The organism is Blastococcus sp. SYSU DS0619, from assembly GCF_054051035.1.
The window spans coordinates 397187-452156 of record NZ_JBJHAM010000002.1; the positions used below are offsets into that span (position 1 = coordinate 397187).

61 protein-coding genes and 1 pseudogene (2 of these 62 cut by a window edge) are annotated in these 54970 nt (G+C 74.7%); 26 read left to right on the forward strand and 36 right to left on the reverse strand.

Features of this window, described 5'->3' with window-relative positions; genetic code table 11:
* From ACI79T_RS04455 to ACI79T_RS04465, 3 genes are all read left to right on the forward strand, one after another.
* Positions 1-322, forward strand: the final stretch of a protein-coding gene (locus ACI79T_RS04455; RefSeq protein ID WP_456608839.1) for a sigma-70 family RNA polymerase sigma factor. It extends 446 nt beyond the left edge of the window; 322 of the gene's 768 nt are visible here — the last part of the coding sequence; its start codon lies beyond the left edge, outside the window; it ends in the stop codon at positions 320-322.
* 100 nt (positions 323-422) lie between these two features.
* A complete protein-coding gene (locus ACI79T_RS04460) occupies positions 423-1577 on the forward strand; it encodes a DUF5667 domain-containing protein (RefSeq protein WP_456608840.1) in 1155 nt (384 codons plus the stop codon).
* Positions 1578-1677: 100 nt separating this feature from the next.
* Complete coding sequence (locus ACI79T_RS04465; RefSeq protein WP_456608841.1) at positions 1678-2706, forward strand: HAD family hydrolase; 1029 nt, start codon at positions 1678-1680, stop codon at positions 2704-2706.
* Here ACI79T_RS04465 and ACI79T_RS04470 read toward each other — a convergent pair.
* The 6 genes from ACI79T_RS04470 to ACI79T_RS04495 form a co-directional block, all read right to left on the reverse strand.
* Positions 2664-3575 carry a lysophospholipid acyltransferase family protein gene (locus ACI79T_RS04470; protein WP_456608842.1) on the reverse strand — a complete coding sequence of 304 codons (912 nt, stop codon included), beginning with the start codon at positions 3573-3575 and terminating at the stop codon, positions 2664-2666. The genes ACI79T_RS04465 and ACI79T_RS04470 overlap by 43 nt on opposite strands.
* Positions 3568-4674 (reverse strand): NAD-dependent epimerase/dehydratase family protein, encoded by a 1107-nt coding sequence (locus tag ACI79T_RS04475; RefSeq protein WP_456608843.1) that lies wholly within the window; start codon positions 4672-4674, stop codon positions 3568-3570. The genes ACI79T_RS04470 and ACI79T_RS04475 overlap by 8 nt, the downstream gene beginning before the upstream one ends.
* Positions 4675-4684: 10 nt before the next feature.
* Complete coding sequence (locus ACI79T_RS04480; RefSeq protein WP_012854759.1) at positions 4685-4783, reverse strand: 30S ribosomal protein bS22; 99 nt, start codon at positions 4781-4783, stop codon at positions 4685-4687.
* A gap of 140 nt (positions 4784-4923) precedes the next feature.
* Entirely contained in the window at positions 4924-5265 is a 342-nt protein-coding gene (locus tag ACI79T_RS04485; protein ID WP_456608844.1) for a helix-turn-helix domain-containing protein, read from the reverse strand.
* A 370-nt stretch (positions 5266-5635) separates the two neighbouring features.
* Positions 5636-6454: a pyrroline-5-carboxylate reductase gene (proC, locus tag ACI79T_RS04490; protein ID WP_456608845.1), complete on the reverse strand. Its 819-nt coding sequence runs from the start codon at positions 6452-6454 to the stop codon at positions 5636-5638.
* Positions 6451-7110: a hypothetical protein gene (locus ACI79T_RS04495; protein WP_456608846.1), complete on the reverse strand. Its 660-nt coding sequence runs from the start codon at positions 7108-7110 to the stop codon at positions 6451-6453. The genes proC and ACI79T_RS04495 overlap by 4 nt, the downstream gene beginning before the upstream one ends.
* A 59-nt stretch (positions 7111-7169) precedes the next feature.
* Here ACI79T_RS04495 and ACI79T_RS04500 point away from each other — a divergent pair, with 59 nt between their 5' ends.
* On the forward strand, positions 7170-7736 hold the full coding sequence (locus tag ACI79T_RS04500; protein WP_456608847.1) for a type 1 glutamine amidotransferase domain-containing protein: 567 nt from the start codon (positions 7170-7172) through the stop codon (positions 7734-7736).
* Positions 7737-7751: 15 nt separating this feature from the next.
* Here the strand turns inward: ACI79T_RS04500 and ACI79T_RS04505 are convergent, their stop codons facing one another.
* Both ACI79T_RS04505 and ACI79T_RS04510 read right to left on the reverse strand, forming a co-directional pair.
* Positions 7752-8597: a hypothetical protein gene (locus ACI79T_RS04505; protein WP_456608848.1), complete on the reverse strand. Its 846-nt coding sequence runs from the start codon at positions 8595-8597 to the stop codon at positions 7752-7754.
* Positions 8597-9541, reverse strand: coding sequence for a Ppx/GppA phosphatase family protein (locus ACI79T_RS04510; protein WP_456608849.1), 945 nt, complete (start codon positions 9539-9541; stop codon positions 8597-8599). Before ACI79T_RS04510 ends, ACI79T_RS04505 begins: the two co-directional genes overlap by 1 nt.
* A 41-nt stretch (positions 9542-9582) precedes the next feature.
* Here ACI79T_RS04510 and ACI79T_RS04515 point away from each other — a divergent pair, with 41 nt between their 5' ends.
* On the forward strand, positions 9583-10437 hold the full coding sequence (locus ACI79T_RS04515) for a hypothetical protein (RefSeq protein WP_456608850.1): 855 nt from the start codon (positions 9583-9585) through the stop codon (positions 10435-10437).
* 33 nt (positions 10438-10470) lie between these two features.
* Here the strand turns inward: ACI79T_RS04515 and ACI79T_RS04520 are convergent.
* A pseudogene (locus tag ACI79T_RS04520) lies at positions 10471-11409 on the reverse strand (helix-turn-helix domain-containing protein); the annotation flags it as partial.
* A gap of 81 nt (positions 11410-11490) precedes the next feature.
* Between ACI79T_RS04520 and ACI79T_RS04525 the strand changes: the two are divergent.
* The gene (locus ACI79T_RS04525) at positions 11491-11709 is read left to right on the forward strand and encodes a hypothetical protein (protein WP_456608851.1); all 219 of its coding nucleotides are present in this window, start codon (positions 11491-11493) and stop codon (positions 11707-11709) included.
* Positions 11710-11719: 10 nt separating this feature from the next.
* Positions 11720-11911: a DUF3072 domain-containing protein gene (locus ACI79T_RS04530; protein ID WP_456608852.1), complete on the forward strand. Its 192-nt coding sequence runs from the start codon at positions 11720-11722 to the stop codon at positions 11909-11911.
* 258 nt (positions 11912-12169) lie between these two features.
* Here ACI79T_RS04530 and ACI79T_RS04535 read toward each other — a convergent pair whose 3' ends face one another.
* Both ACI79T_RS04535 and ACI79T_RS04540 read right to left on the reverse strand, forming a co-directional pair.
* The gene (locus ACI79T_RS04535) at positions 12170-12856 is read right to left on the reverse strand and encodes a winged helix-turn-helix domain-containing protein (RefSeq protein ID WP_456608853.1); all 687 of its coding nucleotides are present in this window, start codon (positions 12854-12856) and stop codon (positions 12170-12172) included.
* A complete protein-coding gene (locus ACI79T_RS04540) occupies positions 12853-14058 on the reverse strand; it encodes a sensor histidine kinase (protein WP_456608854.1) in 1206 nt (401 codons plus the stop codon). The genes ACI79T_RS04535 and ACI79T_RS04540 overlap by 4 nt, the downstream gene beginning before the upstream one ends.
* A gap of 167 nt (positions 14059-14225) precedes the next feature.
* Between ACI79T_RS04540 and phoU the strand changes: the two genes are divergently transcribed.
* The gene (gene phoU, locus ACI79T_RS04545) at positions 14226-14891 is read left to right on the forward strand and encodes a phosphate signaling complex protein PhoU (protein ID WP_456608855.1); all 666 of its coding nucleotides are present in this window, start codon (positions 14226-14228) and stop codon (positions 14889-14891) included.
* Positions 14892-14949: 58 nt separating this feature from the next.
* Here the strand turns inward: phoU and ACI79T_RS04550 are convergent, their stop codons facing one another.
* Genes ACI79T_RS04550 through mshA form a run of 4 tightly spaced genes read right to left on the reverse strand, consistent with a single transcriptional unit; the run spans position 14950 to position 19236 of the window.
* Positions 14950-15708, reverse strand: coding sequence for a phosphoglyceromutase (locus ACI79T_RS04550; RefSeq protein WP_456608856.1), 759 nt, complete (start codon positions 15706-15708; stop codon positions 14950-14952).
* Positions 15709-15767: 59 nt separating this feature from the next.
* Complete coding sequence (locus tag ACI79T_RS04555; RefSeq protein ID WP_456608857.1) at positions 15768-17360, reverse strand: MFS transporter; 1593 nt, start codon at positions 17358-17360, stop codon at positions 15768-15770.
* The gene (locus tag ACI79T_RS04560) at positions 17357-17902 is read right to left on the reverse strand and encodes a YbjN domain-containing protein (protein WP_456608858.1); all 546 of its coding nucleotides are present in this window, start codon (positions 17900-17902) and stop codon (positions 17357-17359) included. Before ACI79T_RS04560 ends, ACI79T_RS04555 begins: the two co-directional genes overlap by 4 nt.
* On the reverse strand, positions 17899-19236 hold the full coding sequence (gene mshA / locus ACI79T_RS04565) for a D-inositol-3-phosphate glycosyltransferase (protein WP_456608859.1): 1338 nt from the start codon (positions 19234-19236) through the stop codon (positions 17899-17901). Before mshA ends, ACI79T_RS04560 begins: the two co-directional genes overlap by 4 nt.
* A gap of 83 nt (positions 19237-19319) precedes the next feature.
* Between mshA and ACI79T_RS04570 the strand changes: the two genes are divergently transcribed.
* Positions 19320-20105 (forward strand): SDR family oxidoreductase, encoded by a 786-nt coding sequence (locus tag ACI79T_RS04570; RefSeq protein ID WP_456608860.1) that lies wholly within the window; start codon positions 19320-19322, stop codon positions 20103-20105.
* Complete coding sequence (locus ACI79T_RS04575; RefSeq protein ID WP_456608861.1) at positions 20102-20608, forward strand: N-acetyltransferase family protein; 507 nt, start codon at positions 20102-20104, stop codon at positions 20606-20608. The genes ACI79T_RS04570 and ACI79T_RS04575 overlap by 4 nt, the downstream gene beginning before the upstream one ends.
* A gap of 57 nt (positions 20609-20665) precedes the next feature.
* On the opposite strand, the gene ACI79T_RS04580 is transcribed toward ACI79T_RS04575, so the two are convergent.
* Positions 20666-21715 (reverse strand): UDP-N-acetylmuramate dehydrogenase, encoded by a 1050-nt coding sequence (locus ACI79T_RS04580; protein ID WP_456608862.1) that lies wholly within the window; start codon positions 21713-21715, stop codon positions 20666-20668.
* 34 nt (positions 21716-21749) lie between these two features.
* Here ACI79T_RS04580 and ACI79T_RS04585 point away from each other — a divergent pair, with 34 nt between their 5' ends.
* Genes ACI79T_RS04585 through ACI79T_RS04595 form a run of 3 tightly spaced genes read left to right on the forward strand, consistent with a single transcriptional unit; the run spans position 21750 to position 23703 of the window.
* Complete coding sequence (locus ACI79T_RS04585) at positions 21750-22619, forward strand: class I SAM-dependent methyltransferase (RefSeq protein WP_456608863.1); 870 nt, start codon at positions 21750-21752, stop codon at positions 22617-22619.
* Complete coding sequence (locus tag ACI79T_RS04590) at positions 22616-23455, forward strand: spermidine synthase (RefSeq protein WP_456608864.1); 840 nt, start codon at positions 22616-22618, stop codon at positions 23453-23455. The genes ACI79T_RS04585 and ACI79T_RS04590 overlap by 4 nt, the downstream gene beginning before the upstream one ends.
* A gap of 44 nt (positions 23456-23499) precedes the next feature.
* A complete protein-coding gene (locus ACI79T_RS04595) occupies positions 23500-23703 on the forward strand; it encodes a PspC domain-containing protein (protein ID WP_456608865.1) in 204 nt (67 codons plus the stop codon).
* Positions 23704-23728: 25 nt separating this feature from the next.
* On the opposite strand, the gene ACI79T_RS04600 is transcribed toward ACI79T_RS04595, so the two are convergent.
* The 7 genes from ACI79T_RS04600 to ACI79T_RS04630 form a co-directional block, all read right to left on the reverse strand.
* Positions 23729-24016, reverse strand: a complete 288-nt coding sequence (locus tag ACI79T_RS04600) for a DUF2516 family protein (protein WP_456608866.1) — start codon at positions 24014-24016, stop codon at positions 23729-23731.
* 149 nt (positions 24017-24165) lie between these two features.
* A complete protein-coding gene (locus ACI79T_RS04605; RefSeq protein ID WP_456608867.1) occupies positions 24166-24939 on the reverse strand; it encodes a hypothetical protein in 774 nt (257 codons plus the stop codon).
* A gap of 34 nt (positions 24940-24973) precedes the next feature.
* Positions 24974-25438: a helix-turn-helix domain-containing protein gene (locus ACI79T_RS04610; RefSeq protein WP_456608868.1), complete on the reverse strand. Its 465-nt coding sequence runs from the start codon at positions 25436-25438 to the stop codon at positions 24974-24976.
* 88 nt (positions 25439-25526) lie between these two features.
* Positions 25527-26504, reverse strand: coding sequence for an asparaginase (locus ACI79T_RS04615; protein WP_456608869.1), 978 nt, complete (start codon positions 26502-26504; stop codon positions 25527-25529).
* Between the two features lie 5 nt (positions 26505-26509).
* Positions 26510-27070, reverse strand: coding sequence for an RsiG family protein (locus tag ACI79T_RS04620; RefSeq protein WP_456608870.1), 561 nt, complete (start codon positions 27068-27070; stop codon positions 26510-26512).
* Positions 27071-27148: 78 nt separating this feature from the next.
* Complete coding sequence (gene ygfZ, locus ACI79T_RS04625) at positions 27149-28270, reverse strand: CAF17-like 4Fe-4S cluster assembly/insertion protein YgfZ (protein ID WP_456608871.1); 1122 nt, start codon at positions 28268-28270, stop codon at positions 27149-27151.
* The gene (locus ACI79T_RS04630; protein WP_456608872.1) at positions 28267-28725 is read right to left on the reverse strand and encodes a Fur family transcriptional regulator; all 459 of its coding nucleotides are present in this window, start codon (positions 28723-28725) and stop codon (positions 28267-28269) included. The genes ygfZ and ACI79T_RS04630 overlap by 4 nt, the downstream gene beginning before the upstream one ends.
* Positions 28726-28763: 38 nt before the next feature.
* Between ACI79T_RS04630 and ACI79T_RS04635 the strand changes: the two genes are divergently transcribed.
* The 3 genes from ACI79T_RS04635 (at position 28764) to ACI79T_RS04645 (ending at position 32279) form a co-directional block, all read left to right on the forward strand.
* Positions 28764-29612, forward strand: a complete 849-nt coding sequence (locus ACI79T_RS04635; RefSeq protein WP_456608873.1) for an aminotransferase class IV — start codon at positions 28764-28766, stop codon at positions 29610-29612.
* Positions 29613-29683: 71 nt separating this feature from the next.
* A complete protein-coding gene (gene nhaA, locus ACI79T_RS04640; RefSeq protein WP_456608874.1) occupies positions 29684-31174 on the forward strand; it encodes a Na+/H+ antiporter NhaA in 1491 nt (496 codons plus the stop codon).
* Positions 31175-31550: 376 nt separating this feature from the next.
* Positions 31551-32279, forward strand: coding sequence for a hypothetical protein (locus ACI79T_RS04645; RefSeq protein ID WP_456608875.1), 729 nt, complete (start codon positions 31551-31553; stop codon positions 32277-32279).
* Positions 32280-32291: 12 nt separating this feature from the next.
* Here ACI79T_RS04645 and ACI79T_RS04650 read toward each other — a convergent pair whose 3' ends face one another.
* Both ACI79T_RS04650 and ACI79T_RS04655 read right to left on the reverse strand, forming a co-directional pair.
* Complete coding sequence (locus ACI79T_RS04650) at positions 32292-33032, reverse strand: LmeA family phospholipid-binding protein (RefSeq protein WP_456608876.1); 741 nt, start codon at positions 33030-33032, stop codon at positions 32292-32294.
* 13 nt (positions 33033-33045) lie between these two features.
* Complete coding sequence (locus ACI79T_RS04655; RefSeq protein WP_456608877.1) at positions 33046-35385, reverse strand: MMPL family transporter; 2340 nt, start codon at positions 35383-35385, stop codon at positions 33046-33048.
* Positions 35386-35480: 95 nt separating this feature from the next.
* Between ACI79T_RS04655 and ACI79T_RS04660 the strand changes: the two genes are divergently transcribed.
* Entirely contained in the window at positions 35481-36083 is a 603-nt protein-coding gene (locus ACI79T_RS04660) for a hypothetical protein (protein WP_456608878.1), read from the forward strand.
* 45 nt (positions 36084-36128) lie between these two features.
* Here ACI79T_RS04660 and ACI79T_RS04665 read toward each other — a convergent pair whose 3' ends face one another.
* From ACI79T_RS04665 to ACI79T_RS04675, 3 genes are all read right to left on the reverse strand, one after another.
* Positions 36129-37871, reverse strand: a complete 1743-nt coding sequence (locus tag ACI79T_RS04665; RefSeq protein WP_456608879.1) for a DUF885 domain-containing protein — start codon at positions 37869-37871, stop codon at positions 36129-36131.
* Complete coding sequence (locus ACI79T_RS04670; RefSeq protein ID WP_456608880.1) at positions 37868-38401, reverse strand: FABP family protein; 534 nt, start codon at positions 38399-38401, stop codon at positions 37868-37870. The genes ACI79T_RS04665 and ACI79T_RS04670 overlap by 4 nt, the downstream gene beginning before the upstream one ends.
* Before the next feature lie 136 nt (positions 38402-38537).
* On the reverse strand, positions 38538-39467 hold the full coding sequence (locus ACI79T_RS04675) for an NAD-dependent epimerase/dehydratase family protein (RefSeq protein ID WP_456608881.1): 930 nt from the start codon (positions 39465-39467) through the stop codon (positions 38538-38540).
* A gap of 123 nt (positions 39468-39590) precedes the next feature.
* Between ACI79T_RS04675 and ACI79T_RS04680 the strand changes: the two genes are divergently transcribed.
* From ACI79T_RS04680 to ACI79T_RS04690, 3 genes are all read left to right on the forward strand, one after another.
* Entirely contained in the window at positions 39591-40268 is a 678-nt protein-coding gene (locus ACI79T_RS04680) for a TetR/AcrR family transcriptional regulator (protein ID WP_456608882.1), read from the forward strand.
* A 138-nt stretch (positions 40269-40406) separates the two neighbouring features.
* The gene (locus tag ACI79T_RS04685; protein ID WP_456608883.1) at positions 40407-41513 is read left to right on the forward strand and encodes a right-handed parallel beta-helix repeat-containing protein; all 1107 of its coding nucleotides are present in this window, start codon (positions 40407-40409) and stop codon (positions 41511-41513) included.
* A 162-nt stretch (positions 41514-41675) separates the two neighbouring features.
* A complete protein-coding gene (locus ACI79T_RS04690) occupies positions 41676-43460 on the forward strand; it encodes a SpoIIE family protein phosphatase (protein WP_456608884.1) in 1785 nt (594 codons plus the stop codon).
* 84 nt (positions 43461-43544) lie between these two features.
* On the opposite strand, the gene ACI79T_RS04695 is transcribed toward ACI79T_RS04690, so the two are convergent.
* The 6 genes from ACI79T_RS04695 to ACI79T_RS04720 form a co-directional block, all read right to left on the reverse strand.
* Positions 43545-43838: a DUF1416 domain-containing protein gene (locus ACI79T_RS04695; protein WP_456608885.1), complete on the reverse strand. Its 294-nt coding sequence runs from the start codon at positions 43836-43838 to the stop codon at positions 43545-43547.
* Positions 43839-43844: 6 nt separating this feature from the next.
* A complete protein-coding gene (locus tag ACI79T_RS04700; RefSeq protein WP_456608886.1) occupies positions 43845-44672 on the reverse strand; it encodes a sulfurtransferase in 828 nt (275 codons plus the stop codon).
* A 257-nt stretch (positions 44673-44929) separates the two neighbouring features.
* Entirely contained in the window at positions 44930-45244 is a 315-nt protein-coding gene (locus ACI79T_RS04705; protein ID WP_456608887.1) for a TlpA family protein disulfide reductase, read from the reverse strand.
* A gap of 56 nt (positions 45245-45300) precedes the next feature.
* A complete protein-coding gene (locus ACI79T_RS04710) occupies positions 45301-45990 on the reverse strand; it encodes an LmeA family phospholipid-binding protein (protein WP_456608888.1) in 690 nt (229 codons plus the stop codon).
* Entirely contained in the window at positions 45987-46811 is an 825-nt protein-coding gene (locus tag ACI79T_RS04715) for a hypothetical protein (protein ID WP_456608889.1), read from the reverse strand. The genes ACI79T_RS04710 and ACI79T_RS04715 overlap by 4 nt, the downstream gene beginning before the upstream one ends.
* Positions 46808-47602, reverse strand: coding sequence for an alpha/beta fold hydrolase (locus ACI79T_RS04720; RefSeq protein ID WP_456608890.1), 795 nt, complete (start codon positions 47600-47602; stop codon positions 46808-46810). The genes ACI79T_RS04715 and ACI79T_RS04720 overlap by 4 nt, the downstream gene beginning before the upstream one ends.
* A gap of 83 nt (positions 47603-47685) precedes the next feature.
* Here ACI79T_RS04720 and ACI79T_RS04725 point away from each other — a divergent pair, with 83 nt between their 5' ends.
* Positions 47686-48417, forward strand: a complete 732-nt coding sequence (locus ACI79T_RS04725; RefSeq protein ID WP_456608891.1) for a winged helix-turn-helix transcriptional regulator — start codon at positions 47686-47688, stop codon at positions 48415-48417.
* Positions 48418-48424: 7 nt separating this feature from the next.
* Entirely contained in the window at positions 48425-49348 is a 924-nt protein-coding gene (mshD, locus tag ACI79T_RS04730; protein WP_456608892.1) for a mycothiol synthase, read from the forward strand.
* A gap of 26 nt (positions 49349-49374) precedes the next feature.
* Here mshD and ACI79T_RS04735 read toward each other — a convergent pair whose 3' ends face one another.
* Entirely contained in the window at positions 49375-49686 is a 312-nt protein-coding gene (locus tag ACI79T_RS04735; protein WP_456608893.1) for a twin-arginine translocase TatA/TatE family subunit, read from the reverse strand.
* Between the two features lie 35 nt (positions 49687-49721).
* Entirely contained in the window at positions 49722-50372 is a 651-nt protein-coding gene (locus tag ACI79T_RS04740; protein ID WP_456608894.1) for a flavodoxin domain-containing protein, read from the reverse strand.
* Between the two features lie 286 nt (positions 50373-50658).
* Here ACI79T_RS04740 and ACI79T_RS04745 point away from each other — a divergent pair, with 286 nt between their 5' ends.
* From ACI79T_RS04745 to pstA, 4 genes are all read left to right on the forward strand, one after another.
* Positions 50659-52137: a PhoX family protein gene (locus ACI79T_RS04745; protein WP_456608895.1), complete on the forward strand. Its 1479-nt coding sequence runs from the start codon at positions 50659-50661 to the stop codon at positions 52135-52137.
* A 355-nt stretch (positions 52138-52492) separates the two neighbouring features.
* Positions 52493-53617 carry a phosphate ABC transporter substrate-binding protein PstS gene (gene pstS, locus ACI79T_RS04750; protein ID WP_456608896.1) on the forward strand — a complete coding sequence of 375 codons (1125 nt, stop codon included), beginning with the start codon at positions 52493-52495 and terminating at the stop codon, positions 53615-53617.
* Between the two features lie 125 nt (positions 53618-53742).
* Positions 53743-54693: a phosphate ABC transporter permease subunit PstC gene (gene pstC, locus ACI79T_RS04755; RefSeq protein WP_456608897.1), complete on the forward strand. Its 951-nt coding sequence runs from the start codon at positions 53743-53745 to the stop codon at positions 54691-54693.
* On the forward strand, positions 54693-54970 hold the 5' end (the start) of the coding sequence (pstA, locus tag ACI79T_RS04760; RefSeq protein WP_456608898.1) for a phosphate ABC transporter permease PstA. The gene runs 802 nt beyond the window's last position; the window shows 278 of its 1080 coding nt (coding positions 1-278); it begins with the start codon at positions 54693-54695; the stop codon falls past the right edge of the window. The genes pstC and pstA overlap by 1 nt, the downstream gene beginning before the upstream one ends.

Below are 54970 nucleotides of genomic sequence, written 5' to 3' on the forward strand. Positions count from 1 at the left end.
CATCGCCCGCAACATCATCCGGGACCAGGTGAAGAGCAGCCGGTTCCGGCTGGAGGTCACCACCGCCGACATGCGCGACGCCGACCGCGCCACCGACGGCCCCGAGGACGCGGTGCTCCAGCACCTCACCAACGAGCAGCTGCTGGCCTGCGTGCGGCAGCTGGGGAGCGAGCAGCAGGAGTGCATCGTGCTGCGCTTCCTGCACGGGCTGTCCGTGTCCGAGACCGCCGAGATCATGGGGAAGAAGGACGGCGCCGTGAAGGCGCTCCAGCACCGGGCGGTCCGTCGGCTGGCGAGCCTGCTCCCCGAAGGCCTCCGGTGAACCGGGGGCGTCGCGCCCGCGTAACCGACCGGGCCTCCCGGTCGTTGGGCCCGTCGCAGCGTGCTCCCCGCAGGAGCGGGACGAGGACGGGAGGTGGCGGGTGCTCCGGCACGACGACGGCTCGACCATGACCGGCCACCGTGAGCCGTCCGGGCCCGAAGCGGCGCTGGTCGCCCGCCTCGAGTCCCTGTCCACGCAGCTCGACACCGACCCCGCACCGCAGTACCGGGCACGGGCACGCGCGCGCCTGGTGGCGATGGCCGCGGTCCGCACCCCCGAGCCGGCTCCGCGCACGCTGCGCGACCGGCTGCTCGCGACCCGCGCCGTCGACCGGCCGCCCTCCCGCTGGCGCGGGCGGATCACCGCCGGCCTGGCCGGTACGGCCGTCGGGGTCACGGGGCTGGCGGCACTGGTCGCCGTGGCGGCCGGGGCGCAGCCGGGCGACCCGCTGTACGACCTGAAGCGGGGCACCGAGCAGACCCAGCTCGCGCTGGCCGGGGACAGCCGCGGCCAGACCCTCCTGGAGCTGGCGCGCACCCGGCTCGAGGAGCTCGGGTCGATCGCCGGCGGAGGTGACGCCGCACTGGTCGAGCGGACGCTCGCCACCATGGACGCGCACACCGCCGAGGGAGCCACCTGGCTCACCGAGCGGGCGGTCCGCACGCAGGACGCCGGGCCCCTCGAGGCGCTGGCCGGCTGGACGGCCGGGCAGTCCGCCGGCCTGTCGGCCCTGGAAGCCGACGTCCCGGCGGACGCCGAGCCGGCTCTCGAACGGTCCGCGGACCTGCTGGGGGCGCTGACCGTGCGCGCCGAGGGCCTGCGTGCGGCGCTGGAGTGCACGACCGGCTTCGCCACGGTCGGGGACGACGCCCTGGGTCCGGTCCCCGGCCCCTGCTCCGCGGACAGCCCGCCCGAGGTGGTCGAGGCCCCTCCCGTGCAGACCCCTCCCGACGCCGGCACGGGGACCGGCACGGGCGTCCCGCCGACGGCCGACCCGGTGGACCCGGCGCCCCCCGCGCCGTCGGCCCCCGTGGGCACCCCCACGCAGACCCCGCAGGTCCCGACGCAGAGCCCCGTCCCGACGCAGGTCCCGGCGCCGGCACCGGACGGGGGTGTCCTGCCGCCCGTGCCGCCGCTGCCACTGCCCGGCGGCTCCGGCGCGAGCCCGACCCCGCCGCCTCCGGTGATCGCCGTCCCGCTGCCGGGGCCGATCCGCATCTGCCTTCCTCCGCTGGCCACGATCGGGGACTGCTGACCCGGTCTGGACGCCTCTGCCGATCCGGCTAGGGTCGGTGCCGGGGATGCACCCAGGTCGTCCCCGGCGGATCGAGACGGACCGAGTCAGGGAGGTCGCAGTGCCGCGACTGCCGGTACGCGGACGCCGTGCCGCGCAGCCTGATGAGCGGACTTCCGGGGAGACCCGCGCCCACGTCGCCGGTGCGGCGTCGGCGGCGGCCGCCGAGGTCGCGGCCCCCTCGGCCGTCGAGCCCGACCTCACCGGGGCAGCGTTCTTCGACGTCGACAACACCATGATGATGGGCGCGTCGCTGTTCTGGTTCGCCCGCGGGCTGGCGGCCCGCAAGTACTTCTCCAGCCGCGACCTCTCCCGGTTCGTCTGGCAGCAGGCCAAGTTCCGCATCGCCGGCAACGAGAGCGCCGACGACATGCTCACCATCCGGGAGAACGCGCTGGCCTTCGTCGCCGGCCGCGAGGTCTCGGAGATCCAGCAGGCCGGCGAGGAGATCTACGACGAGCTGATGGCCGACCGGATCTGGTCGGGCACCCGGGTCCTCGCGCAGCAGCACCTCGACGCGGGCCAGCGAGTATGGCTGGTGACGGCCACGCCGGTGGAGCTGGCGTCGATCATCGCCCAGCGGCTGGGGCTGACCGGTGCCCTGGGCACGGTCTCCGAGATCGTCGACGGCCGGTACACCGGCCGGCTGGTCGGCGAGCTCATGCACGGCCCGGCGAAGGCGGAGGCCGTCCTCGCCCTGGCCGAGCGGGAGGGCCTGGACCTGTCCCGGTGCACCGCCTACAGCGATTCGGCCAACGATCTCCCGATGCTGTCCCTGACCGGGACGGCGGTGGCCGTGAACCCCGACACCGAGCTCCGCGCCGTCGCGCGCACCCGCGGATGGACCATCCGCGACTACCGCACCGGCCGCAAGGCGGCACGGATCGGCGTCCCCACGGTCGCCGTGGCCGCCCTCTCCGGCGGCCTGGTGGGCGGCGCGCTCGCCCTGCGCCGGCGCAACAAGCTGCCCTGGTGGGCAGCCGAGCCGGTGCCCCCGGCGGAGGAGCACCGAACGATGGTCCAGGCGGTGCAGGCCCTGCAGGCGCTTCAGGCGCCGAAGACGCTCTTCCGGCGCAGGAGCAGCTGGTAGAGCGAGTGCTGGATGGTCTCGCGCACCTGGTCGGTGAGGTTGAAGACCAGCATCGGGTCCTCCGCGGCGGCCGGGCCGTAGGACACGGTCTCGATCGGCTCGCCGAAGGCGATCAGCCACTTCGACGGCAGCGGCACCAGCCCCAGCGGGCCGAGCAGCGGGAACGTCGGCGTGATGGGGAAGTACGGCAGCCCCAGGAGCCGGGCGGCGGTCTTCGCGTTGCCGACCATCGGGTAGATCTCCTCGGCGCCCACGATCGCGCACGGGATGATCGGCGCCCCGGTCCGCAGGGCCGCCGACACGAAGCCGCCGCGGCCGAAGCGCTGCAGCGTGTAGCGCTCGCGGAACGGCTTCCCGATGCCCTTGAAGCCCTCGGGGAAGACGCCGACCAGCTCGCCCTCGGTGAGCAGCCGCTCGGCGTCCTCGTTGCAGGCCAGCGTGGCACCGAGCTTGCGCGCCATGGCCCCGACCACCGGGATCTCGAACACCAGGTCCGCGCCGAGCAGGCGGAACCGCCGGGCGGCCGGGTGCTCGTCGTGCAGCGCGACGGTGGTCATGAGCGCGTCGATCGGCAGCGTGCCCGAGTGGTTGGCCACCACGAGCGCGCCGCTGTCCGCCGGCACGTTCTCCAGGCCGAAGGTCTCCACGCGGAACCACCGCTGGAACAGCGGCCGCAGCGCGGGGAGCAGGACGTGGTCGGCGAGGTCGGGGTCGAAGCCGAACTCGTCGGTCCGGTAGTCGCCGGTCAGCCGGCGCTGCAGGAACTCCACGCCGCCGGCGAGCTGTTCCTCCCAGCCCGGCGGCGGCGCCGCGGGGACGAAGGGCTCGTCGTCGTCGGGACGCAACGGGATCACGCGCGCCTCAGGCATCGCGCACCGCCCGCAGGCCGGGCGGCGGCGGGGTGGGGCGCAGCCGCTGGTCCACGGCGCTCGCCGTGGCCCCGACCCGGCCGAGCACGGAACGCAGCCCACCGGCGACGGAGCGGACGGCACCCGGATCGACGACCGGGGGGACGGTGCGGGCGTAGTCGGCCAGGGCCGCCTCCGTGGTGTAGCGGGGGGTGTAGCCGAACTCGGTCCGCAGCACCGTGGTGTCCACGACCCGGCCGAAGTTGAGGAAGCGCATCTGCTCGGGCGAGTAGTCCACGAAGCCGAAGCGGCGGGAGACGCGGCCGACCGAGCCCAGCGTCGGCGAGGGCAGCGGCAGCTGGATCCGGCCGAGCCGGCGGATGGCCTGCGACAGCAGCAGGGTGCCCTGACCGCCCACGTTGACCGTGCCGACGAAGCCGCCGGTACTGGCCCGGGTGAGCACGGCGAGCGCGTCGTCCTCGTGCAGCAGCTGCACGCGGGCGTCGTAGCCCAGCGCCGTCGGGACGACGGGCATGCGCAGGAAACCGGTCAGCAGCGAGTCGATCCGCGGGCCGATGAAGTTGGTGAAGCGCAGCACGGCGACGTCCACGTCGGGACGGCGGCGGGCGAAGGAGCGCACGTAGCCCTCGATGTCCACGCTGTCCTTGGCGAAACCGCCGGAGGGGACCTGCCGCGCCTGCATGGCCTCGGTGAAGACCGCGGGGTCGCGGGAGGAGGCGCCGTACACGGCGCTGGTGGACTTCAGCACGAACCGGCGCACCGACGACGAGCGCTGGCAGGCGGCCAGCAGCTGCATCGTGCCGATGACGTTGAGTTCCTTCATCGGCACCCGCCCACCGGAGCCGGCGGGGGTGGAGCTGATGTTCATGTGCACGACGGTGTCGACCGACGCCGCCGCGATGACCTTGCCGATCAGCGGGTTGCGGATGTCGGCCCGGACGAACTCCGTGCGACCCAGCCGGCGCAGCATCTCCGGCGACGGGGGCACGGTGTCCACGCCGATGACCCGACGGATGCGCGGATCGGCTGCGAGCTCGGCCGCCAGCGCGCCCCCCAGCCACCGGCTGACACCGGTGACGAGGACGACCGCGGGCGGCACGAGCGTCAGCTCACTTCTTGTTGCGACGCTGGACTCGCGTCTTCTTCAGCAGCTTGCGGTGCTTCTTCTTCGCCATCCGCTTGCGGCGCTTCTTGATGACCGAACCCACGTGGTGCTCCCGACGTCGTCTCGAAATAGATCAGCTCGAACGCGACAGCGGATTTCCCCGGTGTCGCTCGGCGACCGAGCGTACCCGAGCCACCCCGCGGCGACGGTGCCGCGGGCGGCCGGACCGGGACGAGCGGGATCTCAGGCGATGTCGGTGTAGGCGTCGCGCAGGTAGTCCTGCACGGCGCGCTCCGGCACGCGGAAGGAGCGGCCGACGCGGACGGCGGCGAGCTCACCGGCGTGGACGAGGCGGTACACGGTCATCTTCGAGACGCGCATCATCGAGGCGACCTCGGCGACGGTCAGGAACGTGACGGCGGCGCGGGGGGCCGGGACGGCCGGGCGGCCGAGGGGCATGGCGGCGGGGTGCTGAGCCGGCACGGGACGGGCGAGCGTGGCGGCCATCGGGCGACCCATCGGGCGGGGGATCGGCATCCCCGGACGGACGACGGTGGCGGCAGCGTGGCGCTGGGGCATGGTCATGTCTTCGTCTCCGGAACCTAGCTCGTGTCGTGGCGCCGGCTTCCCCACCGGCAACTGAACACGCACGCGCTGGTACTGAGAGTAAGGGGGCTGGCGGGACTGATGCGATGGGTGAAACGAACAGGCGGACCGGTCCGTACTCGGCAGAACTACACGTATGCAACACGGTGCACACGCGTTCCGGCGCGTTTCGCGACACGGTGAGAAGTCGGTGACGCTACGTCGCACCACGACACCCGGATATGCATTACCGTGTTCGCCCGCTCACGCGGGGTGCCCGTCGACCTGTCGACACGGGAAGGCGCGGGCACCGCGTCCCGCCCGGTCGACGTCAGGACTTGTCGTCAGGCCTCGTCGTCAGGACTCGTCGTCAGGACTCGTCGCGGCCGAGCTCCACCGACCGCGCGTGCGCCGCCTCGATGGCGGCCATCAGCGCCGCCCGGACGCCGTGCTTCTCCAGCTCCCGGATCGCGGCGATGGTCGTCCCACCCGGGCTGGAGACCGCCTCGCGCAGCTGGACGGGGTGCTCCCCCGAGTCGCGCATCATCACCGCGGCGCCCAGCGCCGTCTGCACGATGAGGTCCGCCGCCAGCGTGCGCGGCAGCCCGAGCAGGATGCCCGCGTCGACCATCGCCTCGACGAGGTAGAAGAAGTAGGCCGGCCCGCTGCCCGACAGCGCCGTGACGGCGTCCTGCTGCGACTCCGGTACCCGCCGCACCCGCCCGACGGCGGCCAGCAGCGCCTCGGCCTCGTCCAGGTGCTCCTCCCCCGCGTGCGCCCCGGCCGAGAGCACGCTCATGCCCTCGTCCATCAGCGCGGGCGTGTTCGGCATGACCCGCACCACCGGCACGCCGGCCGGCAGGGCCGCCTCGATCCGCCTCGTCGGCACCCCGGCGGCGACCGACACCACCAGGTGCCCGTCGTCGACGTGGCCGGCGACCAGGGCGAGCAGCGTGTCGATGTCCTGCGGCTTCACCGCCAGGAGCAGCACCCGGGCGCGGGCGGCGGCGTCGGCCAGCTCCACCGCGGGGACGCCGTAGCGCTCGGTCAGCTCCGCGCCGCGCTCGGCGCTGCGCTCCACCACCAGGATCCCGTCGGCCCCGGCGCGGCGCACCAGGCCGGACAGCAGCGCCTCGCCGATCTTCCCGCCCCCGATGATGGCCAGCCCGCGGCGGCCCGTGGCGGTCACGCCCGGCCTCCCGCGACGGGCACCAGCACGCGGACGGTGTGGCCGGCGGCCAGCAGGCGGTGCTGGTCCTCGGTCGGTTCTCCCCAGGGCATGACGTGCTCCCAGCTGTCGGGCGCGCGGCCGTTCCAGGCCGCCCGCTCACCGGTGATGGCGATCAGACGTGGATCGGTGGTGGCGACGGCCGGTGCGCCGTCCCCGGCCATCAGGACGTTCAGGCAGCGGACGAAGGCGAGCTCGGCCACCGCCCCCCGGCCGGCGAGCAGGCGCACCTGTCCCCCGGCGAAGGCGCGGCACCGGTCCTCGGCCGACGGCTTCCCGGCGGCGACCACCGCCCGGGCCCCGGGCAGCTCCCGGACCAGGGGGTCGACGACGCCGGGCGGTCCGGTCAGCGCGACGGCGAGGCCGCGGGACACGAGCTCCTCCGCCGCCCCCGCGTCAGCGGGCAGCGTCACCTCGCAGGACGCGGCCAGCCCAGCGCCCAGCACCCGCGCGGCGAGCTCGACCGACACGGCGAGGGGTACGGCGCGGGACAGCTCCAGGGACACCTGCCGGCCGGCGGCGACCAGGTCACCGGCCGCGCGGACGGCGTCCTCCGGGCCCAGTCCGGCGCGGGCCGGCCGGCCCGGCAGCCGGTGGGGAAGGAGACGGACGGACACGCCCGAAACCGTAGTGCGCCCGGGTGTGCGCGGTCCGGGGGCCGGGTAGCGCCGCCCCCATGGCAGGAGAACTGGACGGGATGAGGGTGGCCGTGCTGGCCACCGACGGCGTGGAGCAGATCGAGCTGGACCGGCCCTGGCAGGCCCTCGAGGACGCCGGTGCGGAACCGGAGCTGGTCTCGTTCGCCACCGGCACGATCACCGCCTACGAGCACATCGACAAGGGCGAGCGCCGCACGGTCGACACCGACCTGGGTTCGGCGGACCCCGACGACTACGCGGCCCTGGTGCTGCCCGGAGGCGTCATCAACGGTGACTTCGTGCGCGCCGACGCGGACGCGGTCACCTTCGTGAAGGCGTTCTTCGACGCCGGCAAGCCGGTGGCCGCCATCTGCCACGCGCCCTGGGTCCTCATCGAGGCCGGCGTCGTGCGCGGCAGGCGCATGACCTCGTGGCCCTCGCTGCAGACGGACCTGCGCAACGCCGGCGCGAACTGGGTGGACGAGGAGGTCGTCGTCGACGGCAACCTGGTCACCAGCCGCAAGCCCGACGACCTGGATGCCTTCGGGGCCGCGATCGTCGAGGAGTTCGCCGCCACCCGCGAGGAGGAGCCGGCCGACGCGTGACGCCGCCCCCGGCGGTCAGGAGGTCGCGAGGAGCGTGGCCGCCGGGGCGATCGTCAGCAGGGTGCCCGCGAAGACGAGGACGGCGAGCATGCGGGCGCCCACGGGTTCGGTGCCCTGACGCTGGCGCCAGAGGTTCACCCCACCCACCAGGCCGGCGACGGCGAGCGGCGCCAGGAATACGGCCAGGTGCGGGATCATCTCCCACAGCACGGTGGCGGCGAAGTAGATGCCCACCCCGGCGGCCAGGGCGATGAGGAGCTCACCGGCGAACCGGAGCCAGGCCAGCGCGCTCTCCCGCGGCGTGGTGTCCAGGTCCGCGTCGACGTCGTCGGCGTGCACCACCGGGATCGGCCCCGTGGAGGCGATCCCACCGGCGGCGGGCGCGGTCCGCGACGCCGTGCGGCCGGCCGTGCGCTGGGCCCCCACGGCCCCCGATGCGGCAGGCGCCCCCGATGCCGCGGACGCCCTCGTCGCCCCCGATGCCGGCGCGGCCTTGGCCGCCCCGGCGGCCTCGGCCTGCCGCCGCAGCGGTGGCACCGGCCCCGAGGGGTGGGGGACGCTGGGTTTGCGGTCGGGGCGGAGGCCCGGGATGGCGGCGGTCACGGGGTCGGGCGCGGTACGCCGCGGTTCCCGGCCGTGTGCGGGCGTCTGCTCGGCGGCCTGCAGGTCGCTGCTGCGCCGGCCGTAGCGGGCGCGGTCGGCGGCGGCCGCGTCGTCGGCGCGCCGCTGGCGGATGCCGGTGTCGTCGTCGTCGACGCGGCGCCGGCGGGCCGTGCGGGCGGCCGACTCGATGCCGGCCTCGCGCAGGATCTCGGCGAGCGAGCGTCCTCCCGTGTCCGGGTTCCAGTCCGGTTCGGCCATCACGCCCCTCCCATCGAGTCCAGCCTGCGCAGGATGACTCCCTCGCGCAGTGCCCACGGACAGATCCGCACGCACGGTACGTCGAGCGCACGCAGAGTTGCGGCAGCGACAACCGCTCCAGCGGGAACCTGGTGCGCGCGGTCGGCCGAGACGCCCGGCAGCTCGGCCAGCGCCGCGGACTCGATGCGCGAGACGAAGCCCACCAGCTGACCCAGGCCGGTGGCGCTCAGCTCGCGGGGCACGCGCAGCCCGGCCGCGGACGGCGCGGCACCGGCGAGCCGGGCCACCGTGCGGAAGGTCTTGCTGGTGGCGGCCACCAGGTCGGGGGCGCCGACCGCGGCGATCTTCTTCGCAGCGGGCGCCAGCAGGTCCGACGCGTACTCGTCGAGCTCCTCCAGGGCCGCGAGGTCGGGGCGGCCGCCGTCCCGCGCCGCGGGGAGGAAGCGCCGGGTCATCCGCCCGGCACCCAGGGGCAGGGAGAGGGCGACCTCCGGGTCCTCGTCGATGCCGGCGGCGAGCTCGAGCGAGCCGCCGCCGATGTCCAGGACCAGCAGCCGGCCGGCGCTCCAGCCGAACCAGCGCCGCACCGCGAGGAACGTCAGCCGCGCCTCGTCCTCCCCGGAGAGCACCTGCAGCTCGACACCGGTGCGGTCCCGCACCCGCTCCAGGACCTCCAGACCGTTGGCCGCCTCCCGGATCGCCGAGGTCACCAGCGCCATGAACTCGTCGCAGCCCTGCTTCTCCGCCCGGCGGCAGGCGCTCTGCACCGCGGTGAGCAGCGCCTTCTCCCCCGCCTTGGAGAGCATGTCGTCCGGCCCCACGTGCTCGGCGAGCCGCAGCACCGACCTCTCGTCGTGCATCGGTGTGGGGTGCGCGCCGCGATGGGCGTCCACCACCAGCAGGTGCACCGTGTTCGAACCGACGTCCAGCACACCGAGCCGCATGGGGGCGATTCTGCCGGTCGCCGGCGACCTAGGCTGGCCCGGTGCGGAACGAGCCCCCCGAGGAGGTCGGCCTGGACTTCGCCCGGGAGTGGGTGGAGTTCCCCGATCCCGGCGATCCCGAGCACCTCGTCCGAGCCGACCTGACCTGGCTGACGTCGGCCTGGACGTGCGTCTTCGGGCGGGGCTGCGCCGGCGTGGTGGCGGGCCGGCCCGACGACGGGTGCTGCAGCCACGGCGCCTTCTTCACCGACGAGGACGACCTGCTCCGGGTGACCGCCGCGGTCGCGGACCTGACCGACGAGGACTGGCAGCTGGCGCCCACCGGGCGCGGGGCCTGGACCGAGGTGGACGACGCCGAGGACCCCGGGGACGCCGAGGATGCCGAACCGGTGCGGTCGCTGCGCACCCGCGTCGTCGACGGGGCCTGCGTGTTCCTCAACCGGCCCGGGTTCACCGGCGGCAGCGGCTGCGCCCTGCACCGCATGGCGGTGCGCACCGGGCTCCATCCGCTGACGACCAAGCCCGACGTCTGCTGGCAGCTCCCGGTGCGCCGGGAGCAGGAGCACGTCGACCGTCCCGACGGCACCCGGGTGCTGGTCTCGACCATCGGCGAGTTCGACCGCCGCGGCTGGGGGCCCGGCGGGCACGACCTGCACTGGTGGTGCACCGGTTCGCCGACGGCGCACGTCTCGCCCGAACCGCTGGTGGACACCTACGCGGCCGAGCTCACCGCGCTGCTCGGCGCCGCGGCGTACGCGGAGCTACGCCGGCTGACCGAGGCCCGCCTCGACCAGGGCCTCATCGCCCCCCACCCGGCCAGCCCCGACCTCGCTGCCCGCCCCACCGGCGCCCGGCCGGTGCCCGTCGAGCTGTACCGGCGCCGTCCCGGCGGCTGAGGCCGCTCCGGAGCGGAAGGTCTGCCGGTAGGCCCGGGGGGAGACACCGCGGCGGCGGCCGAACTGCTCGCGCAGCCCGGCCGCGGTGCCGAACCCGACCAGCCGGGCGATCTCCTCGATCGAGGCGTCGCTGTTCTCCAGCAGCTCCTCGGCCGCCGCCAGCCGCTGACCGAGCAGCCAGGCGTGCGGCGTCGTGCCGGTGGTGGCCCTGAACCGGCGGGCGAAGCTGCGCGGGCTCATGAGCGCCCGGCGGGCCATCACCTCCACGGAGATGTCCTCCGCCAGGTGCCCCGTGGCCCACTCGAGGACCGCACCCAGCAGGTCGTCCCGGCAGGCGGGCACGGGCGCGTCGATGAACTGCGCCTGCCCGCCGTCGCGGTGCGGGGGGACGACCATCTCGCGGGCGAGCGCGTTGGCCGCGCCGGCGCCCCACTCGCGCCGCACGAGATGCAGCAGGGTGTCGACCCCGGCGGCCGTCCCCGCGCCCGTGATGACCTGCCCGTTGTCGACGTACAGCACCGACGGGTCGACGGTCACCGACGGGAACCGGGCGGCCAGCTCGCCCGCGTACTTCCAGTGCGTCGTGACGCGCTTGCCGTCGAGCAGGCCCGCCGCGGCGAGCACGAACGCGGCGCTGCAGTGGCTGACGATCGTCGCCCCCCGGGCGTGCGCGGCCCGGAACGCGTCGAGCAGCGCGGGTGAGGGGACGCGGTCGAACAGGTCCCACGCGGTGATGGTGATGATGTCGGAGCGCGCCAGGCGCTCCAGCCCGTGCTCGACGGTGATCGGGATGCCGGTGTCGGTGCGCAGGACGCCCGGGACCTCCGACACCAGCCCGAAGTCGAACAGCGGCAGGCCCAGCTGCCGGCGGTCGTAGCCGAACACCTCGCAGCAGACGCCGAGGCCGAAGCTGCCGACGAGGCCGTCGGCGACGACGACGCTGACCACCAGCGGACGATCGGGCAGAGCCATGGCGACATGATGGCAGGAAATCCGCGTTCGTGGTCATCTCTGCCACTCGTCGGCGCCGGCCCGCGGAGCCAGGGTGATCCCATGCTGTTGATCACCTGCCCCGTCACCCGCTCCGACGAGCTGGTCGCCGACCGGCGGATCCGGTCGGTCACCAACCACCCGACACACGTCGCGCTGCACGTCGCGTGCCCCGCCTGCGGCGGCATCCACGTGTACCGGACCGGGCGCCGCTGGGAGGAGACCCGCGCCGCCCGGACCGCGACCGTCGCCCAGCAGGCGAAGGAGCTCACCCACGCCTAGCATCGAACACATGAGCGAACCGAACTCCGCCGACCAGACCACCGAGAAGGACCCCGACACCTGGGTCACCGGCGACGAGCCGGCCACCGGGGCGCAGAAGAGCTACCTGGAGACCCTCGCCCGGGGCACCGACGAGGAGATCCCCGAGGACCTGTCGAAGGCCGACGCGTCGAAGAGGATCGACGACCTGAAGAACGACTGACCGACGCCGACCCGGCGCTCCGTCAGTCGCTCTCCATGCCTCAGGGCTCAGGCCTCAGGCCTCAGGCCTCAGGCCTCAGGCCTCAGGGCTCAGGCCTCAGGCCTCTTCCATGGGCCCGACTCCGCGCCCCGGTCCGCTCCTCGCTCGTTCCTCGCAGCGATGCTCCCGGGGCTGTCGTCAGGCCTCGTCCATGGGCCTGACTCCGCGCCCCGGTCCGCTCCTCGCTCGTTCCTCGCTGCGATGCTCCCGGGGCTGTCGTCAGGCCTCGAGCTTGTAGCCCAGGCCCCGCACCGTCAGCAGGTACTTCGGGTTCGCGGGGTCGGGCTCGAGCTTGGCGCGCAGCCGCTTGACGTGGACGTCGAGGGTCTTGGTGTCCCCGACGTAGTCGGAGCCCCAGACGCGGTCGATCAGCTGGGCCCGGGTGAGCACCCGGCCGGCGTTGCGCAGCAGGAACTCGAGCAGGTCGAACTCCTTGAGCGGGAGCGCCACCTGCTCGCCGTCCACGGCGACGACGTGCCGCTCGACGTCCATCCGGACCGGGCCGGCGGACAGCAGCCCCTCGGCCGGGGCGGCATCGGCCACCTCCCCCCGGCGGCGCAGCACCGCGCGGATGCGGGCGACCAGCTCGCGCGCCGAGTACGGCTTCGTGACGTAGTCGTCGGCGCCCAGCTCCAGGCCGACGACCTTGTCGATCTCGGCGTCCTTGGCGGTGAGCATGATGATCGGCACGTTGCCGCGGGCGCGCAGCGCACGACACACCTCGGTGCCGGGCAGGCCCGGGAGCATCAGGTCGAGCAGCACGATGTCGGCGCCACCGCGGTCGTACTCCGCGAGTGCGTCGGGCCCCGTGGCGGCCACGACGGTCTCGTAGCCCTCCCGACGCAGCATGTAGGACAGCGCGTCGGAGAAGGACTCCTCGTCCTCGACGACCAGTACTCGGCTCATGAACGCTTGGTCTCCAGACTCTGGGGGGCAGGAACGGTGGGCGACTCCGCCGCCGGGTGGTCGGCCGGGCCGGCGAGCGGGATGCGCAGGGTGAACGTCGAGCCCAGCCCCTCCTCGCTCCAGACGGTCACCGAACCACCGTGGTTGCTCGCGACGTGCTTGACGATGGCCAGGCCCAGCCCGGTTCCCCCGGTGCTGCTCGCCCGGGACTGGTCCACCCGGTAGAACCGCTCGAACACCCGCTGCCGGTCCGCGCGCGGGATGCCGATGCCGCTGTCGGTGACGGCGATCTCCGCGAAGCCCGACCGCGCCCGGGCCGCGATCGCCACCCGGCTGCTGCCCGTGCTGTACGCCACCGCGTTCGCCAGCAGATTCGTCACAGCGGTGACCAGCTGGCTCTCCACGCCGCGCACGACCAGCTCTGACTGGCCGCCCCGCACGATCTCCAGCTGCTTGGCACGGGCCGCCGTGCGGGTGCGGTCCACGGCCTCGCTGAGCACTCGGTCCACCTCCACCGGCACCAGCTCGGGCAGCGGCTCGCCGCCCTGCAGCCGGGAGAGGTCGATCAGCTCGCGCACCAGCCGGCCGAGCCGGTCGGCCTCGTGGGCGATCCGCGCGGCGAACCGCTGCACCGCCTCGGGGTCGTCGGCCGCCCCCTCGATCGCCTCGGCCAGCAGCGCCAGCGCCCCCACCGGGGTCTTGAGCTCGTGGCCGACGTTGGCGACGAAGTCCCGGCGGACCGTCTCCACCCGCCGCGCCTCCGTCACGTCCTGGAGCACCAGCGCCACCGGACCGGGTGGGGCCACCGTGCCGCTGTCCAGCCGGACCCCGTGGACCCCCACCAACCGGGGACCGGAGCCGACCAGGTCGCCGGGCAACCGGACGTCGGAGCGGCGCGTGCCACCGCCGCGGACGGTGCGGGCCAGGACCAGCAGCTCCGGCACCAGCAGCCGGTTGCCGCGCACGATGCCCAGCGCACGGGCGGCGGGGTTGGCCAGCAGGACCGAGTCGTCGATGCCGACGACCACGACTGCGGGGTCCATCAGGTCCACCAGGCGCCGCGCCAGCGCACCCTCGGGCGCCGGGAGGGTCGTACCGTCGAGGGCGCGTCGCCCCATGTCGGGGCGAGAGCGGATGATGACGGTGGCGGCCACCACCCCACCCAGGAGGAGGCCGACCACCAGGGCGACCAGTGGGCTCACGGCCCAGATGGTATGTGCGCCGGGGCCGGTGAACAGCAAACGGCAAGAGGTTCACCGCTCGGACGGGTCAGTGTTCACCGGGCAGCAGGCCGGAGTTCACCCCGCGGCGGCCGGACCAGCCCCCGGCGCGCCTACTGTCGCCGGGGGATCACGACGAGAGGACGACCGTGCGGGACAGTTACCACGAGGAACTCGACGACATCAACACCTGCCTGGTGGAGATGGCCAACTCCGTGGGATCGCAGATGAGCACCGCCACGACGGCGCTCCTCGACGCCGATGTCGCGCTGGCCGACCTGGTGATCGCCGGCGACGACCAGATCGACGCCACCCGCGAGAGCATCGAGCAGCGCACGTTCACCCTGCTGGCCCGCCAGCAGCCGGTGGCCGGCGACCTGCGCACCATCACGACGGCCATGCGGATCGTCGCCGACCTCGAGCGCATGGGCGACCTCGCCGCGCACATCGCCAAGGTCGCGCGCATGCGCTTCCCGGACCACGCGGTCCCGCAGGAGGTCCGGCCGGCCTTCCTGGAGGCCGGCAACGTGGCCGAGCTGCTCATCACGAAGACCGCGACGGTCATCGCCAAGCGGGACATCGACGCGGCGCGGGAGCTGGAGACCGACGACGACGCGATGGACCAGATCCACCGCGGCCTGTTCCGGCAGCTGCTGAGCGAGACCTGGCCGCACGGCATCGAGTCGGCGATCGACATCACGCTGCTGGGCCGCTACTACGAGCGCTTCGCCGACCACGCGGTGAGCGTCGCCCGGCGGGTCTGCTACCTGGTCACCGGCGAGCGCTGGGAATCCGAGCCCGCCGCCCAGGCCTAGGTCACCGGACCCCGCCACGGTCCTGCCCCCGCGAGGGGCGGGACCGTGGCGGGGTCCGCTACTTCTTGCCCTGGTTCTTGACGGCCTCGATGGCGGCCGCGGCCGCGGCCGGGTCGAGGTACTCGCCACCGGGCTTGGTCGGGCGCAGGTCGGCGTCGAGGTCGTAGCGCAGCGGCACGCCGGTGGGGATGTTCAGGCCCACCACGTCGTCCTCGCTCATGCCGTCGAGGTGCTTCACCAGCGCGCGCAGGCTGTTGCCGTGCGCGGCGACCAGGACGGTCTTGCCCAGGCGCAGGTCGGGCACGATCGCGTCGTACCAGTAGGGCAGCATCCGGACGACGACGTCGGCCAGGCACTCGGTGGCCGGGCGGGCCTCGGGCGGCAGGAACGAGTAGCGCGCATCGCCGTCCTGCGAGAACTCGCTGCCCGGCTCGATCGGCGGCGGCGGGGTGTCGTAGGACCGGCGCCACGTCATGAACTGCTCCTCCCCGTACTGGGCGAGGGTGGCGGCCTTGTCCTTGCCCTGGAGCGCGCCGTAGTGCCGCTCGTTGAGCCGCCAGGAGCGCTGCACCGGGATCCATTGCCGGTCGGCCTCGTGCAGGGCCAGCTCGGCGGTCATGATCGCCCGGCGCAGCAGCGAGGTGTGCGAGACGTCGGGCAGCAGCCCGTGCTCGGCCATGAGCCGCCCGCCGCGCGCCGCCTCCTCACGTCCCTTGTCCGTGAGCGGCACGTCCACCCAGCCGGTGAAGAGGTTGGCCTTGTTCCACTCGCTCTCGCCGTGGCGGAGCAGCACCAGGGTTCCCGTGGAGGTCGTCACGGCGATCATCCTGCCCGACGCCGCCGGTGCGGGCAGCAGGGCCGTCGCCCTCGCGGGGCTCACCGCGTGGCCGGTGCCTCCCGCTTCGGCCGGCCGGGCAGCCAGATCAGCACCACCACCGCCGCGATCGTGGTCGCCGTCGCCGTGCCGATCGCCGTCACGTGCATCGCCGTCACGAAGGCATCCCGGGCCGGATCGGCCACCGCGGCGGCGGCCCGGGCCACCTCCGGCGTCCCCTCGGCCTGCGCCCGGCGGACCGCGTCCAGCGTGGCGACGATCGAGAGCTCCGCGTCGTCGCGCGCGGCGGCGGGCAGGCCGTCCGCCGCGGACCCCAGCTGCGCGGAGTAGGTGGCGGCCAGGAGGGAGCCCAGGATCGCGACGCCCAGGGCACCACCCACCTGCCGCACCGAGTTGTTGACCGCCGCTCCGGCGCCGGCCTTCTCCCGCGGCACCACGGACATGATCGACTCGGTCGCGGGCGCCATGACCGCGCCCATGCCGAGCCCCTGCACGGAGAGCACCACCAGCAGCAGCCAGACCGGCGAGGTGAGGTCGAGCAGCTGCACCCCGAGGAACGACAGGGTGATGAGCAGGAAGCCGGTCGCGCAGACGGCCTTGGCCCCGAACCGCTCGGCCAGCCCGGAGCTGCGCGGCGCCATGAGCGCCATGCCGAGCGCGACGGGGATCAGCGCTGCGCCGCTCTGCAACGGCGAGTAGCCGCGCAGGCCCTGCAGGTAGAACACCAGGTAGAAGGTGGCGCCGAGGAGCGCGAAGAAGTTCAGGCCGAGGGCTGCGGCGGCGGCGGAGAACGCCGGGTTGCGGAACAGCGAGACGTCGAGCGCGGGGTGGGCCGACCGGCGCTGCAGCCAGACGAAGAGCGCCAGCAGGACCAGGCCGCCGAGCAGCGGCACGAGGACGCCCGGTGTCGTCCACCCTGCTCCGCCGCCGCCGTGGATGATCCCGTAGACGAGGCCAGCGAGCGCGACGATCGACAGCAGCACGCCCGGCACGTCCAGCCGGCCGGGGCTGGGGTCCTTCGACTCCGGGACGAAGGCGAGCACGGCGACGATGCCCAGCAGCGCCACCGGGACGCCGACGAGGAAGACCGCGCCCCACCAGAAGTGCTCCAGGACCGCACCCCCGGCCAGCGGGCCGCCGGCGACGGCGATCCCCGCCGTCCCCGCCCAGACGCCGATGGCGCGCCCGCGCTCGCGGGGCGGGAAGACGTTGGTGATGACCGCGAGCGTCGTCGGCTGGACCGCCGCCCCGCCGATGCCCATCACCGCCCGCCAGGCGATGAGCTCCAGGGGGCTGTCGCTCAGCGCGGCGAACACCGACCCCACGGCGAAGATGCCCAGCCCGATCAGCAGCACCCGCCGGCGGCCGATCCGGTCGCCGATGACGCCCCAGGTGAACAGCAGGCCGGCGAACACGAGGATGTAGGCGTCGACCACCCACTGCAGCTCGCCCTGGCTGGCGTCGAGCTCCCGCTGCAGCGTCGGGAGGGCGACGTTGAGGATCGTGTTCCCCATGATCACCACGAGGAGGCAGACGGTCATGGTGGCGAGCACCCACCACCGGCGCTCGTAGCCGGGACCTCGCTCCTCGCCGGCCCCGCCGACGCCCGGCGGCGACTTGTCCGTCGCGGTCACGCCCCGGGTGCCGGATCCGCGCCGCCGGTGGTCCCGCCCGCGCGGTGCGAGGACTCGACGAAGGCGGCGAACGCCTCCAGGTTGCGCAGCGACTCGCCGCGCTTCACCCGCCACTCCCACTCCTTGCGGATCGAGGTGCCGAAGCCGATCTCGAGCATGGTGTTGAAGTGGTCGTCGGCGTAGCTGAGCACCGCGCCGAGGACCCGGTCGAGCTCCTCGGGCGTGACGGCGGCGTGCGGGAGCCGTCCGGTCAGGTAGACGTCGCCGACCGAGTCGATCGAGTAGGCGACCCCGTACATGCGGGCGTTGTGCTGCAGCAGGTAGGTCCACAGCTGCTCGCGGTTCTCGTCGGGCTGGCGGCAGACGAAGGCCTCCACGCGCAGCGCGTGGTCCCCCACGATCAGGCCGCAGACCGTCTTCAGCTTCTTGGTGCCGGGGAGGTCCACCAGCCAGGTGCCGGGCCTCGGGTGCTCGTGCACCAGCTCGCTGTCCCGGAGCGTCTGCTCGATGAGGACGTCGAGCTCCTCGACGACCCGGCTCACCGGGCCACCCCGAAGCCGGGCAGGGCCCGCAGGGGCCCGGGGCGCCGGTCCCGCAGCAGCGCCGCCGGGGCGGCCGCCATCTCCGCCGCGGCCGAGACGTAGGCGTCGACGAGGGCGTCGGCGGTGCGGTCCCAGGAGAAGCGGGCGGCGTGCCGGCGGGCTCCGGCGGCGAGCAGCTCCCGGCGGGCCAGCACCGCCCGGACCGCGGCCGCGTAGTCCATCGGGTCGTGGCCGTCGACCAGGACCCCGGAGACGCCGTCGCGGACCGCCGTCGGCAGCCCGCCGACGGCGGCGGCGACGACCGGGGTGCCGCAGGCCTGCGACTCCAGCGCCACCAGGCCGAAGGACTCGTTGTGGCTGGGCACCACGGTGACGTCGGCGGCGCGGTAGAACTCGGCCAGCCGATCGGGCGGCTGGGGCGGGTGGAACCGGACCAGGTCGCCGATGCCGAGGGAGCCGGCCAGCTGCTCGAGCTGCCGCGGCGCCTCCAGGCCGGTGCCGCTGGGGGCGCCGACGACGTGCACCTGCAGGCGGTCGCGCAGCGCCGGGTCGTCGGCGAGCATGCGGGCGGCGGTCCCGAGCAGCACGTCGGGCGCCTTGAGCGGCTGGATGCGGCCGACGAACAGCAGGACGACGGCGTCCTCGGGCACCCCGACCGCGCGGCGCGCGGCCGCCCGGCCGCCGGGGGTGAACCGGTCCAGGTCGACGCCGGGCGGGACGACCAGCGTGCGGGCCGGATCGGCGCCGTAGAGGCGCACCAGCTGGCGGGCCTCCTCGTCGGTGTTGGCGATCAGCCGGTCGGCCTCGGCGACCACCTGCTCCTCCCCGATGACCCGGGCCCGGGGCTCGGGGCGGTCCCCGGCGGCCAGGGCCTCGTTCTTCACCTTGGCGAGGGTGTGCGCGGTGTGCACCAGCGGCACGCTCCACCGGTCCCGGGCCAGCCAGCCCACCTGGCCCGAGAGCCAGTAGTGCGAGTGGACGACGTCGTAGTAGCCCGGCTCGTGCTGGGCCTCCTCGCGCAGCACCGCGGCGGTGAAGGCGCACAGCTGCGCGGGCAGCTCCTCCTTGCCCAGCCCCTCGAAGGGGCCGGCGCTCACGTGCCGCACCGTGACGCCGGGGCTCATCTCCACCACCGGCGGCAGGTCGCTGGAGGTGGCGCGGGTGAAGACGTCGACGGCGATGCCGCGCGCGGCCAGCCGGCGGGAGACCTCGACGATGTAGACGTTCATGCCGCCGGCGTCACCGGCACCCGGCTGGTCCAGCGGGCTGGTGTGCACCGAGAGGGTGGCCACCCGGGCGGGCAGACCGGACCGGGAAGGGCGACGAGCGGGCACGTGGACCTCCGCTCTGCTCCCGCGAGGGCCCGGAACGGCACCCCTGTCGGTCCCCCATCCTGCAACAGCGCCAGGATGAGCACATGTCAGGTCCCTCACCCTCCGCCCCGTCGGGGTACCGCACGCTGCCCGGCACCGGGCGGACCGCCGTCGTCTCCGGCGCCTCCAGCGGCATCGGCGCCGCGACCGCCGCCCGGCTCGCCGCCGAGGGCTTCGACGTCGTCGTCGGGGCCCGCCGCACCGACCGGCTGGCCGCCCTCGCCGACTCGATCGGCGCCCGGGCCCTCCCCCTGGACGTGACCGACGCGGCGTCGGTGGCGGCGTTCGCCGACGCCCTGGACCGGGTGGACGTGCTGGTCAACAACGCGGGCGGGGCGTTCGACGCCAACCCGGTGGCCGAGGCCGACCTCGACTCGTGGGCGCGCACCTACGACGTCAACGTGCTCGGCACGGTGCGCCTGACCACGGCGCTGCTCCCCGCGCTGCGGGCCTCCGGCGCCGGCGACGTGCTGTTCGTGGGCTCGACCGCCGGCCTGATCTCCTACGAGGGCGGGGCGTCGTACACGGCCGCCAAGCACGGGGTCCACACGCTGGTCGAGACCCTGCGCCTGGAGCTCGTGGGCGAGCCGGTGCGGGTGATCGAGATCGCGCCCGGGATGGTGCGCACCGAGGAGTTCTCGCTGAACCGGCTGGGTTCCGCCGACGCCGCCGACGCGGTGTACCGCGGGGTGCGCGAGCCGCTCGTCGCCGAGGACGTGGCCGACTGCATCGCCTGGGCCGTGACCCGGCCGCACCACGTGAACGTGGACCTGATGGTCGTGCGGCCGCGCGCCCAGGCCGCGCAGCACAAGGTGGCCCGGGACGGATGAGCGGGCCCGTGCGCATCCGCGAAGCGACCGCCGGCGACTGGCCGGCCATCCACCCGGTCTTCCGCGCCGTCGTCGACGCCGGGGAGACCTACACCTACCCGGCGGGGCTGTCGTCCGACGAGGCGCGGGCGCTGTGGATGGAGCCGCCGCCGGGCCGCACGGTGGTGGCGGTCGACGGCGACCGCGTCCTGGGCACCGCGAAGTCCGGCCCCAACCGGCCGGGGCGCGGCTCGCACGTGGCGACGGCGAGCTTCATGGTGGATCCGGCGGCGCAGGGCCGGGGCGTCGGCCGAGCACTCGGCGAGCACGTCGTCGGCTGGGCGCGCGCAGCCGGCTACCGGGGCATGCAGTTCAACGCCGTCGTCGAGACCAACACCGGCGCGGTCGCACTCTGGCGGTCACTCGGCTTCGAGATCATCGGCACGGTGCCCGGCGCCTTCGAGCACCCCGAGCACGGCTACGTCGGCCTGCACGTGATGCACCTGGACCTGACCGCCGGCTGACCGCACGGTCGCGCCGAGTGGGGCCCGGAGGGTCCCGCGCAGGCGCGACTCAGCGGCTCAGCGCAACGGAGGAACGGCAGCTGGTGGCGGTGTCGTCCGGTAGGTCGACGGAGTCGTGGGTTCGCGGTCGAGGGTGACGCCGAACCGCTCCTCGACGGTGGCGACGATCCTCCCCGCGAAGGCGAGCAGCTCCGCGGCAGTGGCGCCGTCCTCGGTGGTCAGCGCCAGGCTGTGCCGCGACGACGTCCCGACGTGGCCGTCCCGCGTGCCGCGGCCGAAGCCGGCGTGCTGCACCAGCCAGGCGGCGCTGAGCTTCACCGTGCCGTCCCCGGCCGGCCAGCTCGGGCAGCCCTCGACGGCGCGCGCCGCGGGCACGATCGGGTTGGTGAAGAACGACCCGGCGCTCCGGCTGTCGGGATCGGCCCGGTCCCAGACCATCCCCTTGCCCCGGCGCAGCGCCAGGACGGCGGCGCGGACCTCGGCCAGCGGCGCCCGCTGCCCGACCTCGACGCCGAGGCTCCGGGCCAGCTCCGCGTACCCGACCGGCCGCGACAGCTCCCCGGGGTCGAGCGCGAAGGTCACGTCGAGGACGACGAAGCGGCCGGGCTCGCGCTTGAGCCGGCTGTCGCGGTAGGCGAACCCGCACTCGGCCGGGGTGAGGGTCCGCTCGGCCTTCTCGGCGCGGTCGTACACCCGGACGGCGGTGATCGTCTGGGCGACCTCCTGGCCGTAGGCGCCGACGTTCTGCACCGGCGTGGCGCCCGTGGAGCCGGGGATGCCGGACAGCGCCTCCAGGCCGGCCAGCCGGTCCACGACCGTGTGCGCGACGAGGGCGTCCCAGTCCTCCCCCGCCTGCACGGTGAGCGAGTCGCCCTCGCGGACGATGCCCCGGGTGCGGACGGCGACGACGTCCCCGGGCCACCCCTCGTCCGGCGCGATCAGGTTCGACCCGCCCCCGACGAGCAGCAGCGGGCGGCCGGCCTCGTCGGCGTCGCGCACCGCCGTCACCAGCTCGGCGGCGGTCTCCACCTCGATCAGCCGCTCGGCGGGACCGCCGACGGCGAGGGTGGTCAGCTCCGCCAGCGGGACGTCGGATCGCACCTGCACGGGTCGACGGTAGCCGGGACTACGCTGCCGACCGGTGAGCGAGGCGGGCAACGAGCACAAGCGCCGGGCCTCGCTGTCCCCTCAGCAGCCCCGCAAGGCCCCCCGGCTGGCCGCCGGCCGGGCCCGGGCGCTGGGGCTGCCCACCCGGGGCACGACGAACGCCAACCGGCTGCGCCGGGTCGACCGCTGGCTGGTGGCCACCCAGGTGCCGCGGCTGCGCGACTCGGCGCGCCCGCTCGTCGTCGACCTGGGCTACGGGTCCTCCGCCGTCACCACCCTCGAGCTCGTGGAGCGGCTCGGTCCCGAGGTCGACGGCCTGGAGGTCGTGGGCCTGGAGATCGATCCGGAGCGGGTGGCGGCGGTGGCGGCCGACCGGGACCCGCCCCGGGTGGACTTCCGGGTGGGCGGCTTCGAGCTCGCCGGGCTGCAGCCGGTCCTGGTGCGTGCCTTCAACGTGCTGCGCCAGTACGACGAGGAGTCCGCCGCCCACGCCTGGGACACGATGCGCGGAGCGCTGGCGCCGGGCGGGCTGGTCGTCGAGGGCACCTGCGACGAGTGGGGACGACGCTCCGCGTGGGTGGCGCTGGACGCCGATGGCCCGCTCACCCTCACGCTGGCCGCCCGGGTGTCGGACATCGCGACGCCGTCGGACCTCGCCGAGCGGCTGCCGAAGGCGCTGATCCACCACAACGTGCCGGGGCAGCCGGTGCACGCCTTCCTGCGCGCCTTCGACGCCGCCTGGGCCGCCGCGGCCGGGATGAGCGCGTTCGGCCCCCGTCAGCGGTGGACCGCGGCGGTGGAGGCGCTGGGCGAGCAGGGCTGGCCGCTGGTGGGCTCCAGCCGCCGGTGGCGGCACGGCGAGGTGACCGTGCGCTGGTCGGCCGTCGCGCCGGTCCGGGCGTGAGGGTCCCGCCGGGGCCCACGCCCGTCACCGGCGGCACCGCCGAGCTACTGGGCGACGCCGACCGCGACGGGGCCTGGATGCTCCTGGTGAACGGCACCCCGCAGTCGCACGTCGACCTCGACGACCCCGCGCACCTGGAGTTCGAGTACGTCCGCCGGATGGGCCACGTGCTCGACCTGGCCGGCGAGCCCGGCGCCCCCCTCGACGTCGTGCACCTGGGTGGCGGCGCGCTCACGCTGCCGCGGTACGTCGCCACCACCCGGCCGGGCTCCCGGCAGCGGGTGGTCGAGATCGACGAGCCGCTCACCGAGCTGGTGCGCGAGTACCTGCCCCTCCCGCGGCACGCCAGGGTGCGGGTCCGCGCCGCCGATGCCCGGGAGGCGCTGGCGACGATGCGCTCGGCGAGCGCCGACGTCGTCGTCACCGACGTCTTCGCCGGCGCACGCACCCCCGCGCACCTCACCACGGCGGAGTTCGCCGCGGAGGTCGCGCGCGTGCTGCGCCCGGGCGGCACCGCCGTCGCGAACGTCGCCGACGGTCCGCCGCTGCGCTTCGCCCGCGGGCAGGTCGCCACCCTGCGCACCGCCTTCCGGCACGTCTGCCTGCTGGCCGAGCCCGGGACCCTCCGCGGCCGCCGGTTCGGCAACCTGGTCGCGGTCGCCTCCGACGTCGAGCTGCCGCTGGCCGACCTCAGCCGCGCCTGCGCGCGCGACCCGATGCCGTCGCGCGTGGTCGACGGCGCGGACCTGGACCGCTTCACGGGGAATGCCCGGCCGGTCCCCGACGCCGAGGCGCAGCCCTCGCCCGAGCCACCCGCCGGCGTGTTCGGCCGCTGATCGGAACCACGACGCGGGCACCGGTCGGCCCCTAGGCTGAGTGCATGACGATGCCTGCTTCGTACCGGCTGCGCCGGGACACCCGCCACAAGATGGTCGCCGGCGTCTGCGCCGGGATCGCCCGTCGCTTCGGGCTCTCGCGCGGCGGTCTGCGCGTGGCCTTCCTGCTCTCCTGCGTGCTCCCCGGCCCGCAGTTCGTCGCCTACCTGCTGCTCTGGATCCTGATCCCGGCCGACGAGCAGCGCTGAGCCCGGCCGGCGGCGGAGAGCGCGGCTACCAGCTGTTGCCGCTGCTGAGGCCGCGGACCGCCGGGCGCACGTCGACCAGGTAGACGATCGCGGCGATCACCGCGGGGAGTCCGAGCAGCGACATCGGCGTCTTCTGCCAGAAGATGATCAGCAGGGCCAGCCCGGTGATCGCGGCCCAGCCGGGCTTGGTCAGCTTGCCGGCCGCGACGTACATGTGGGCCGGCCGGACGAGGGCATCGACGAAGGCCCAGGCGGTCAGCCCGAGGGACGCCCAGTACAGGATGAGCAGCAGCCATCCGTCGAACAAGCCCATGCGGCGAGCCTACCCGCGCCCGGGGGCTGCTCGGGGCCCCGCGCGGGACGACTCGCCCGGACGGGGTGGGCGGTCGCGGACGCGACAGGGCCCCGGAGCGCTGGTGGCAGCTCCGGGGCCCTGGTCGGTGGTCCGACGTCCGGGGGACGTCAGCTCTTCTTCGCGGGCACCGCGGTCGGGTCCGCCGGCTTGGCGGTCCGGGCCCGGGTCACGCGCGCCGAGGTCGCCTTGGCCGGCGACTTGCGGGCGGCGCTGCTCTTCTTGCCGGGGGTCTTGGCCTTCGGCTCCGCGACCGCCTCGTCGGCGACGTCCTTGGTGGCGTCAGCGGCGTCCTCGAGCGCGTCCTCGGCCTTGGCCGCCACCTTGGTGGCCTTGGCGGCGGTCTTCTGCGCCACGGACGTCACCTCGTTGGAGGCCTCGACCACGGCCTCCGCGGAGTCCTCGAGCACGTCCTCGAGGGTGTCCTCGACGCTGTCGACGGCCTGCTCGGCGCGGCGGACGACCCGGCGGACGCCGGGCTGGCGGCGCAGGTCCTCGACGACCTCGGCGCCACGCTCGGCCAGCGTCTCGACGGTGGTGAGGGCCTGGCTGCGGGCCGTCTCGACCAGCCCGACGACGGTGCTGCGCAGCACCTCGGGGCGGACGGCGGTGGCCAGCTGCTGGGCGGTGGTGCGGGCGGTGCCGACCGCCTCGGTGGCCCGGGTGCGGGCCTCCTTGACGGCCAGGTCGGCCTGGACCTGGGCCTCGCCGGGCAGCGACTCGGCCTTGGAGCGGAACGAGGCGACGGCGGTGCGGGCCCGCTCGACGGCCAGGTCACCGGCGCCGACGAAGGCCAGCAGCGGGGTGCGGGCCTGCTCGGCGAGGGTGCGGCCCTGGGCGACGGCGAACTCGCCGTACTGCTTCGGGGTCTGGGTGGTGGTCATGCCGACTCCTTCGGAGTGGGGGGTGGGGGGACGTTCAGCCGGCGGCCGGGGGAGCGGCCCGGTGCTCGCGGACGTAGGTCTCGTAGAGCTCGAGCAGGACGGCCTTGTGCCGCTCGGAGAGCGCGTCGTCGTTGCGGATCGCCGCCACGGTGTCCGGGTTCCCGGTGCGCCGGTCGAGGATCCCCGCGTGCTCGTACAGCGTCTCGGCGGAGATCTTCAGGCCCCGGGCGATCGACGCGAGGATCTCCGCCGACGGCTTGCGCAGCCCGCGCTCCACCTGGGACAGGTAGGGGTTGCTGACGCCGGCGGTGCGGGCCAGCTCGCGCAGCGAGACGCGCGCAGCGCTGCGCTGCTCCCGGATGTACTCGCCCACGGAGGAGCTGACCGACGAGACGCTGGGCGCGTCGGCGACCGTGTCGGCCACGCTGCCGGTGACCCGGTCCACCGTCGACCGCACGGTCGTCACCTGGTCACGGACGAAGTCACCGGGTGTCTGCACATGTACGACGCTAACCCCCGGTGCTAGCTCTTGCAAGCGGAGGAGTTAGCACCCGAGCGTGAACCCGCTCACACGGCGATGCCGCAGCTCAGGCCTCGAGCGCCGCCGACGCACGGACCTCGCCGACGACCCCGTCCCCGCCCGGCACGGGCGGACGGGCCCAGGGAGCAAGCACCTCCGCCGGCACGCCGAGCCGGCGCAGCCCCGCGGTGAGCGCCGGCGTCCGGCCGCGGTCGCCGCCGTCGTCGAGCTTCAGCGCCACCGCTCCCCCACCGGGCAGGGCCGCCACGTGGACGCCGTCGGCGCCGCCCTTCACCAACAGGCCGGGCACCGCACCCATCAGCTCGGTGTCCTCCCGGCCGGTCCCCGCCACGAACCACGGGTGCGCCCGCACGGCGTCGGCGACGGCCCGGTCCGGCGAGCCCTCCGGAGCCTGCACCAGGGAGAGCACCCCGCGGGCCAGGCCGGTGAGCGACAGCGCGTGCTGCGGAGCCCCGCAGCCGTCGACCACGACCGCCGCGACCGGCTCCCCGGCCGCCTCGCCCAGCCGGGCCTCGATCGCCTGCTGCAGCGGGTGGGCGCGCTCGAGGTACCCCGCGGTCGGCCACCCCGCCGCCACGCACGCCGACAGCATCGCGGCGTGCTTGCCGGAGCAGTTCATCGCCAGCCGGTCGGGCGCGCGCCCGGCCACCAGCCAGCCGGCCCTCGTCGCCTCGTGCTGGGGCAGGGCCGGGGGGCAGCCCAGGTCGTCGGGGCCCAGGCCGGCAGCCGCGAGCATCGCCGCGGCCAGCTCCCGGTGCCCGTCCTCGCCGTTGTGCGAGCCGGCGCCGATGGCCAGCTCGGCACCGGAGCGCGGCGCCCAGCCCGCCGCGAGCAGCGCGGTCGCCTGCACCGGCTTGTTCGCCGAGCGCGGCAGCACCGGCCGGGTGACGTCGCCCGCCGCGAACCGCACGTCGCCGTCGGGGCCCAGCACCACCAGCGCTCCGCGGTGCACGGACTCCAGGAAGCCGGAGCGGCGGACCTCGACCAGGACGGGGGCGTCCGGCCAGGAGCCGGCCGCGCCCACCTCGTTCAGTGCCGTCCCTCGTCGGCGAGCAGGGCGGCGACGTCGGCCTCCCCGTCGCGGTACCGGCGGCCCAGCTCCGCGGCCAGCCCGTCCATGACCTGCTGCACGCCGCGCCGGCGCTCCGACAGACCCTTCTCCGCCTCGGCGAGCGACCGCGCCGCCGTCTCGAGCTTGGCGTCGGAGAGCTCGGTGATCGCCGACAGGTCGGCGCCCGGGGTCAGCGAGTTCACCCAGGTCTCGTACTCCTCCGGGCTGGCCGGCTGCACCGTCTGGTGCCGGCCCAGGCCGTGCGCGGGGCCCCGGCCCTTCTCCGCGAGGATCTCCGGCAGGAGGTCGACCAGCGACCGCCCGTCGTGCTCGGCGCGCCGCTGGAGCTCGCGCCGGACGATGTCCAGGCGGCCCTGGAGCAGCCGCCGGGTGTAGGAGAGGTTGACCTCCTGCTGCTCCGCCTCGCGGCGCAGCCGCCGCACCTCGGCCATGGGCCGCTGGACCGCGTCCTCCAGGAACGACGGATCCAGCAGCGCGTCGACGGCGGCACCCCCGGCGGGGGACGGCTTCGGGCTCACGGGGCGACCTCTCGGGACGGAGCGCCCGGCACGCGGGCATCGGCGGTGGTCATCGGTGGACGCCGCGGGGCAGCGGGGTCACGGCGCGATCGTCCCACCCCGGACCGCCCGCACGCGGTCACGCGCCGCGGCCTGGGTGTCGTCGAGCGCCGGCGGGGCGTCCCCGGGGTCGATGGCCGCCGTCGATCCCCCCACGGTGAGCGCGGCGTCCTGGGCCACCGACTGCTTCACCAGCGCCAGGGCGACCACCCCGAGCTCGTGGTGGCGGACGACGCTGCCCACGCGGCCGACCGTGCGGGTGCCGGCCAGGACCGGCTCGCCGGGCGCCGCGAGGTCCTCGCTGACGCCGTCGAGGTGCAGCAGCACCAGCCGGCGGGGCGGACGCCCGAGGTTGTGCACGCGGGCGACGGTCTCCTGCCCGCGGTAGCAGCCCTTCTCCAGGTGCACGGCGGTGCTGAGCCACTCGAGCTCGTTGGGGATGGTGCGGTGGTCGTTGTCGATCCCGAAGCGCGGCCGCCGGGCCTCCACGCGCAGCGCCTCGTACGCCGACAGCCCGCTCAGCCGCGCCCCGGCGGCCAGCAGGCGGTCGGCGACCGCCCCGACGTCGGCCCGCGGCACCAGGAGGTCGAACACCGGCGCCGTGCCGTCCCCGACCGCGGGCATCCGCCGCACCCAGCCCCCGTCGGCGGCCGCGACGGCGTAGGTGGTCCCGGGCACCGGCAGCTCCGCTGCCGCGAGCACCGCCGGGCCCTGCGGCCCGACGACGGAGAGCAGCGCCCACGCGTCGGTGACCAGCTGCGGCTCCACGCGGAGCATGAACCGCATCCGCTCCAGGTAGGCGTGCAGCGCCGCGCCGGTGCCCGGCTCGACGTCGGCCCACGTGGTGCCGCCCAGCTCGGTGACCACCAGGTGGTGCTCCACGTGCCCGTTCGGGCTCAGGACCAGCGCCTCGCTGCCCGTGGCGTCGCCCAGCCGCTCGAAGTGCTGGCTGGTGATGCTGTGCAGCCAGGTCAGCCGGTCGGCACCGGGCACCACCAGCACGTCGCGGTCGCTGCGGTCCACCAGGCCGGCGCCGTCGGCCAGCACCCGCTGCTCCCGCAGCGGGTCGCCGTAGTGGACGGCGACGGAGCGGGCCGCGTCGGGCGCGACCTCGACGGGCACCGCCCCCGGTCGGGACAGCAGGGGCGAGGGCGTGGTCATGTCGACTCCGTTCCGGCTCGTTCTCGGCAGGCGCGGCACGTCCCCGAGAGGGCGACGTGACCGACGTCGACGGTGAAACCGAGGTCGGCCGCCAGACGTTCCGCCGCCTCGTCGAGCAGGTCCGGCGCCGCCGACGCGATCTCCCCGCAGGAGTTGCAGACCACGTGCAGGTGCGGCCGCTCGGCGGCGTGGTAGACCGGAGCCCCCCGCCCCAGGTGGGTGTGCCACACCAGGCCGAGCCGCTCGAGCAGCTCGAGCGTGCGGTAGACCGTCGAGGTGTCCGGGGCGCTGCCGCCCGGGCCGGCCTCCTCGCGCAACCGTGCGCCGATCGCCTCCGGGGTGGCGTGCGCCAGCGCCGCCACCGCGGCCAGCACCCGCGCGCGCTGCGGGGTCAGCCGCAGGCCGCGGGCCCGCAGCTGCTCGGCGAGCGGCGCGGCGACGTCGTCCGGGCCCATGGGGTGAGCCTATGCCGGGGGTGCGGCAGGCTGGTCGCGTGACGGAGCAGCGCAGGGTGGCGGTCTGGCGGGACGGCGCGGCGGTGGCGGTCCCCGCCGGCGGACCGGTGGTCGGCGCCTTCGACCAGGGCCTCGGCCGCGGGGACGGCGTCTTCGAGTCCGTCGCCGTCGTCGCCGGGCGCACCCCGCACCTGGACGCGCACCTGGCCCGGCTGGCCCGCTCCGCCACCCTCCTCGGCCTGCCCCACCCCGGGGACGCCGTCTGGTCGGCGCTGGTCGCCACGGTGCTGTCCGGCTGGGACGCCGCGGTCCAGGGGGTGTGCCGCCTCTTCCTGACGCGCGGGCCGGGCGACGGCGCCCCGCCGACCGCGCTCGCCCTCCTCGCCCCCGTGCCGGCGGAGACGCTCCGGCAGCGGGCCGAGGGCCTGTCGGTGGTGAGCCTCGGGCTCGGCGTGCCCGCCGACTTCCGGGCCCGGGCGCCGTGGCTGCTCGGCGGCGCGAAGACCCTCTCCTACGCGGTCAACATGGCAGCGGTGCGGCACGCGCACGACCTCGGCGCCGACGACGTCGTCCTCACCAGCCTGGAGGGCCTGCTCCTGGAGGGGCCCACCTCGACCGTGGTGTGGGCCGCCGGGGGCACCCTGCACACGCCGCCGGTGGACACCGGCATCCTCGCCGGCACCACCCAGGCCCGGCTGTTCGCCCACGCCGAGGCCGACGGCTGGCCCACGGCCACCACGGCCGGCACGGTCGCGGACCTGCACGCCGCCGACGCCGTCTGGCTGCTCTCCGGCGTGCGCGGCGCGGCGACCGTCCACACGATCGACGGCGTCCGCCGCGGGGACGCCGGGCTGTCCCTGCGGGTCAGGGAACTCCTCGCCAGGTAGCGTGATCACCAGGTGTGCCGGGAAGTCTGGTCGGCAATCTCTTCGTCGACCCCTATCCCCGGAGCCCTTCTGTGACCTCTCCCCCCTCCACCCGCCTCCTCGGTCGCGGATCCTGGGCCGAAGCCCAGCGGGTCACCTCGGTCCTCCGCAAGGAGACCGTCGGGGGCGCCCTGCTGCTGATGGGCGCGGCGATCGCGCTGATCTGGGCGAACTCGCCCTGGGCGGAGTCCTACGAGGCCCTGCGCGACACCCGCGTCGGACCGGCCGCCCTGCACCTGGACCTGACGCTGGGCACGTGGGCGGCCGACGGCCTGCTGGCGATCTTCTTCTTCGTCGCCGGCCTGGAGCTCAAGCGTGAGTTCGTGGCCGGCGACCTGCGCGATCCGCGCCGCGCGGCGCTGCCGATCGCCGCCGCGGTCGGCGGGATGGCGGTGCCCGCCCTGTTCTTCGTCCTGTTCAACCTGGGGGGACCCGAGGGTGCGCTGCGGGGCTGGGCGATCCCGTCGGCCACCGACATCGCGTTCGCGCTCGCCGTCCTCGCGGTGATCAGCACCCACCTGCCCAGCGCGCTGCGCACCTTCCTGCTGACCCTCGCCGTCGTCGACGACCTCCTGGCCATCGTCGTCATCGCGATCTTCTACACCGCCGAGCTCGTCGTCCCGGCCCTGCTGCTCTCCCTGGTGCCGCTGGCGATCTTCGGCTTCCTCGTGCAGAAGCGGATCCGCTCCTGGTGGCTGCTGCTGCCGCTGGCGGCGGTCACCTGGGTCCTGATGCACGAGTCGGGCGTGCACGCCACGGTCGCCGGCGTGCTGCTGGCCTTCACCGTGCCGGTCGTCCGCAGCGACGCGGCCGGTGGACCGGACGCCGGACCGGGGCTCGCCGAGCACTTCGAGCACCGCATCCGACCGCTGTCGGCGGGCGTCGCCGTCCCGGTGTTCGCGTTCTTCTCCGCCGGCGTGGCCGTCGGCGGGCTCTCCGGTCTGGGGGAGTCGCTCGGCGACAGCATCGCCGTCGGCATCATGGTCGGCCTGGTGGCCGGCAAGGCGATCGGCATCACCGGCGCCACCTGGCTGATCTCCCGCTTCACCCGTGCGCAGCTCGACGAGAACCTGGGCTGGCCCGATGTGGTGGGGCTGGCGCTGCTCGGCGGCATGGGCTTCACGGTGTCGTTGCTGATCACCGAGCTCGCCTACGGCGCGGAGAGCGAGAGCTACGAGCACGCCAAGGTCGGCATCCTCTTCGGCACGCTGCTCGCCGCCGTGCTCGCCGGGGTCATCCTGCGGCTGCGGAACCGCCGCTACAAGCAGATGTACGCGGCGGAGAGCCGTGACATCGACCAGGACGGCGTCCCGGACGCCTGGGACACCGTCGACGACCGCGCCGAGCACCAGCCGGACTGGGAGGGCGCGACGCCCCCGGGCCACACCTTCGGCGAGGCCCCGCTCGGGGACGAGGACGACGCGCCCCCTCCCGCCTACGAGACCGTGGACGACGAGGCCGACCACCAGCCGGACTGGGAGGGCACCCGTCCCCCGGGACGCACGATCGGGCCCGACTCCTGAGCGACGCCGACGCGCCCGGCGCCGGCCGGAGCACGTCGTCGTCCAGCGCGTTCGCTCAGAGCTGACGAAATCTGTTGCAGGCCCCGATCTCCCGGTCGTACCGTCATGGCACACGAGAGAGGAGGTGGTCCGTAACTTGCTGAGCTACAGGACTCGTGAGGTGGCTGTCCGCTAGCCGCCGTCCAGATGGGCCGCCCGTTCGGATGGGAATCCGAACGACGGCATGATCGCCCGTCCGTCGCACGGCGGCGAGCGAGAACCGGACAGTCACCCGACCCCCGGGCCGCCGACATTTGTCCAGTCGGCCCGCGTGCTGCTCCCCCTGGGAGGCGCCGCGGAGCAGCCCGGGGGTTGTCCGTTCCCCCGGGAGGTCCGCGTGCAGCTCGGCGGCCTCCCCGTCGAGACCGACGTCTCGGTGGGCGGCTGGGTCGCCGAGTCGGTGGCCCGCCAGCACCGGGGCACCGTCGCATCGCTCGTGCCGCCCGTCTTCCCCGCCTACGCGCGGGTGCTGCACCCCGCCTACCGCTACGACGGCGACGACGACGTCGAGATCCCCTGGTCCGCCGTCGCCGCCCTCAACGGCACCGTCGCCCACCCGCTGATGCAGTGGCCGGCGGTCACCGGCGGCTGGGAGTACCTGCAGGAGGACAGCCAGCCGCCCACCTGGGACGGCGCTCCCGCCGAGGGGCACCTGCCCACCACGGTCGCCGCCCGCATGGCCGCCGTGCTCGCCCGGCACACGACCTCACCCGGGGACTGCCTGCTCGGCCGCTGGACGGGCAGCGACGCGGACGCCGTGCGCGGGCTGCCGACGCTGCCGCTGCCGGAGGCGCGCGACGTCGTGCTCGTGCGGGGCGAGCCGGCCGATGCGGCCCGCAACCTGGCGCCGGAACCGTCGGAGCAGAGCGCCAACCTGTGGTGGCCGGCCGATCGCGCCTGGCTGGTGACCACCGACATCGACCTGATGTGCACCTACGTCGGGGGCAGCCCGGCCTGCATCGCCGACCTGATGGCCACCCCCGGCCTGGAGGTCGTGCCCGCCGCGGCGGCCGACCGGGTCGGCCACGCCGACGACCCGGTCAACCCCGTGCCGCCCCGCGGCTGAGCCGGGCGCGGCTCAGGGCTCTATGAGCACCCAGTCCCCGGCGACGTCGACGAGCACGCCGGCGTCGGTCGGCTCGATCCCGGTGATCCGCTGGGCGAAGGGCAGCGGGTCCAGCGGAACCCGGAAGGTGAAGCGCTCACCGAGCAGCAGCTCGCTCACCCGGCCGAGGCCGGGGACCCCGGCCAGCTCCCTGGGCTCGACCACCAGGGCGCCGTCGTCCGCGCCGAGGTCGACGTCGGCGGAGGCCTCGACGGTGCTGCCGAGCACGTCGGCCGAGCCGACCACCCGCAGCTCCCCCGGATCGGCCGCGTCGAGCGTGAGCGTGCGGCCGCTCAGCTCGAGGTACCGGTTGAGGTCGTCGTAGCTCAGCAGCGCCTCCGCCTGGCTGCCGGTGATCAGCAGCCGGTCGGCGTCGCCGCGCAGCAGGTCGTGGAAGGACAGGTAGACGTCCTCGAGCCGGGCGTCGACGGACTCGATCCGCAGCGGACCGGAGGTCACCCCGCGCATCGAGATCTCCACCTCGCCGTAGCGACCGCGGAGGACCTGCGGGAGGAAGAGGGCACCACGCACGGTCACCTCCGGCTCCTCGAGCGTCCCCGTCTGCTCCTGGAGCGCCTGGGCGACGACCCCCTCGGCCGCCCGGCGGGCCAGCAGGTCGGCCCCCCACAGCAGCAGGACGGTGCCCAGCAGCAGGCCGACGGCGATCCGCACGTCCCGGCGTCCCGGCCACCTGCCCGGGCCCGGTGCCCTCATCCGCCCGCTCCTCTCATGCGCGCGGTCCAGCGGCGGCCGCGGGCTGCCGTGCCGACTCGGTCCCGGCGTCGCGCTGCTCCAGCAGGGCGTCCTGCTCCGCCGCGTCCAGCGTGCCGCCGGAGGTCCGGATACGCCCGCTGGGCCAGCCGGCCGCGCGGCCGAGCAGCGTCAGGACGGCGGGGGTGATCACCGGCCGGATGAGGAAGGTGTCGATCAGCAGGCCCAGGGCCATGATGAACGCCACCTGGCGGAAGCTGTCGAGCGGGATGATCGCCACCATGGCGAAGGTGGCCGCCAGGATCACCCCCGCGGCGCTGATGGCGCGTGCGGTGGCCGGCATCGCCACCGCGATCGCCTCGCGCAACGGCCGGCGGGAGGCCTCGTCCCAGATGGACCCGACGGCGAACACGTTGTAGTCGGAGCCGAGCGCGAGCAGCAGCACGGCGGTGGTGAACGGCACGTAGAAGGTCAGGCCCGGGTCGTCGAGGAGGCCCTGGAACACCAGGACCGATATCCCGAGGGCGGCGGCCACCCCCAGCGCGCTGGTCGCCAGCAGCAGCAAGGGGGCCAGCAGCGCCCGCAGGAAGAGCGCCAGGATGACGAACTCCACGATCAGCGCCGCCAGCATGGTGCGCCGGAGGTTCTCCTGCGTGATCAGCGCCAGCTCCGCGGCGACCGCCGTCTGCCCGGCCACCCCCACCGTCGCGTCCTGCACGCCGGCCTGCTCCAGCAGGCCGGGCAGGCGGTCCTGCAGCAGCTCCAGGTCGTCGATGGCGTCGGCCGCCAGCGGGTCGCTGTCCAGGATCACCACGAACCGGGCGAGGTCGCCGTCGGCCGAGAACACGATGCCGAACTCCTCGGGCAGCGGGTTCTGGGCGGCACCGAGCACCTGGGCCACCCCCGGCTGGGTCGCCAGCAGCCCCTGGAAGCGCTCCAGCGCGGCGCGCTGGCCCGCGACGCCGGGGGCCTCCACGAGCACCTCGGTGGGCGCCACCACCCCGCGGACGCCGGCGTCGTCGAGGATCTCCGCGCCCTCACGCACCGGGTCGTCGGAGGGCAGCCCGGAGACGAACGACAGGTCCAGCCGGAGGTCCGCCACCGGCAGGGCCGCCGGGACGAGGACGCCCAGACCGAGGAGGACGGCGACCCAGGCCCCGCGGCGGGACGAGGTGGTCCGCGCCATCCACCGGGCGCCCCGCCCGGCGCGGCGGTCCAGCGCGCCACCCCGGCCCACCCCCGACGGGAAGAACAACCACGGCCCCAGGACGGCGATCACCGCGGGGACCAGGGTCAGCGACACCACGACACCCACCACGACGGTGAGCGACAGCGCGGGCCCGAACGCCCGGAACAGCTCGAAGTCGGCCACCAGCAGGGCCGCGGTCCCCGCCGCGACGGTGATGCCGGCGACCGCCACGATCGGGCCGTCGGTGGTCACGGTGCGCCGGGCGGCCTCGTGCGGCGCCATCCCGGCGTCCAGGTGCCGGCGCATGCCGGAGAAGAACAGCACGCAGTAGTCGGTGACCACGCCGATCAGCAGCGCGGCGGTGAGCGGCTGGAGCTGGTCGGGCAGCGCGAAGCCGAAGGCCGCGGCCGCCCTGGCCAGCAGGTGGGTCGCCAGCAGGTAGCCGATCCCGGCGGCGGCCAGCACGACCAGGGGCGCCACGACCGACCGGAACGTGAGCCCGACGACGACGGCGATGAGCACGAGGGTCGCCACTTCGAACAGGTGCAGTCGCGCCTCGAGGTGCTCGGCCTGCTGCACCCGGGCGGGGGTCATGCCGGTCACGTAGGTCTGCACGTCCGCCTGGTTGCGGAAGTGCTGCGCGTACTGGCGGGCCAGCGCCGTGCCGTCGACCAGCGACGTGCCACCGGTCGTGTACAGGTAGGTGACCACGGTCTCGGGTGTGTTCGTGGGCAGCGGTACCGCGGCCACGATGTTCCCGTCGGCGGTGGGAGCCTCGCTCCGGAGGGTCGCCTGGGTGTGCTGCAGCGCCCACAGGGCGACGTCGGCCCGGGTGAGCGCGCTGAGCCCGCCGGGATCGTGGACGACGACCGCCGTCTGGGACAGCACCGGGACGCGGAACTCCGCGAGGGAGCGCTGCTGCACCTGGACCGCCTCGCTGCCGGGGGGCAGCAGGCCGCCGAAGTTGTTGCTGCCCCCGCCGCCCGACGGCGTCGGCAGCAGCACGGCGGCGATCGCGGCGGCGATCCAGAGACCCATGACGACCCACCGGCCGGCCACCACGGCGGACCGGAAGCCCCGGCCGGCCGCCGACAGACCCCGGCCGGCGGCGGACAGGCCCCGGACCGGCCCCCGCAGCGCGGCCTGCGCCGCCGACCGTGCAGTCAACACGGCCTCCCCAGCCTCCGACCGGCACCGACTACCGGTGGTGGGAGGAGGGTAGGGCGAACCGAGACCCACCGCAGGCGGAAGGACCTCCCCCCATGCCCGAGGACCGCACCGAGCCCACGGCCGGCGCCTCGGCAGCACCGGCTGCTGCCACCGGACCCGCTGTGCACGGCGACCGACCCGACGCCGACCGCGCGGAGCCCGGCGCCCGGCGGAGCACGCCGAAGACCTGGTGGCTGGTCGCCCCGGCCTTCGTCATCGGCCTGTTCGCGGGCGCGATCCTCCTCGGGCTGCTCCGCGAGGACCCGCCGGCGCCCACCCCGGCCGCCGGGTCCCCGACCGCGGCCACCGGGACGTCCGAGCCGGGCGGTGACGGCGAGGGCCCGGGGGCCAGCGCCGAGATCACCGTGAACGAGGCCTGCCTGCGCGTCGTGAACGGGACCAGCGACCTGGTCGACGTCATCGGCGACCTGGGCGATGCCGCGGCGGGTCTGGACATCTCCGGCCTGAACCAGTCGATCCGGGAGCTCCAGCCGCTGGAGGCGCGGCTGCGCGACGACCTGGACGGCTGCGAGACCGACACCACGCTGCCGGACGACCTGTCGTCGACGACGACCACTGAGCCCTCCGGCACGGCCGACCCCTCCGCCACGACCGAGCCCTCCGGGTCGTCCACGACGACCGCCCCGTCCGACTGACCTACCGGTCCGCGCCGTCGGACCGCGGCGCTCGGACCCGGGCGCTCAGAGCTGCGCCAGCTCGGCCGCCAGGTCGTCGAGGCCCAGCGACCCCTGGGACAGCGCGGCCATGTGCCAGGCCTTGAGGTCGAAGCCGGCGCCCCGGGCCTGCTCGGCCGCGGCCCGGCCCTCCCGCCAGGCGCGCTCACCGAGCTTGTAGCTGATCGCCTGCCCCGGCATGCCGAGGTAGCGCACCAGCTCGCTGTCGAGGAAGGCGACGTCGGCGCCGGAGTGCTCGCCGAGGAAGGCACGGGCGAGCTCCGGCGTCCACGGCTGCCCGCGGTGCCCGGCCAGCACGCCGTCGGCGTCGTCGGGCACCGGCAGCCCCAGGTGCATGCCGATGTCGATGACCACCCGCACCGAGCGCAGCTGCTGCGCGTCGAGGAAGCCCAGCCGCTCCGCCGGATCGGCGAAGTAGCCCAGCTCGTCCATCAGCCGCTCGGCGTACAGCGCCCAGCCCTCGACGTTCGCGCCGACCGAGCCCAGCGACGTCTGGTAGGTCGAGAGCTCCCCGGAGACGAGCGCCCACTGGGCCAGCTGCAGGTGGTGGCCCGGGACACCCTCGTGGTACCAGATGGAGACCAGGTCCCAGAGCGGGAAACGGGTGCGTCCCAGGGTGGGCAGCCAGGTACGGCCCGGCCGGGAGAAGTCCTGCGCCGGCCGGGTGTAGTACGGCGCCGCCGCGCTCCCGGGCGGCGCGATCATCGCCTCCACCCGCTTGACCGGCTCTGCCAGGTCGAAGTGCGTGCCGTCCAGCGCCGCGATCGCCTCGTCCATCATCGCCTGCAGCCGCTCGCGGATCGCCTCGGCGCCCTCGACCGCCGGGCCGTTCAGCGACAGCCAGCGCATCGCCTCCAGCGGCGTCGCGCCGGGGCGCACCCGCTCGGCCTCGAGCCGCTGCTCGGCGAGGATCCGGCGGTGCTCGGCCCAGCCCCAGGCGTAGGCCTCCTCCAGCCCCTGCCCGGCGCCCAGGTCCGATCCGGTCCAGCGGCGCGCGGCCACGGCGTACCGCTCCCGGCCGACCGCGTCCGGTGTCCCCTCCGTCCGCGGCGCGTACTCGTCGCGCAGGAAGTCCCGCACCTCCGCCACGGCACCGTCGGCGGCGCGGGCGGCGGCGGCGAGCTCGTCCCGCAGCGCAGCCGGCCCGGTGGCCACGAACGTCGTGAAGAAGGGGCCGGCGAGCCACTCGTCGAGCTGGGCGACGACGGTGCGCACCTGCCGGGGCGCCACCAGCAGGCCGCGGCGCGCACCCTCGGCGAGGGTGTCACGGTACCCCCGGTAGGCCTCGGGCACCCGGGCCAGCCGGCGGGCCAGGACGGACCAGTCCTGCTCGGTCGCCGACGGCATGAGCATGAAGACCTGCCGGACGGAGTGCAGCGGGCTGAACAGGTTGTTCAGCGACCGGTAGCCCTCGCCCGCCGCATGCCCGGCGAGCTCGGCGCCGAGCCGTTCCCGGAGCAGCCGGGCGCAGCGGCGCTCCACCGGGTCGTCGTCGAGCGAGGGGTCGGCCGCCAGCACCCCGTCCAGCTCGGCGAGCGTGGTGCGGGCGAGGGCCGCGTCGGCCTCGAGCCCCGCCGGGCCGTAGTCGGGCAGCCGGTCGTCGCCGGGGCGGGTGCCCAGCGACGTCGCCACGATCGGGTCGAGGTCGCAGACGGCGTCGACGTAGCGGTCGGCGACCGCGCGCGGGGTGGCGGGGTGGGCGGGTGACTGCGGAGAGGTGGGGTGGGCGGGTGGCTGCGGAGCGCTCACCGCAGCCGCTCCAGCCGGGCCGACATCGTCGGGCGCAGCGGCTGCTCGCCGACGGCCCGGTCGATGGCGTACATCAGCGCACCCTCGACGATGCCGTAGAGCCGCACCGCCCGGGTCACCTCCGGCGCGTCGGGGGTGCGGGCCACCACGTCGCTGGTCAGCTCCCAGCTCGTCGTGGTGCGCGCCGTCCCGACGTAGATCTCCACCAGCCCCTCGGGGCCGGCCACCAGCAGCTCCACGTCGTCGTTCCCGCGGGGCCGCCAGAAGCCGGACTCCCGGACGTCGGGACCGACGATCGCCCCGTCGTCGGTGAGCCGCCAGGTGCGGGACTCGTAGGCGAGGAAGCCCCGCCCGTCGTGGCTGAACCGGATCCACTGGCCGAAACGGTGGTCACCGCCGGAGCCGGCCGCCTGTCCCTCGCCGTGCCACTCCCCCAGCAGGGGCAGCACCGAGAGGATCTCCTCGGAGACCTCCGGGCCGCTGCGGACGTCGGCGGTGTCGGGCACCGGCAGCTCGGTCTCCCCGCTCATCGCCGGGCCCCCTCGGGACGGCGGGACAGGCGGACCGCGCCGTACCCCAGGGCCAGGGCGGACAGCGCCGTCAGGGTGACCAGGATCCAGGCAGAGACCATGGGAACCACCGTAGTGACGGCGCCACCGCCCGGCCTCAGGCGGCCACCGGGGCACCCGCGACCGTCGCGCGCACCGCCTCTTCCCACGGGGTCGCGGTCAGCCCGAAGGTGGCCGTCGTCGCGGGAGCGTCGCAGATGTAGTCGGCGTCCCACTGGTGCCGGATGTCCACCACCTCCCGCATCACCGGGACGGCGAGCCCGACCGCGCGCAGCACCGGCCACGGGATCCCGCTGACCCGCGCCGGGGGCAGGGACATCGCCTCGGCAAGGTCCGTCAGCGCCCGGCGCTGGCTGCGCGGCGCCGTGGTGGGCACGTGCCAGGCCCGGCCCAGCGCCCGCTCGTCGGTGCCGAGGGTGGCCAGCGTGGCGGCGACATCGGGCAGGTACGCCCAGCTGCGGCGGACGTCCGGGTCGCCCACCACCCAGGCCCGGCGACCGGCGCGCAGGGCGGGCAGCTGCCGGCCCAGGTGCGACTGGGCCGCGGGGACCTGCGGCCCGACGAAGTCCGCGGCCCGCGCCTCGGTGACGCGCACCCGGCCGGCCTCGTGCGCGGCCAGGGCGTCGGCCCACATCCGGGCCCGCACCCGCCCCTTGACGTCGGTGGCCGCCAACGGGGTGTCCGGTGTCATCGGGCCCGACGGTCGGCCGTAGCCGTAGAGGTTGGACATGGTGACGAGGACCGCCCCGGTGCGCTCGGCCCCGGCGAGCAGGGCCGCCGCGACCGGCGGCCAGTCGTCGGCCCAGCGGTGGTAGGCGGGGTTGACCGCGTTGTAGAGGGCCGCCGCTCCCCGTGCCGCCTCGGTCAGCGCGTCGGCGTCGGCCGCGTCCACCTGCCGGTGCTCCACCGCCCCGGTGGACCGGCCGCCGCTGCGGGACAGCACCCGCACCCGGTGGCCGCGCGCCACCAGCTCCGCGGCCGTGGTCAGGCCGACCGGCCCCTTGCCGACGATCACGTGCAGTGCCATGACAGCTCCTCGATCCGGCGAGAGCGGTGCTCTCGGATGTGAGCACCATTCACCTCCGGTCGGCAGGCGTCAAGAGCATCGATCCGCGTTGTGAGCACCGCTCTCTCATGGCAGGCTGCTCCGATGACCACCGCTCGCGACCGCGTCCGCGCCGAGCTCACCGCCGAGATCACCGGCGCCGCGCGACGCCAGCTGGCCGAGGTGGGTGCGGCCGCGCTCTCGCTGCGCGCCGTCGCGCGCGAGGTCGGCATGGTGTCGTCCGCGGTCTACCGCTACTTCCCCAGCCGCGACGACCTGCTCACCCGGCTGATCATCGACGGCTACGACGCCCTCGGTGCCGCCGCGGAGGCGGCGGACGACCCGGCGGCGGCGCCACGGGAGCGCTGGCTCGCCGTGTGCCGCGCGGTCCGGGCGTGGGCGCTCGCGCACCCGCATGAGTACGCGCTGCTCTACGGGTCCCCGGTGCCCGGCTACACAGCGCCACAGGACACCGTTCCCGCCGCGGCCCGGGTCGGCGTGGTCCTGGGCCGGATCCTCGGCGACGCCGCCCAGGCCGGAGCGCTGCCGGAGGGCTCCGGCGAGCGCGATCCGGGGCTGGTGAGCGACGAGGCGGCCGCCATCCTGGGCGGGTCGCACCCGGCCATCGACGAGGACGTGCGCGTGCGGGCCCTGCTCACCTGGAGCTCCCTCTTCGGCGTGATCAGCTTCGAGCTGTTCGGGCACTTCGTGGGTTCCGTGACGGACAACGACCGCTGGTTCGACCGCGCGGTGGGCGAACTGGCCGGGACGCTCGGCCTCTGACCGGGCCCGCGGGGCCACCCCCCGGAATCGGGGGATTCCGTTCCGCCGGAGCCCGGAGCACGCTGCCCTCCTCAGGGCGCAGCGGCGGACACCGACGTCCGCCGGCCGGGGGCATGCGCCAGGACCCGGGGAGCATCCATGCACATCCACACGGCACGACTCCTGGCGGTGGCGTCCACCGCCACCCTGGTCGCTCTCGGCGCAGCCGGGCCGGCGGCCGCGGACGGCGGGGACGGGAAGAAGCACGGCCCACCCGCCGGCTTCAGCATCCAGGCCGCAGTGGATGCGGCCGCGCCCGGTGACACCGTCCGCATCCCGCCCGGCACCTACCGCGAATCGGTCACCATCCAGCAGGACGGCATCTCCCTGCACGGTGGCCGCGGGGTGGTCATCGAACCGTCCGGGGCGGATCCGACCGCCTGCGACACGCTGGACGGTCCCGACACCGACCGCGTGTCGGGCATCTGCGTCATCGGCGAGATCGACCCCGAGACCTTCGAGGCCCTCGACCGGGTGAGCGGGGTCAGCGTCCGCGGCATCACGGTCACCGGCGCGACCGGGGACGGGCTGGTCGGGCTCGCGACCGAGGACCTGAGGGTGCGCGACAGCCGGTTCACCGGCAACGGCGGGTACGGCGCCGCCGCCTTCGTCACCGAGGGCGTCAGCTTCCGCGACAACAAGGCGACCGGGAACGCCGAGGCGGGCTTCTACATCGGCGACAGCGAGCACGCCGACGCCGACGTCCGCGGGAACTACTCGGCGGACAACCAGATGGGCTTCTTCTACCGCAACGCCAGCGTCGGGAAGATGCAGGGCAACGTCGCCGTCGGCAACTGCGTCGGGGTGCTGCTGCTCGCCGGAGCGCCCGGGCCGGTCACCGACTGGGAGCTGCGGAAGAACGAGGTCTCCGCGAACAACAGGCTGTGCGAGGGTGACGCGGAGCAGGGTGACCCGACCCTCACCGGCGCCGGCATCGCACTGGTCGGCGCCCAGGACTTCCGCGTCAGGGACAACCGGGTGACCGACAACGTCCCGGCGGCGGCCGACAGCGCGCTGCAGGGCGGCATCGTGGTCGTCTCGAGCGGCTCCGTTCCGGGGCTCGCGCCGTACGACCCCAGCGGTGCGGTCGAGCGCAACAAGGCCAAGGGCAACGAGCCGGCCGACATCACCTGGGACGGGACCGGGAGCGTCGCGTTCGACGACAACCGGTGCCGGACCTCGATCCCCGACGGGCTCTGCGACTGAGCCCGCGCACCACCTCCGGGCGCCCGCTCCGGCCACCGGCCGGGGCGGGCGCCGCCGTGCGCGGGCACCGCTCACCGGGAGTGCGGCGGACGCGACAGGCGCGGTCGCTGGTGGGGCCGGGGGGTCGTACGGCAGGCTGGGCACGGACCCCGGACGGCGGGGATGCAGGCGGGAGGAGTAGTCATCGAGAAGGCCGAGGCCGGCCCGGGCGCGACGCCGACCCCGGACGAGGAGGCGCTCCCCGGCACCCCCTCGTGGTACTCGGTGCTGCACGACTCCTCGTTCATGTTCGCCGCGGTCTGCGACACCGGCGGGACGCTGCTCACCGCCAACCGCCTGGCCGTGGAGGGCCGGGGCTTCGACCGGCGCCGGCAGCTGGGCCGCCCCTTCTGGGAGGCCGACTGGTGGGCGGGCGACCCGGAGGTGATCGCCACGGTGCGCGCGTGGTGCCTGGAGGTGGCTGCCGGCGGCGAGCCGGTGCGCGCGGTCACCAGCTTCTTCCTGGCCGACGGCAGGCGGCGCACCGCGGACCTCACGCTGCAGCTGGTCCGCGAAGGTGAGCAGCAGGAGTTCCTCCTGGTCACCGGCATGGACATCACCGACCGGCTGCAGGCCGAGCGGGTCACCGCCGAGGCGCGTGCGGCGGGCATGGAGGCCTCCACGCTCCGCCAGATCGCCGCCGCCCGGGCCCGCGACCTGGAGGTCCTCCGCGAGACCGAGGCCAAGCTGTCGCGCGCCCTGACCATCACCGAGCGGGTGCTGGCCAACGTCGCCGACGGCATCTACGGCCTCGACATCGACGGCCGGGTGGAGTTCCTCAACCCCGCGGCGTCCCGGCTGACCGGCTACCGGCCCGAGGAGCAGCTCGGCCGGGACCAGCACGACCTGATCCACGGGCACCGCCCGGACGGCACGGTGTACCCCCGCGAGGAGTGCCCGGTCTGGCGGGCGCTGCAGACCGGCCGGACGGTGGTCGCCGACCACGAGACCCTCTGGCGCAGCGACGGCACGCCCTTCCCCGTCGAGATGGTCGTCGTGCCCACCGTCGAGGACGGGGTGCACACCGGCGTGGTGGTCTCCTTCCGCGACCTCACCGACCGGCTGGCTGCCCAACGCCAGGCGGCGGAGCTGGAGGCGCTCGCCGACCGGGTGGCCGCCGACCGCGCGCTCTCCGACCGGCTGCAGCAGTCGCTGCTCACGCCGCCGCCGGAGCCGGACCACCTGCAGATCGCCGTCCGCTACAGCCCGGCGGCGCACGAGGCGCAGGTGGGCGGCGACTGGTACGACGCCTTCCTGCAGCCGGACGGCGCCACGATGCTGGTGATCGGGGACGTCGTCGGCCACGACAGCAGCGCGGCCGCGGCGATGGGCCAGGTCCGCGGGCTGCTGCGCGCCCTCGCCTACGCCGACGAGAACGGCCCCGCGGCGACGCTCACCCGGGTGGAGCACGCCGCGCGCGGCCTGGCGGTCGCGACGCTGGCCACTGCCGTCCTGGCCCGGATCGAGCGCCATCCCGACGTGCCGGTGGACGGCCGCCGGCTGCTCCGCTGGAGCAACGCCGGGCACCTGCCGCCGATCCTGCTGGCACCCGACGGCACGAGCACCCTGCTCACCAGCAAGCCCGAGCTGATGCTGGGCATCGACCCGGACGCGCCGCGCAGCGACCAGTCCGTCGACCTGCCCGACGCACACACGCTGCTGCTGGTCACCGACGGCCTGGTCGAGCGCCGCGACATCGACCTCGACGAGGGGATCGAGCGGCTCCTCGACGCCCTGCGCGACCTCGGGTCCACGCCGCTGGAGGAGCTGCTGGACACCGTCCTCGCCCGGCTGGTGCCCGAGGCCGGCGCCGACGACGTGGCCATCGTCGCCGTCCGCACCTTCCCCGAGGACCGGCCGCGCCCTGCCGAGGCCGGGCCCAACCGGCTGCCGCCCGGCGTCGACTGAGCCGGCGACGACGACAGCGCCCGCCCCCCGGTGTACGGGGGACGGGCGCTGTCGTCGGTCAGGGCCCTCCGGGGAGGGGCGACCTCAGGAGATGGCGACGGTCGTCTCGTTGAGGCCGACCTCGGCGGCGAGCACGCGCTCCCCCTTGCCGACCGCGGCCAGGGTGCGCAGCTTCCACTGCCCCGGCGCGGCGAAGAACCGGAACTCGCCCTCGGGGCTGGTGACGACCTCGGCGGTGAACTCGTCGGTCGAGTCCAGCAGCCGGACGTAGGCCCCGGCCACCGGCGCGCCGTCGTGCCACACCGAGCCCTGGATGACCGTCTGGGTGCTCAGGTCGATGCCCGCGAGGGCACCGCCCTGCTTCGGGGCTCCGCACATGTCAGCTCACTTCTCGATCGGGACGCCGACGAGCGAGCCGTACTCGACCCAGCTGCCGTCGTAGTTCTTGACGTCGGTCTTGCCGAGCAGCTCGCGCAGGACGAACCAGGTGTGGCTGGAACGCTCGCCGATGCGGCAGTACGCGATGGTCGGCTTGCTCTCGTCGTAGCCCTGCTCGGCGTAGAGCGCGGCGAGCTGCTCGTCGGACTTGAACGTGCCGTCCTCGTTGGCCGCCTTGCTCCACGGGATGTTGATCGCGCCCGGGACGTGGCCGGCCTTCTGCGACTGCTCCTGCGGCAGGTGGGCGGGCGCGAGGATCTTGCCGGAGAACTCGTCGGGCGAACGCACGTCGACGATGTTCTTGCTGCCGATCGAGGCCACGACCTCGTCGCGGAACGCGCGGATCGAGAGGTCCGGCTCGGCGGCCCGGTACGAGGTGGCCGGGCGCTGAGGAACGTCCTTGGACAGCGGGCGGCCGTCCAGCTCCCACTTCTTGCGGCCGCCGTCCATCAGCTTGACGTCGCCGTGACCGTAGATCTTGAAGTACCAGTAGGCGTACGCGGCGAACCAGTTGTTGTTGCCGCCGTAGAGGACGACGGTGTCGTCGTTGGCGATGCCCTTGGCCGACAGGAGCTGCTCGAAGGCGCTCTTGTCGAGGAAGTCCCGGCGCAGCGGGTCCTGCAGGTCGGTCTTCCAGTCGAGCTTGACGGCGCCCTCGAGGTGGCCGCCGTCGTAGGCGCTGGTGTCCTCGTCGACCTCGACGAAGACGATGCCGGGCTGGCCCAGGTGCTCCTGGGCCCAGTCGACGGTGACGAGCACGTCGGTGCGACTCATGTGGTTCCTCCGTGGATCGGTGTGCGGGTGGTCGGCGCGGGCCGGCAGGGCCCGCCGGGGATCAGGTGCAGCTCACCGCGCGCGCAGGTGCGGCAGGACGGTGCGGTCGTGTGCGGGAAGACCTCCGGACGGCGGACGGGCGCGTCTGGACGGTCGGAACCGACCTCAGGGGGTCGGACAGAGGGAGCTGCCGACGCGGCACAGGTCGACTGTGCGGCGCGAGGTCAGCAGGGTGCCCACGGCGCGAGAGTAGCCGATCACGCCCGCGCTCCCGCACGGGCGTCTACCAGAGCGGTCAGCTCCGTCGGACGCGGCGCGCCGCTGCTGCGGCCGACGACCCGGCCGGCGCGGTCCAGGTAGAACAGCGTCGGCGTCCGGCGCACGCCGAGCTCCCGCACCTCCGCCAGGTGGCTCTCCGCGTCGACCTGCACGACGGCCAGCCCCGGGCGGGTGGCCTGCAGCTGCGCGAGCCGGGCCTTCGTCGCCCGGCAGGGGCCGCAGAACGCGGTGGAGAACTGGACGACGGTGAGCTCTGCCTCGGCCGGGCGCACGCCCAGGCGCGCGAGCACCACCGCCGGGTCCGCACCGTCTCCGTCCACCCGGGGTGCAACCGGTGCCCTCCGGCGGGCTATTCCGCCCGCAGCACCGCGTCGTCGGCCGCCACGCGCACGTCCACGCCGCGCTCGGCCGGGGTGACACCGGTCAGCCGCAGGCCGAACGGCAGCTCCACCGGGTAACGCAGGTCGAGCAGGTCGGCGACCCGGCCGACCAGGACCCGGGGGATGTCGACCCCGGCACCGGCGGCCCGATCGACGTCGACGACCAGCTCGTTCCCGTCCACGGCGACCGTGCCGCTGGCGGTGAGCGGCAGCGTGTGGCCGAGCAGCTCGACCGTCCGGGTGATCCGCAGCCCGTCGCCTGCCCGCTCCAGGGTCGTGTTCCCACCGAGCTCGCGGGCCAGCAGGTCGTAGGAGAGGGTCGCCGTGCCGTCGATGCGCTCGACCGGCAGCTCCGTCACCTCCCCGGCGAGCACCGCCGACAGCGGGAGGTGCACCCCGCGCAGGGCGATGTCGGCGCGCGTCCCCTCCGGCTGCCCCAGCTGCTCGGCGGTCAGCACGATGCGCACGTCCTCGTAGCGTCCGCCGACCGCCTGGGTCAGGAACGGGAAGCCCCGGACGTCCACCTCGGGCCGGCCCGCCAGCAACCCCTGGTCCACCAGCTGCTCGGCGACCTGGTCCTCGGCGAGGCCCACCGCGATCCGGTCGAGCAGGACGCCGAGCCCGACCAGCAGGACGACGACGACGGCGAGCGCCTTCACAACACCGTCAGCAGACCGAGCGCCACCGGGGCGCACGCCGCGAACGGCAGCACGACCTGCACGACCGTCGGCGCCCACGGCGACAGCGCCTCCGTCTCGCCGTCGGCCGTCGTCTCGACGGCGAGGTAGCTGCCGGCCACGGCGACCAGCGCCACGACCCCGGCGACGGCTCCCCCGACGACCAGCGCGCGCAGCTGTCCCAGGTCGGCCAGGTCGCGGGCGGCCCACGCGGTCGAGGCGCCCACGAGCACCGCCAGGACGACACCGGTCAGCCCCCGGGGGACCCCGGGCGCCAGCTGCGGCCGCGGCAGCACCTGGTCGGTGAGGTGGCCGACGAGGAGAGCGGCGCCGGCCACGATCGCGGTCGTCGCGAGCCGGCCGTCGTCCGAGCGGGCGAGGAGCAGCAGCGCCGCGAGGGCGCCCACCGCGGTGATCAGCACCGCCGATCCGGCCAGCGAGTCGACCAGGTCGTAGCGGGGCGAGCGGAACATCTGCTGCAGCACGGCGGCGAGGAAGCCCAGGCCGAGGACGGCGAGCAGCCCGCCCAGGACCGGGTCCTCGGGCAGCACCATGGCCAGGTCCGCCCCGACGGCCGCGGCCGTGCCGACGGTCAGCGAGGCCGCGAACCCCTGCATCCCGGTGGCCAGCACCCAGGAGAGGACCAGCGCCAGCTGCAGCACGAGCACGGCCGCCAGGGCCCCCAGGTCGCCGAGCACCGCCGTGAGCCCGGCGAGCAGGCCCGCCGCGACCACCGCGAGGCCGGCGGCCGGGAGGTGGTGCGGCAGGGCCGGCGTCGGGGACGGGGCGGCGCTGGAGCTCACGGCCCGATGGTGTCAGAAGCCCAGCGCCCGATCCGCTCGACGAGCGGAGCCGTCGCGCCGTTCTCGGCATGTCCGAATCCCGGCACGACCCAGGCGGTGGCCGCCGGGCCGGCTGCCCGGACCAGTGTCCGGAAGTGCTCGAGCGGGAAGAACTCGTCGCGGTCGCCGTGCACGAGCAGCAGCGGGGTGGGCGCGATCGCGCTCACCACCTCGAGCGGTGCCGGCGGCGGGACCAGCCACGGGTCGCCCAGGCGCACCCCGAGCCGCCCTGCCAGCCGCCGCCCCGCGGTCGTCTCCAGGAGCCAGTGCACCCGCCGCATCGGCCGGGTGTCACGGACGTACCAGCGGCTGACCGCGCTGACGCTGACCACCGCGTCGGGCCGGTGCCGGCCCAGCGCCGCCTGGCGCAGCACCGCCCCGCCGCCCATGGACAGCCCCAGGGTCACCACCGCCCCCGCCCCGTCGGCCCGGGCCGCGCCCACCGCGGCGTCGACGTCGGCCATCTCCTGGTCGCCGCCGGCACCGGAGCGCCCGCCGGACCGGCCGTGCCCCCGGAAGTCCAGGGCCCGGACCTCGCCGAACCGGCGCAGCCGGGCGGCGAGGCGCAGGAAGGGCGGGTACCGCACGGAGTTGCTGAAGCCGTGGGCGACGACGAACGTCAGGGGCCGCGCCGCCGGTGGGAGCGGCCCCGGCGGAGCCGGCGGGACGACGAAGCCCGACAGGAGCACGCCGTCGGGGGTCCACACCTCCACCGTCCGGGTTCCCGGCAGATCCGGCTCCACGGCAGGCACGTCCGCTATCCTGCACTCCACCTCGACAGCGTTGTCGTAGGTCCGGCCGGTGCCCGCCGGCCCTGGACCCCTGAGGAGACGACATGCGACTCGTGCTCATGACTTCCGCCCGTCAGGCCACGACCGAGGTGCTGCCCGCCCTGGGGCTGCTCGGCCACCAGGTCCGCATCGTGGCTCCCGAGCTCTCCAGCCTCCTCGACGGCGACTCCGGCGACGTCGTCCTGGTCGACGCCCGGCACGACCTGATCCAGGCGCGCACCCTGTGCGGGTTGCTCTCCTCCACCGGCGTGGCGGCGGCGTTGGTCGCGGTCCTCTCGGAGGGCGGCCTGGTTGCCCTCTCCGCCGACTGGGGCGTCGACGACGTGCTCCTCGACACCGCCGGCCCTGCGGAGGTCGACGCCCGGCTCAAGTGGGCGACCGCCCGACGGCTGGCCGCCGCGACCCCCGCCGACGGCGGCGACGGCGGCGTCACGCAGGCCGGGGAACTGGTCATCGACGAGCACAGCTACTCCGCCAAGCTGCGCGGCCGCCCGCTCGACCTCACCTACAAGGAGTTCGAGCTGCTCAAGTACCTGGCCCAGCACCCGGGCCGGGTCTTCTCGCGGGCGCAGCTGCTGCAGGAGATCTGGGGCTACGACTACTTCGGCGGTACCCGCACCGTCGACGTGCACGTCCGGCGGCTGCGGGCCAAGCTCGGCACCGAGCACGAGGCGCTGATCGGCACCGTGCGCAACGTCGGCTACAAGCTCGACCAGCAGGTGGCCGACGCCACCGCGAGGGCCGCCCGGGCGGAGACCGACGCCGAACTGGTCTGATGACCGGGTGAGCGGACCTCTCGACGTCGACGGCGTCCTCGCCCTGCTGCGCGCGGCCACGGCGGCCGACGGCGTGCGTCCGGTCTCCGAGGAGGCCGAGCTCCGGCTCCAGCACGGCGGCGGGGACGGGCACGACGTCGTGGTCCACGACGCCGACGGCGCCCTGGCCGGCTACGCACGGCTCGACGACGGCACCGCCGAGCTGGTGGTCCACCCGGAGCTGCGGCGGCGCGGGCACGGCACGACGCTGCTGCGCCGGCTCCTCGACCTGGCCGGCGACCGGACGCTGGACATCTGGGCGCACGGCGACCTGCCCGGCTCGGCCGAGCTGCTCGCCCCGCACGGCTTCGACCGTGCCCGGGTGCTGCTGCAAATGCGCCTGCGCCTGGACGACGAGGACCTGGCCGGGATCGACCCGGCTCCCCGGCCGGAGCTGCCCGCCGACGTGCGCGTGCTGCCTTTCCGGCCCGGCCGTGACGAGGAGGCGTGGCTGCGGGTCAACGCCCGCGCCTTCGACTGGCACCCCGAACAGGGCCGGATGACCCGCGCGGATCTGGAGCTGCGCGAGGCCGAGCCGTGGTTCGACCCCGAGGGCTTCCTCATGGCCTGGCGCGGGGACCCCGACGCCGGTGGGGCGCTGCTCGGCTCGCACTGGACGAAGGTGCACCCGCCCGGCAGCGTCGGAGGCGCCGCCGACGACGAGGCCGTGGGCGAGGTGTACGTGCTCGGCGTCGACCCGGACGCGCAGGGCATGCGGCTGGGGCGGGTGCTCACCGACCTCGGGCTGGCCCACCTGCGCGGTCGCGGTCTCGGCCAGGTCCTGCTCTACGTCGAGGAGGACAACGAGGCGGCCGTGCGGCTGTACGAGAACCGTGGCTTCACCCGGTTCGCCGTCGACGTCTCCTGGCACCGGGAGCCGCAGGGCTCCTGAGGCCCTCCGGCACCTGACTGCGACGGTCAGGCGGACGGGCCGGCACCCCCGGACGGATGGCTTCCCCGCCGCGGCGGGACGGCGTCGTCCTCGCCGATGAGGTGCTCCCGGATGAGCGCCCTCGGGTGGTACCGGCGCAGGTCGACGTCCCGGAGGTGGTCGAAGTCCTCGCCGAGGGTGTCGTGCAGCTGTCCCCGCACCCCGGTCACCGCACCGCGCACCCGCTTGAGGCCGCTCGCGGCGTCCTTCGCCAGGTCCGGCAGCCGCTCCGGGCCGAAGATGAACAGGGCGGCCAGACCGAGGACGACGATCTCGCCCCAGCCGATGGAGTTGAACACCCGCGCTCCTCCCGGGATCGATCAGCGGACCGGACTCACCCCGGGACGGGGACCGCGTGGCGGTGGACGACCTCGACGGCGATCTCCTCCGCCCACGCGCGGACCGCCCGCCAGTCCCGGAGGTCACCCGCCGTGCCACCGGCGGGCCAGGTGCTCCGTTCGGCGGCCGACAGCAGCCGTCGCTCGAGCCGGCCGGGGAACGTGCGGTGCCCGCGCGCGTCGATCCACTGCCCGAACGGGAGCGCGTCCCGGTCGTCGTTCCCGGGACACCCGCGCGACTGCCCGAGGCCACTGGAGAACAGCCACGTCGGGCGGCGGCTCAGCTCCGGAGAGACCGCCTCCACGTAACGCCGGGCCGGCTCCAGCCAGCGCCCCGAGTAGACGGCGCTCCCGAGCACGACGGCGTCGAAGCGTGCCGGATCGGGCTGCACCTCCACCGGGGCCAGCGTGACCGACAACCGACCGCTGCGTCCCGCTGCGGACGCGGACAACGAGCGGGCCAGCTCGGCGGCGATCTCCCGGGTGGCTCCGTGCCGGCTGGCGAAGGCCACCAGCACGCGGAGGCCGCCGGACCCGGTCCCGGCCGCGGGTGGGGTCAGGAGATCCGTGGTCCCGGGTCGGAGGTCGTGGATGACGGGCGTGGCAGCGGACGCCGCCGCGCCGCTCGTCGCCAGGAGATCGGTCATGACCGTGGACGCTATGCGGCCCCGGACGGCGTCGACGTGAACTCGGGGGGAACACCCGCCGACCGCCCGCGGCGGGGCCCGATCGCCTCCCGCGGCCGGTCCGCGACGGGGGCCAGGCGGTGAGCGGGGACACGCTGTCGGCCACGTCGCCGGAAGGTGAACCCGGGACGCCGACCGTTGGCCGGGGGTTCGCTCGCGGGCCGTTCCACCGCCTTCTCCCGTGCCTAACGTCCGTCAGGCCCTGGGGCCACACCAGCCCCTCGGACCACCCAAGGAGAAGCGGTTCATGACCATCTCGTTCGATCGACGCAAGTTCCTGCAGCGCGGCGCAGCGGTGACCGCCGGCACCATGCTGGCCAGCGGCACCCAGCTCCTGGGGGCGCACGGCGCGCTCGCCGCCCCCGGCGCCCGCGGACAGCAGCTGAAGGCCCCCGACAACGGCGGCTACGGCCCGCTGCAGCCCACGAAGGACCGGACCACCGGGCGGGCCCTGCTCCACCTGCCGGCCGGCTTCGAGTACGCCTCGTTCGGCCACGCGGCCGAGTACGCCGCCGCCCTCGGCCTGCCGGCCGCGGTCGGCTCCGACGGGTACCCCACCCCCGGTCGGCACGACGGCATGGCCACCTTCACCGAGCCCCAGAGCTACCGGGGCATCATCAAGCTGGTCCGCAACCACGAGCAGGGCTACTCCCCGATCGACGCGGGACAGGAGCCGGGGGACTACACCGGCCGTGACTACGACCGCGACCTGATCGGTGACCCGGCGACCGCGTACGACCCGATGGCCGCCGGCGGGACGACGACCCTGACCTTCGACACGCGTTCGCTGACGCTGGTCGACAGCTTCATCAGCCTCAACGGCACGTCGGTCAACTGCGCCGGCGGCCCGACGCCCTGGGGCTCCTGGCTGAGCTGCGAGGAGACGGTCAACGGGACCCAGAACGGGTTCACGAAGGACCACGGCTACATCTTCGAGGTGCCGGCCAACGCCCCCGACCGGAAGCGCAGCCGCGGCCCCTTCCGGGAGATGGGCCGGTTCGCGCACGAGGCGGTGGCCGTGGACCCGGCGAACGGGACGGTCTACGAGACCGAGGACAGCGGCAACACCTCCGGGTTCTACCGCTTTCTCCCGAACAAGCCGGGCTACCTGGCCGAGGGCGGCACCCTCCAGATGCTCGCCGTCAAGGGTTCGCCCCAGCTGAAGACGTACGAGGGCCACAGCGACCGCGTGGGCCAGCCGATGCAGGTCGAGTGGGTCACCATCGACGACCCGGACCCGGCCGACATCACCACGGAGTCGGTCTTCAACCAGGGCTTCGCCAAGGGCGGCGCCGCCTTCGCCCGTCTCGAGGGCTGCTGGTACGACGGGGGCAGCATCTTCTTCAACGCCACCAGCGGCGGCGACGTCGGTGCCGGCCAGGTGTGGGAGTTCCGGCCGCGCGGTCGCTCCGGCGGCCAGCTGATCCTGCTCTTCGAGTCCCCGTCCCCGGAGGTGCTCGACGCCCCGGACAACCTGACCGTCAGCCCCCGCGGCGGGCTGGTCCTGTGCGAGGACGGCGGCGGTGAGCAGTACGTCCGCGCGCTCAACGAGCGGGGCGAGATCTTCGACTTCGCGCGCAACAGCATCGAGGGCGAGGACGCGGACATGAACAACGAGTTCGCCGGCGCCTGCTTCAGCCCGGACGGCGAGGTCATGTTCGTCAACATCCAGACCCCGGGCGTCAGCTTCGCCATCCGCGGTCCCTGGGAGAAGGGCGCGATCTGATCGCAGGCGCATCCGGGCGGCTCCCCGCCCGTGCGCCGGTGCGGTGACCCGACGGCTGCGCCCCGGCTCCTCTCCCGGAGCCGGGGCGCAGTCACGTCCGCGGACCGGGCGCACCGCTGCCGTCCCCGGGCACCACAGGCGGCCTCGTGACCCCCGTTCGCCCGTCCGGGCGACACCGCGACCCCTCATCGTCCCCCGGCGTGATCCGCACCACCCATGATCATCTGAGTCCTCGGCGGTCGTTCACCGTCCGTTCACCTCACCTGGGCCGCGCCGCCACTTGCGCTCCCTACCGTCGCTCTCGTCGGTCCCACGCTGCCCGGAAACGGTCCGGGCGAACCTGAGAGGCCCTGAGTTGAAGCTCAGCACCAAGACGCGCGCCACCACGCTCTCCGTGGCGCTCGCCAGCACCCTCGCGCTCGCCGCTTGCGGCGCGTCCAACGAGTCCACGAACGACGCCAGTGGTAGCGACGGCGGCAGCGGTGACACGGGCAGCCAGCTCAGCGGCACGCTCGTCGGCGCCGGCGCCAGCAGCCAGACGGCGGCGATGGAGGGCTGGAGCGCAGGGTTCCTCGGCGAGTACCCCGACGTCACCGTCAACTACGACCCCATCGGCTCCGGGGGTGGCCGCGAGCAGTTCCTCTCCGGGGGCACCAGCTTCGCCGGCAGCGACGCCGCCCTCGACGAGGAGGAGCTCGCGCAGGCCCAGGAGCGCTGCGCCGGCGACGGGCAGATCTTCGAGCTGCCCAACTACATCTCGCCCATCGCGGTCGTCTACAACCTCGAGGGCGTCGACGAGCTGAACCTCCCGCCGGAGGTCATCGCGGGGATCTTCAACCAGGAGATCACCAACTGGAACGACCCGGCGATCGCCGAGGCCAACCCCGACGCGACGCTGCCGGACCTGGCGATCACCCCGGTGAACCGGTCCGACGAGTCCGGCACGACGGAGAACTTCACCGAGTACCTGGCCGCGGCCGCCCCCGACGCCTGGCCCCACGAGCCCAGCGGCGACTGGCCGGTGGCGGGCGGCGAGGCAGCGCAGGGCACCTCGGGCGTCGTCCAGGCGGTCAGCGCGGGCCAGGGCACGATCGGCTACGCCGACCTCAGCCAGGCCGGCGACCTCGGCGTGGCCAGCGTCGGGGTGGGCGAGGAGTTCGTCGAGCCCACCGCCGAGGCGGCCGCGGCAGTCGTGGAGAACTCCGAGCAGCTGGAGGGCCGTGGCGAGTACGACTACGCCATCGAGCTGGCCCGCGACACGACCGAGTCGGGCAACTACCCGATCGTGCTGATCAGCTACCACGTCGGCTGCATCACCTACGACGACCAGGAGACCGCCGACCTCGTCTCGGCCTTCATGTCGTACGTGATCAGCGAGGACGGCCAGCAGGCCGCCGCCGAGAACGCCGGGTCCGCGCCGATCTCGGACAACCTGCGCTCGCAGGCCCAGGAGGCCATCGACGCGATCAGCGCCGAGTGATCTGACACCCTGACGGCACCGCACCAGCGACAGCGGCCCGGGGCGTCCTCCGACGTCCCGGGCCGTTGCGCCGCCCCGGCGGCGCATCTCCCGTACCACCCGAACCGGAAACCCACGGAGCAGCGGTGACAGCCACCCGGACGCCGACCGATCAGCAACCCCGCAGGGCGGGCACCCGGACCAGCGACAGGATCTTCGCAGGCACCGCTCGTGGCGCCGGCATCCTGATCCTGGTGATCCTCGCGGGGGTCGCCGCCTTCCTCCTCATCGAGGCCTTCCCTGCGATCACCGCATCGGCCGAGGATCTCCCCGGGGACAGGGGGCTGCTCGCCTACATCGGCCCGCTGCTCTTCGGCACCCTGCTCTCGGCCACGATCGCGCTCGTCGTCGCCACACCCCTCGCGGTGGCGATCGCCCTGTTCATCACCCACTACGCGCCCCGCAAGCTCGCGCTCGCCCTGGGCTACGTCGTCGATCTGCTGGCCGCGATCCCCAGCATCGTCTACGGCTTCTGGGGGCTGTTCTGGATGGCCCCGCAGCTGGTGCCGTTCTTCCAGTGGCTCGAGGAGAACCTCGGGTTCATCCCGCTCTTCGCCGGCCCGGCGTCGATCACCGGCCGCACGATGCTCACCGTCGGTCTGGTCCTGGCGATCATGATCCTGCCGATCATCAGCGCCATCTCCCGCGAGGTCTTCACCCAGGTCCCGACCCTGCACAAGGAGGCGGCGCTGGCCCTCGGCGCCACCCGCTGGGAGATGATCAAGATGGCGGTCCTCCCCTACGGGAAGAGCGGCATCATCGGCGGGTCGATGCTCGGCCTGGGCCGTGCCCTCGGAGAGACCATGGCCGTCGCGATCATCCTCTCGGTGTCGGGCGGCTTCACCCTGAACCTCATCAGCGGAGCGAACCCGGCGACGATCGCGGCCAACATCGCGCTGCAGTTCCCGGAGTCGACCGGGCTGGACGTCAACGCGCTCATCGCCAGCGGCCTCGCGCTGTTCATCATCACCCTGGGCGTCAACATGCTGGCGCGCTGGATCGTCAACCGCCGGGCCGACTTCTCCGGAGCGAACTGATGGCCGTCCAGACCCCCACCCCGACGGGTTCCTCCGCATCCACCCGGGAGACCCAGCGCCCGGAGGGAAGCCTCCCGGCCTGGCAGCCGGTGGCCGCCTTCGCCGCGGGTGCCGCCCTGGCCGCGGTCTTCAGCGCGCTCACCGGCTTCAACATCGCGCTGTTCGTCATCTACGCGGTCGTCCTCGGCACCGTCGCGGTCTACCTGCTGTCGCGGATCAGGGAAGGCCGGCGCAAGGCCGCCGACCGGCTGGTCACCTCGTTGGTCACCAGCGCCTT

Excerpts from the sequence above, each read along its gene's own strand:
- ACI79T_RS04470 (WP_456608842.1), bottom strand. The coding sequence starts at position 3,575 with ATGCCTGAGGCGCGCGTGATCCCGTTGCGTCCCGACGACGACGAGCCC.
- ACI79T_RS04485 (WP_456608844.1), bottom strand. The coding sequence starts at position 5,265 with ATGACCATGCCCCAGCGCCACGCTGCCGCCACCGTCGTCCGTCCGGGG.
- ACI79T_RS04500 (WP_456608847.1), top strand. The coding sequence starts at position 7,170 with ATGGCAGGAGAACTGGACGGGATGAGGGTGGCCGTGCTGGCCACCGAC.
- ACI79T_RS04505 (WP_456608848.1), bottom strand. The coding sequence starts at position 8,597 with ATGGCCGAACCGGACTGGAACCCGGACACGGGAGGACGCTCGCTCGCC.
- ACI79T_RS04510 (WP_456608849.1), bottom strand. The coding sequence starts at position 9,541 with ATGCGGCTCGGTGTGCTGGACGTCGGTTCGAACACGGTGCACCTGCTG.
- ACI79T_RS04525 (WP_456608851.1), top strand. The coding sequence starts at position 11,491 with ATGCTGTTGATCACCTGCCCCGTCACCCGCTCCGACGAGCTGGTCGCC.
- ACI79T_RS04530 (WP_456608852.1), top strand. The coding sequence starts at position 11,720 with ATGAGCGAACCGAACTCCGCCGACCAGACCACCGAGAAGGACCCCGAC.
- ACI79T_RS04535 (WP_456608853.1), bottom strand. The coding sequence starts at position 12,856 with ATGAGCCGAGTACTGGTCGTCGAGGACGAGGAGTCCTTCTCCGACGCG.
- ACI79T_RS04570 (WP_456608860.1), top strand. The coding sequence starts at position 19,320 with ATGTCAGGTCCCTCACCCTCCGCCCCGTCGGGGTACCGCACGCTGCCC.
- ACI79T_RS04575 (WP_456608861.1), top strand. The coding sequence starts at position 20,102 with ATGAGCGGGCCCGTGCGCATCCGCGAAGCGACCGCCGGCGACTGGCCG.
- ACI79T_RS04595 (WP_456608865.1), top strand. The coding sequence starts at position 23,500 with ATGACGATGCCTGCTTCGTACCGGCTGCGCCGGGACACCCGCCACAAG.
- ACI79T_RS04600 (WP_456608866.1), bottom strand. The coding sequence starts at position 24,016 with ATGGGCTTGTTCGACGGATGGCTGCTGCTCATCCTGTACTGGGCGTCC.
- ACI79T_RS04605 (WP_456608867.1), bottom strand. The coding sequence starts at position 24,939 with ATGACCACCACCCAGACCCCGAAGCAGTACGGCGAGTTCGCCGTCGCC.
- ygfZ (WP_456608871.1), bottom strand. The coding sequence starts at position 28,270 with ATGACCACGCCCTCGCCCCTGCTGTCCCGACCGGGGGCGGTGCCCGTC.
- ACI79T_RS04630 (WP_456608872.1), bottom strand. The coding sequence starts at position 28,725 with ATGGGCCCGGACGACGTCGCCGCGCCGCTCGCCGAGCAGCTGCGGGCC.
- ACI79T_RS04650 (WP_456608876.1), bottom strand. The coding sequence starts at position 33,032 with ATGAGGGCACCGGGCCCGGGCAGGTGGCCGGGACGCCGGGACGTGCGG.
- ACI79T_RS04660 (WP_456608878.1), top strand. The coding sequence starts at position 35,481 with ATGCCCGAGGACCGCACCGAGCCCACGGCCGGCGCCTCGGCAGCACCG.
- ACI79T_RS04670 (WP_456608880.1), bottom strand. The coding sequence starts at position 38,401 with ATGAGCGGGGAGACCGAGCTGCCGGTGCCCGACACCGCCGACGTCCGC.
- ACI79T_RS04675 (WP_456608881.1), bottom strand. The coding sequence starts at position 39,467 with ATGGCACTGCACGTGATCGTCGGCAAGGGGCCGGTCGGCCTGACCACG.
- ACI79T_RS04680 (WP_456608882.1), top strand. The coding sequence starts at position 39,591 with ATGACCACCGCTCGCGACCGCGTCCGCGCCGAGCTCACCGCCGAGATC.
- ACI79T_RS04685 (WP_456608883.1), top strand. The coding sequence starts at position 40,407 with ATGCACATCCACACGGCACGACTCCTGGCGGTGGCGTCCACCGCCACC.
- ACI79T_RS04690 (WP_456608884.1), top strand. The coding sequence starts at position 41,676 with ATGCAGGCGGGAGGAGTAGTCATCGAGAAGGCCGAGGCCGGCCCGGGC.
- ACI79T_RS04695 (WP_456608885.1), bottom strand. The coding sequence starts at position 43,838 with ATGTGCGGAGCCCCGAAGCAGGGCGGTGCCCTCGCGGGCATCGACCTG.
- ACI79T_RS04700 (WP_456608886.1), bottom strand. The coding sequence starts at position 44,672 with ATGAGTCGCACCGACGTGCTCGTCACCGTCGACTGGGCCCAGGAGCAC.
- ACI79T_RS04725 (WP_456608891.1), top strand. The coding sequence starts at position 47,686 with ATGCGACTCGTGCTCATGACTTCCGCCCGTCAGGCCACGACCGAGGTG.
- ACI79T_RS04740 (WP_456608894.1), bottom strand. The coding sequence starts at position 50,372 with ATGACCGATCTCCTGGCGACGAGCGGCGCGGCGGCGTCCGCTGCCACG.
- ACI79T_RS04745 (WP_456608895.1), top strand. The coding sequence starts at position 50,659 with ATGACCATCTCGTTCGATCGACGCAAGTTCCTGCAGCGCGGCGCAGCG.